At 58.1% G+C, this 57,671-nt stretch carries 50 protein-coding genes and 2 pseudogenes (2 of these 52 only partly in view); 29 read left to right on the forward strand and 23 right to left on the reverse strand.

Annotated features, from left to right (window positions below):
• From ACRDT3_RS05110 to ACRDT3_RS05140, 7 genes are all read left to right on the forward strand, one after another.
• A protein-coding gene (locus ACRDT3_RS05110) for an aromatic ring-hydroxylating oxygenase subunit alpha (protein ID WP_431491949.1) crosses the window boundary here: on the forward strand, positions 1-786 show its 3' portion. 354 nt of this gene lie to the left of the window's left edge; only the last 786 of its 1,140 coding nucleotides appear in the window; its start codon lies off the left edge, out of view; the stop codon is at positions 784-786.
• A gap of 27 nt (positions 787-813) precedes the next feature.
• Positions 814-1,032 carry a ferredoxin gene (locus ACRDT3_RS05115; protein WP_431491950.1) on the forward strand — a complete coding sequence of 73 codons (219 nt, stop codon included), beginning with the start codon at positions 814-816 and terminating at the stop codon, positions 1,030-1,032.
• Positions 1,029-2,237 (forward strand): NAD(P)/FAD-dependent oxidoreductase, encoded by a 1,209-nt coding sequence (locus ACRDT3_RS05120; RefSeq protein WP_431491951.1) that lies wholly within the window; start codon positions 1,029-1,031, stop codon positions 2,235-2,237. Before ACRDT3_RS05115 ends, ACRDT3_RS05120 begins: the two co-directional genes overlap by 4 nt.
• Before the next feature lie 17 nt (positions 2,238-2,254).
• Positions 2,255-3,778: an APC family permease gene (locus ACRDT3_RS05125; protein ID WP_431491952.1), complete on the forward strand. Its 1,524-nt coding sequence runs from the start codon at positions 2,255-2,257 to the stop codon at positions 3,776-3,778.
• Positions 3,771-4,535 (forward strand): SDR family NAD(P)-dependent oxidoreductase, encoded by a 765-nt coding sequence (locus ACRDT3_RS05130; protein WP_431491953.1) that lies wholly within the window; start codon positions 3,771-3,773, stop codon positions 4,533-4,535. Before ACRDT3_RS05125 ends, ACRDT3_RS05130 begins: the two co-directional genes overlap by 8 nt.
• Before the next feature lie 24 nt (positions 4,536-4,559).
• Complete coding sequence (locus ACRDT3_RS05135; RefSeq protein ID WP_431491954.1) at positions 4,560-5,594, forward strand: NAD(P)-dependent alcohol dehydrogenase; 1,035 nt, start codon at positions 4,560-4,562, stop codon at positions 5,592-5,594.
• A gap of 93 nt (positions 5,595-5,687) precedes the next feature.
• Positions 5,688-6,008, forward strand: a complete 321-nt coding sequence (locus tag ACRDT3_RS05140; RefSeq protein ID WP_431491955.1) for a putative quinol monooxygenase — start codon at positions 5,688-5,690, stop codon at positions 6,006-6,008.
• 91 nt (positions 6,009-6,099) lie between these two features.
• Here the strand turns inward: ACRDT3_RS05140 and ACRDT3_RS05145 are convergent, their stop codons facing one another.
• Positions 6,100-6,603: an Lrp/AsnC family transcriptional regulator gene (locus tag ACRDT3_RS05145; protein WP_431491956.1), complete on the reverse strand. Its 504-nt coding sequence runs from the start codon at positions 6,601-6,603 to the stop codon at positions 6,100-6,102.
• A gap of 275 nt (positions 6,604-6,878) precedes the next feature.
• Here ACRDT3_RS05145 and ACRDT3_RS05150 point away from each other — a divergent pair, with 275 nt between their 5' ends.
• From ACRDT3_RS05150 to ACRDT3_RS05160, 3 genes are all read left to right on the forward strand, one after another.
• On the forward strand, positions 6,879-8,315 hold the full coding sequence (locus ACRDT3_RS05150; RefSeq protein ID WP_431491957.1) for an IS1380 family transposase: 1,437 nt from the start codon (positions 6,879-6,881) through the stop codon (positions 8,313-8,315).
• Positions 8,316-9,000: 685 nt separating this feature from the next.
• Complete coding sequence (locus ACRDT3_RS05155) at positions 9,001-10,017, forward strand: pseudouridine synthase (RefSeq protein WP_431491958.1); 1,017 nt, start codon at positions 9,001-9,003, stop codon at positions 10,015-10,017.
• A 48-nt stretch (positions 10,018-10,065) separates the two neighbouring features.
• Positions 10,066-10,989 carry a hypothetical protein gene (locus ACRDT3_RS05160; protein WP_431491959.1) on the forward strand — a complete coding sequence of 308 codons (924 nt, stop codon included), beginning with the start codon at positions 10,066-10,068 and terminating at the stop codon, positions 10,987-10,989.
• A gap of 25 nt (positions 10,990-11,014) precedes the next feature.
• Here ACRDT3_RS05160 and ACRDT3_RS05165 read toward each other — a convergent pair whose 3' ends face one another.
• On the reverse strand, positions 11,015-11,791 hold the full coding sequence (locus ACRDT3_RS05165) for a 3-hydroxyacyl-CoA dehydrogenase (protein ID WP_431491960.1): 777 nt from the start codon (positions 11,789-11,791) through the stop codon (positions 11,015-11,017).
• A gap of 138 nt (positions 11,792-11,929) precedes the next feature.
• On the reverse strand, positions 11,930-13,378 hold the full coding sequence (locus ACRDT3_RS05170; protein WP_431491961.1) for an MDR family MFS transporter: 1,449 nt from the start codon (positions 13,376-13,378) through the stop codon (positions 11,930-11,932).
• Positions 13,379-13,587: 209 nt separating this feature from the next.
• Between ACRDT3_RS05170 and ACRDT3_RS05175 the strand changes: the two genes are divergently transcribed.
• Positions 13,588-14,127: an NUDIX hydrolase family protein gene (locus tag ACRDT3_RS05175; RefSeq protein ID WP_105658590.1), complete on the forward strand. Its 540-nt coding sequence runs from the start codon at positions 13,588-13,590 to the stop codon at positions 14,125-14,127.
• A gap of 2 nt (positions 14,128-14,129) precedes the next feature.
• Here ACRDT3_RS05175 and ACRDT3_RS05180 read toward each other — a convergent pair whose 3' ends face one another.
• The gene (locus ACRDT3_RS05180) at positions 14,130-15,221 is read right to left on the reverse strand and encodes an FUSC family protein (RefSeq protein ID WP_431491962.1); all 1,092 of its coding nucleotides are present in this window, start codon (positions 15,219-15,221) and stop codon (positions 14,130-14,132) included.
• A 133-nt stretch (positions 15,222-15,354) separates the two neighbouring features.
• Between ACRDT3_RS05180 and tgt the strand changes: the two genes are divergently transcribed.
• Positions 15,355-16,653, forward strand: coding sequence for a tRNA guanosine(34) transglycosylase Tgt (gene tgt, locus ACRDT3_RS05185; protein ID WP_431491963.1), 1,299 nt, complete (start codon positions 15,355-15,357; stop codon positions 16,651-16,653).
• Positions 16,654-16,731: 78 nt separating this feature from the next.
• On the opposite strand, the gene ACRDT3_RS05190 is transcribed toward tgt, so the two are convergent.
• From ACRDT3_RS05190 to ACRDT3_RS05205, 4 genes are all read right to left on the reverse strand, one after another.
• Positions 16,732-17,187 (reverse strand): GNAT family N-acetyltransferase, encoded by a 456-nt coding sequence (locus tag ACRDT3_RS05190; RefSeq protein WP_431491964.1) that lies wholly within the window; start codon positions 17,185-17,187, stop codon positions 16,732-16,734.
• Between the two features lie 117 nt (positions 17,188-17,304).
• A complete protein-coding gene (locus tag ACRDT3_RS05195) occupies positions 17,305-18,801 on the reverse strand; it encodes a hypothetical protein (protein ID WP_431491965.1) in 1,497 nt (498 codons plus the stop codon).
• The gene (locus ACRDT3_RS05200) at positions 18,791-19,441 is read right to left on the reverse strand and encodes an ABC transporter ATP-binding protein (RefSeq protein WP_431491966.1); all 651 of its coding nucleotides are present in this window, start codon (positions 19,439-19,441) and stop codon (positions 18,791-18,793) included. The genes ACRDT3_RS05195 and ACRDT3_RS05200 overlap by 11 nt, the downstream gene beginning before the upstream one ends.
• Before the next feature lie 111 nt (positions 19,442-19,552).
• Entirely contained in the window at positions 19,553-20,263 is a 711-nt protein-coding gene (locus ACRDT3_RS05205; RefSeq protein WP_431491967.1) for a queuosine precursor transporter, read from the reverse strand.
• A 356-nt stretch (positions 20,264-20,619) separates the two neighbouring features.
• On the opposite strand from ACRDT3_RS05205, the gene ACRDT3_RS05210 reads away from it, so the two are divergent.
• The 5 genes from ACRDT3_RS05210 to ACRDT3_RS05230 all read left to right on the forward strand — a co-directional run bounded on the left by ACRDT3_RS05210 (position 20,620) and on the right by ACRDT3_RS05230 (position 27,409).
• Positions 20,620-21,327: a TetR/AcrR family transcriptional regulator gene (locus ACRDT3_RS05210; protein WP_431491968.1), complete on the forward strand. Its 708-nt coding sequence runs from the start codon at positions 20,620-20,622 to the stop codon at positions 21,325-21,327.
• A gap of 124 nt (positions 21,328-21,451) precedes the next feature.
• A complete protein-coding gene (locus tag ACRDT3_RS05215) occupies positions 21,452-22,066 on the forward strand; it encodes a hypothetical protein (RefSeq protein ID WP_431491969.1) in 615 nt (204 codons plus the stop codon).
• Positions 22,067-22,102: 36 nt separating this feature from the next.
• On the forward strand, positions 22,103-22,924 hold the full coding sequence (locus ACRDT3_RS05220) for a hydroxymethylpyrimidine/phosphomethylpyrimidine kinase (protein ID WP_431491970.1): 822 nt from the start codon (positions 22,103-22,105) through the stop codon (positions 22,922-22,924).
• A gap of 361 nt (positions 22,925-23,285) precedes the next feature.
• On the forward strand, positions 23,286-23,774 hold the full coding sequence (locus tag ACRDT3_RS05225) for an FBP domain-containing protein (protein WP_431491971.1): 489 nt from the start codon (positions 23,286-23,288) through the stop codon (positions 23,772-23,774).
• A 353-nt stretch (positions 23,775-24,127) separates the two neighbouring features.
• Positions 24,128-27,409, forward strand: a complete 3,282-nt coding sequence (locus ACRDT3_RS05230) for a S8 family serine peptidase (RefSeq protein ID WP_431491972.1) — start codon at positions 24,128-24,130, stop codon at positions 27,407-27,409.
• A 90-nt stretch (positions 27,410-27,499) separates the two neighbouring features.
• Here the strand turns inward: ACRDT3_RS05230 and ACRDT3_RS05235 are convergent, their stop codons facing one another.
• From ACRDT3_RS05235 to ACRDT3_RS05280, 10 genes and pseudogenes are all read right to left on the reverse strand, one after another.
• A complete protein-coding gene (locus ACRDT3_RS05235; RefSeq protein ID WP_431491973.1) occupies positions 27,500-28,540 on the reverse strand; it encodes a glycoside hydrolase family 3 N-terminal domain-containing protein in 1,041 nt (346 codons plus the stop codon).
• A 294-nt stretch (positions 28,541-28,834) separates the two neighbouring features.
• On the reverse strand, positions 28,835-29,857 hold the full coding sequence (locus ACRDT3_RS05240; protein WP_431491974.1) for a DUF4113 domain-containing protein: 1,023 nt from the start codon (positions 29,855-29,857) through the stop codon (positions 28,835-28,837).
• A gap of 490 nt (positions 29,858-30,347) precedes the next feature.
• Positions 30,348-30,614: pseudogene (locus ACRDT3_RS05245) on the reverse strand (IS21 family transposase); the annotation flags it as partial.
• Positions 30,615-31,147: 533 nt separating this feature from the next.
• A complete protein-coding gene (locus ACRDT3_RS05250) occupies positions 31,148-31,411 on the reverse strand; it encodes a hypothetical protein (protein ID WP_431491975.1) in 264 nt (87 codons plus the stop codon).
• Between the two features lie 266 nt (positions 31,412-31,677).
• Positions 31,678-32,544, reverse strand: a complete 867-nt coding sequence (locus ACRDT3_RS05255) for a hypothetical protein (protein WP_431491976.1) — start codon at positions 32,542-32,544, stop codon at positions 31,678-31,680.
• A 714-nt stretch (positions 32,545-33,258) separates the two neighbouring features.
• A complete protein-coding gene (locus ACRDT3_RS05260) occupies positions 33,259-34,155 on the reverse strand; it encodes a hypothetical protein (RefSeq protein ID WP_431491977.1) in 897 nt (298 codons plus the stop codon).
• 1,082 nt (positions 34,156-35,237) lie between these two features.
• On the reverse strand, positions 35,238-35,606 hold the full coding sequence (locus tag ACRDT3_RS05265; RefSeq protein WP_431491978.1) for a helix-turn-helix domain-containing protein: 369 nt from the start codon (positions 35,604-35,606) through the stop codon (positions 35,238-35,240).
• Positions 35,596-36,714 (reverse strand): tyrosine-type recombinase/integrase, encoded by a 1,119-nt coding sequence (locus tag ACRDT3_RS05270; protein ID WP_431491979.1) that lies wholly within the window; start codon positions 36,712-36,714, stop codon positions 35,596-35,598. Before ACRDT3_RS05270 ends, ACRDT3_RS05265 begins: the two co-directional genes overlap by 11 nt.
• Positions 36,715-36,871: 157 nt before the next feature.
• Positions 36,872-37,171, reverse strand: a pseudogene (locus tag ACRDT3_RS05275) (hypothetical protein); the annotation flags it as partial.
• A gap of 284 nt (positions 37,172-37,455) precedes the next feature.
• Positions 37,456-38,343, reverse strand: coding sequence for a LysR family transcriptional regulator (locus ACRDT3_RS05280; protein WP_431491980.1), 888 nt, complete (start codon positions 38,341-38,343; stop codon positions 37,456-37,458).
• A 101-nt stretch (positions 38,344-38,444) separates the two neighbouring features.
• Here ACRDT3_RS05280 and ACRDT3_RS05285 point away from each other — a divergent pair, with 101 nt between their 5' ends.
• The 6 genes from ACRDT3_RS05285 (at position 38,445) to ACRDT3_RS05310 (ending at position 44,842) form a co-directional block, all read left to right on the forward strand.
• Complete coding sequence (locus ACRDT3_RS05285) at positions 38,445-39,878, forward strand: sulfatase-like hydrolase/transferase (protein WP_431491981.1); 1,434 nt, start codon at positions 38,445-38,447, stop codon at positions 39,876-39,878.
• A gap of 46 nt (positions 39,879-39,924) precedes the next feature.
• On the forward strand, positions 39,925-41,259 hold the full coding sequence (locus ACRDT3_RS05290; protein ID WP_431491982.1) for an MFS transporter: 1,335 nt from the start codon (positions 39,925-39,927) through the stop codon (positions 41,257-41,259).
• Between the two features lie 146 nt (positions 41,260-41,405).
• Positions 41,406-42,221 carry a formylglycine-generating enzyme family protein gene (locus ACRDT3_RS05295; RefSeq protein ID WP_431491983.1) on the forward strand — a complete coding sequence of 272 codons (816 nt, stop codon included), beginning with the start codon at positions 41,406-41,408 and terminating at the stop codon, positions 42,219-42,221.
• 48 nt (positions 42,222-42,269) lie between these two features.
• On the forward strand, positions 42,270-42,743 hold the full coding sequence (locus ACRDT3_RS05300) for an MBL fold metallo-hydrolase (protein ID WP_431491984.1): 474 nt from the start codon (positions 42,270-42,272) through the stop codon (positions 42,741-42,743).
• A gap of 37 nt (positions 42,744-42,780) precedes the next feature.
• A complete protein-coding gene (locus ACRDT3_RS05305) occupies positions 42,781-43,380 on the forward strand; it encodes an MBL fold metallo-hydrolase (RefSeq protein WP_431491985.1) in 600 nt (199 codons plus the stop codon).
• A 64-nt stretch (positions 43,381-43,444) separates the two neighbouring features.
• Complete coding sequence (locus ACRDT3_RS05310) at positions 43,445-44,842, forward strand: FAD-binding oxidoreductase (RefSeq protein WP_431492015.1); 1,398 nt, start codon at positions 43,445-43,447, stop codon at positions 44,840-44,842.
• Positions 44,843-45,149: 307 nt separating this feature from the next.
• Here the strand turns inward: ACRDT3_RS05310 and ACRDT3_RS05315 are convergent, their stop codons facing one another.
• Both ACRDT3_RS05315 and ACRDT3_RS05320 read right to left on the reverse strand, forming a co-directional pair.
• The gene (locus tag ACRDT3_RS05315; protein WP_431491986.1) at positions 45,150-45,566 is read right to left on the reverse strand and encodes a LexA family protein; all 417 of its coding nucleotides are present in this window, start codon (positions 45,564-45,566) and stop codon (positions 45,150-45,152) included.
• Positions 45,567-45,837: 271 nt separating this feature from the next.
• A complete protein-coding gene (locus ACRDT3_RS05320) occupies positions 45,838-47,043 on the reverse strand; it encodes an MFS transporter (protein ID WP_431491987.1) in 1,206 nt (401 codons plus the stop codon).
• 115 nt (positions 47,044-47,158) lie between these two features.
• Between ACRDT3_RS05320 and ACRDT3_RS05325 the strand changes: the two genes are divergently transcribed.
• Entirely contained in the window at positions 47,159-48,013 is an 855-nt protein-coding gene (locus ACRDT3_RS05325; protein ID WP_431491988.1) for an NAD-dependent epimerase/dehydratase family protein, read from the forward strand.
• 236 nt (positions 48,014-48,249) lie between these two features.
• On the opposite strand, the gene ACRDT3_RS05330 is transcribed toward ACRDT3_RS05325, so the two are convergent.
• A complete protein-coding gene (locus tag ACRDT3_RS05330) occupies positions 48,250-49,527 on the reverse strand; it encodes an NAD(P)/FAD-dependent oxidoreductase (RefSeq protein ID WP_431491989.1) in 1,278 nt (425 codons plus the stop codon).
• A gap of 323 nt (positions 49,528-49,850) precedes the next feature.
• Between ACRDT3_RS05330 and ACRDT3_RS05335 the strand changes: the two genes are divergently transcribed.
• Positions 49,851-51,056 carry a hypothetical protein gene (locus ACRDT3_RS05335; RefSeq protein WP_431491990.1) on the forward strand — a complete coding sequence of 402 codons (1,206 nt, stop codon included), beginning with the start codon at positions 49,851-49,853 and terminating at the stop codon, positions 51,054-51,056.
• 69 nt (positions 51,057-51,125) lie between these two features.
• On the opposite strand, the gene ACRDT3_RS05340 is transcribed toward ACRDT3_RS05335, so the two are convergent.
• Together ACRDT3_RS05340 and ACRDT3_RS05345 are read right to left on the reverse strand one after the other, a co-directional pair.
• A complete protein-coding gene (locus ACRDT3_RS05340; protein WP_431491991.1) occupies positions 51,126-51,746 on the reverse strand; it encodes a malonic semialdehyde reductase in 621 nt (206 codons plus the stop codon).
• Between the two features lie 350 nt (positions 51,747-52,096).
• Positions 52,097-53,281, reverse strand: a complete 1,185-nt coding sequence (locus ACRDT3_RS05345) for a sensor histidine kinase (protein ID WP_431491992.1) — start codon at positions 53,279-53,281, stop codon at positions 52,097-52,099.
• 313 nt (positions 53,282-53,594) lie between these two features.
• On the opposite strand from ACRDT3_RS05345, the gene ACRDT3_RS05350 reads away from it, so the two are divergent.
• From ACRDT3_RS05350 to ACRDT3_RS05365, 4 genes are all read left to right on the forward strand, one after another.
• Positions 53,595-54,269, forward strand: coding sequence for a response regulator (locus tag ACRDT3_RS05350; RefSeq protein WP_431491993.1), 675 nt, complete (start codon positions 53,595-53,597; stop codon positions 54,267-54,269).
• Between the two features lie 130 nt (positions 54,270-54,399).
• Positions 54,400-56,958: an ATP-dependent Clp protease ATP-binding subunit gene (locus ACRDT3_RS05355; protein ID WP_431491994.1), complete on the forward strand. Its 2,559-nt coding sequence runs from the start codon at positions 54,400-54,402 to the stop codon at positions 56,956-56,958.
• Positions 56,959-57,108: 150 nt separating this feature from the next.
• The gene (locus ACRDT3_RS05360; RefSeq protein WP_431491995.1) at positions 57,109-57,465 is read left to right on the forward strand and encodes a VOC family protein; all 357 of its coding nucleotides are present in this window, start codon (positions 57,109-57,111) and stop codon (positions 57,463-57,465) included.
• 4 nt (positions 57,466-57,469) lie between these two features.
• Positions 57,470-57,671, forward strand: partial view of a hypothetical protein gene (locus ACRDT3_RS05365; RefSeq protein ID WP_431491996.1) — the start only. It continues 386 nt past the right edge of the window; 202 of the gene's 588 nt are visible here — the first part of the coding sequence; the start codon lies at positions 57,470-57,472; its stop codon lies off the right edge, out of view.

Below are 57,671 nucleotides of genomic sequence, written 5' to 3' on the forward strand. Positions count from 1 at the left end.
CCTATCTTGCAGTGCCCATACCATGGCTGGACCTATGGGCTGGATGGACAGCTGAAGAACGCGCCTCGTCAGGAACGGGAGCCGAACTTCGATTGCTCGAAGATCTCTCTGGCTCCAGTCTCAGTGGAGCGTTGGGACCAGTGGGTCTTTGTAAACCCTGACCCAAATGCCGAGTCCCTGGAATCCGTGACCGCGGAGATTCGCCATTTGACAGACGGGGTCAACGAAGAGCTACGCCAGTATGAGTTTCAGACTCGTTTCGAATACGACATGGACTGCAACTGGAAAATCTGGGCAGAAAACGCCGTTGAGTGCTACCACTGCCCGACACTGCACAAGTCCAGCTTCGGCAAAACCTACGAAACAAGCCCAGATGACTACGACGTGGCTTCGGGAGAAAATACCATCTGGCACAACGGACCGCTGAAATGGCTCCCCGCTGACGCAGATCCCAAGGGACTAAAGGGATTCCGCTTTGCCTTCACTTATCCTTCCTCGTTCTTTGCACTTGATGACTTTGTGGGATTCATCGGCACCGTGCAGCCGATTGATGAAACGCATTGCTATGCATTCGTAGACATGTATGCCAAGCCGGGGACTGATCCAGAAATCGTCGAAGCCTGGCTGGAGATGTGGGACCAGACTCTGATCGAAGACAAGCAAGCAACGGACATCCAACAGGTTGGTTACTCATCGGGCCGTATTGAAGTTGGTCGTCTAATGCTGGACAGCGAGGGACCGCTGCAGGCATTCATGAAAGCCACTTTGAAGCGACTTGTCGACTAACGATCCCTCGCTCCGAAAGTAGGCACCATGAACTCAAGTAGCAACACAGTTGTCATCGCTGATCTCAGCCGATGCCAGGGGTATGCGAACTGCGTAATTACCGACTCAAGTAGGTTCGATCTTGGCGATGACGGAAAAGTATCGATCCTGCAACAGGGAGTTGCAGCGGAGGAGCTTCCACTGGCAGAGGAAGCGGTCAAGTCTTGTCCTGCATTGGCATTGCGACTAGAAAGTGAACCGACATGAAAAGAATCGTAGTAGTAGGAGCATCGTTGGCCGGTTTCAAAACCGTAGACGCACTCCGATCCAACGGTTTTGCAGGGCCGATCACGTTGATCGGCGCTGAAGATCTTCTCCCCTATGACCGGCCTCCTCTGTCCAAAGACTTTCTGCTGGCGGATATCGTGCCGGATATCGATTTCGCATCCTCGTCCTGGTACCGAGAAAACAACGTTGAACTGTTGCTCGGAACAGCCGCCAGCGGCCTCGACACCAACAGAAAGGAAGTCACTGTCGGTGCAGAGCGGATTCCCTATGACGAGCTGGTCATCGCCACCGGCGCTAGGCCGCGCAACCCCTTCGGGGAATTGCCCAAGAATGTCTTTACCTTGCGCACGATGGATGATGCGCTGGAAATGCGCTTGGCCCTGCGTAGCAGCAAGTCCACTGTCATCATCGGCGGCGGATTCATAGGGATGGAGGTCGCATCCGCCGCCCTAGACCTCGGTCACGAAGTTACCGTCATCGAGGTCGCGGAGGTTCCCTTGTCCAGGAACCTTGGCCCAGAGACCGCCATCAGGATCGGGGACCACATCCGTGAAAAGGGGGTGAAACTAGCTTGTGGGCGCAGCGTCTCGCAGTTCCACGGAGACGAGGTATTAACTGGGGTTACATTGGACGACGGAACACACATCGACTGCGAGGTGGCAATCATCGGCATCGGTGCCATTCCAAATACGGAGTGGCTAGCCAGCAGCGAATTGGTGGCCAGCCCTGCCGGAATTCACTGCGATGACAGCGGAAAAGCAGCTCCGGGAATTTGGGCGGTAGGAGATGTCTCCGCTTGGGCAGACACTGATGGAGTACCCCGCCGTCACGAACACTGGACCAATGCGACTCTCCAAACGCAGGTGGTTGCTTCAAGCATTGTCCATGGATCTGCTCAGCCTATCGAAGCGATCAGCTACGTCTGGTCCGATCAGTTCGGCCGCAGGATAAGCATCCTAGGAACTACCCATGAAGCTGACGAAGTTCGCATCTTGAATACTGTCGGGGCTGACTTTGCTTCCCTTTACGCTCAAAACGGGAAAATCGTGGGTGCTTGCGTAGTCAACCAGCCCAGACTTTACATCCAGGCCCGGCGATGGGTTTCCGAAGGAAAACCTGTCGCGGAAATTGCTGAGTGGAACGAGGCAGTGGGGCTCACAGATGATTCAGCCGTGAGGATCTAAAAAGGGGAGGAACCCTGATGAACTCGACTAATGCTAGTACAACGGCGCAAGACCCTGCCGGCCAATTAGAACAGATGCCAGCCGAAGTGTATATGAAGAGAACGCTGACGTGGCGGGACGGGTTTGTGTTTGCTCTGAACATGCCGATCGGCCTCTTCCTGACTCTGGGCTACACAGTGGGAGCCATCGGCGGATGGACTGCAATCTGCATTTGGGTTGTTGCCTGCTTCTTCGGTTTTCTACAGAACAACTTGTTTGCTGAAATGGCGGCAATGATGCCGAACCGTTCTGGTGGAATTTCTGTATACGCCTATGAGGGATGGAAACGATATTTTGCGCCCCTAGGCGCAGTCGCAGCTTTCGGATACTGGATGGGCTGGTCGTTGTCGCTCTCTGTGGAAGGAGTCGTTCTTGGTACGCTCATCGAACAGGCTTTCTTCCCGGAGAACAACGTGCTTATCAGCCTGCCGATCGGCCACGATCTGGGGCTACCTTATCTGATTGCGATCGGCGCGATCGTGGCCGCATGGGCTTTGAACTACTTCGGGATCAAACTGGCCGCAAGTATCTCCAAGATCACCGGTGTACTGCTCATCATCGGATTGCTCGTCCTGGTACTAGGCCCGCTGATATCGCCCCACGCAGATTTCGATATCACCCGGCTGAGCTTCGAAGGCGACAGTTCACCATTGAACTGGCAGATCATCGTCGTGTGGTTCTACATCACCGCATGGACAACCTACGGAACAGAAGTTTGCGCCAGCTTTACGGCCGAATACCGGAACCCGACGAAGGACGCAGCCAAAGCCCTGAGAGTCTCCGCGTTGTTCATTCTGGGACTTTATTTCGTTGTTCCATATATGGTTGTAGGTTCCCTCGGCGAGGAAACCGTGCGAGCCAATCCCGTCAACTACATCGGGCTAGCGTTCGACGAAATCCTCGGATCCTGGGCATGGCTGGGACAGATCCCCATAATGGCTGCATTTGTAATCGCGATGATGACCGCAACCGCAGATGGAGGCCGGTCCCTGTATGGAATCTCCCGATCGGGTGGAACCATCAAGCAGCTCGGAACTCTGAACCGGTATGGGGTCCCAGGTCGGGCATTGACCACGGACATGATCATCAACATCGCGGTGCTAATCCTGCTGGGCGAACCGATTGCAATCCTGTTGGCAAGCAACCTGGGATATCTGTCAGCGGTGACGCTGGCTGTGGGTGCCTTCGTGCTGCTTCGAAAAGATGAACCACACACGATCAGGCCTCTCAAGTTGCAATCGTATTGGATTGCCATCGCCTGCGTTCTTTTCTGCATCAACTCATTCGCCATAGTCATCGGGGTACTTAATCCGGGACTTACCGGCTATGGCGGATTGTTCGAAACCATCGTCGGAATCGGCATTTTGATGCTCGCCGCCGTGTTCTGGTTCTACCGGCAAAAGTTCCAGGACAAAACAAAAATCGAATGGCGCGTAAAAGCACCATCCACACATTCCGAAATCACAGCCGATGAAGGAACCTCAAAGGAGAGAAATGACTAATCAGGACAAAGTAGCAGTAGTTACCGGTGCAAGTCAGGGGATCGGGCGCGGAATTGCACTGCGATTGGCCGACGACGGATACAAAATCGCTATCCTTGATCGCCAGGCCAGCGACGAAACCGTGAAAATGATCCAGGACAAGGGCAACAAGGCTTGGCAAGGCCAAGTGGATATCTCAGATCCTGATAGCGTGGCCGAAGTCTTTGGCCGGATGAAGGATGAATTCGGACCAGCCTATGCATTGGTCAATGCCGCAGGAATCTTCGCCGATGAGCCGTTTCTAGAGACCACAGCTGAAACTTGGGACAAGGTCATGGCTGTCAATGCCCGCGGTCCGTTTCTTGCCGCACAACAGGCTGCGATGCAAATGAAGGATAACGGTGCAGGACGCATCATCAACATCCTGTCGAACGCTTCCTTCCAGGGCTTCGCCTATGAAAGTGCCTACTGTGCGTCAAAAGGTGCGGCACTACTCCTGACCCGGGTACTGGCCATTGAGCTTGCCCAGTACGGAATCACAGTTAATGGCGTTGGTCCGGGAACAGTCAATACCGCGATGGGAGGCAATTATTTGGAACGCGGTCCCATCGCCGGACATGAATTGTCGCGCACCCCACTCGGGCGCTTTGGAGAACCGGAGGACATCGCTGAGGCCGTAGCATTCTTTACCACAAGCGCGAGCTGGGTGACAGGTCAAGCCCTGTATGTAGACGGCGGGTTCACCGCGACGGGTCTTCCGGTCCTCGAAGGCATGTAAAGAAAAGTTCGGAGAAAAATAGTTATGAAAGCCGTACAGGTCCATTCCTACGACCAAATGCCGAAGCTCACGGAAATATCTGCCCCGCAAATCACCAGCCCGATGGACGTAATCGTCAAGGTGATGGGAGCCGGCGTATGCCGTACCGATCTGCACATTATCGAGGGCCAGTGGGAACAGAAAAGTGCTGTGACCCTTCCCTACACGATTGGACATGAAAACGCCGGGGAAATCGTTGAAATCGGAGAAGGTGTTAGCAACGTTGCGATAGGCGACCGGGTAATCCTGCATCCGCTGGCCACTTGTGGCCTCTGCCCTGCATGCCGTTCAGGTGATGATGTGCACTGCGCTAAATCGTATTTTCCTGGAGTCGACAGCGACGGAGGAATGGCGGAACTGCTCAAAACGTCCGCGCGCAGCGTGGTTAAACTCGATCCTGAGCTCCATCCAGCGGACGTCGCTGCATTGGCTGACGCAGGGTTGACCGCCTACCATGCCGTGCGCAAAGCCACTGCTCTGCTCCGTCCGGGTCATCGTGTTGTTGTAATCGGCGCCGGCGGTCTTGGCCACATCGGAATCCAGGCGCTGAAAGCAATGTCCGCGTCAACGATCATCGTTGTTGACCGATCTTCTACTTCACTGGGGCTGGCCAAGGAACTCGGGGCAGATCATGCGGTGCTCGCCGATGGCAACGAAATGGCCACAGTACACAACCTAACTGACGGGCAAGGCGCAGAAGTCATACTGGACTTCGTCGGTGAAGGGGGTGCTGTCGAAACCGGGCTCGGAATGCTCAAACGGGCGGGAAGCTATTTCGTTATTGGTTATGGCGGAGAGCTGCGCGTGCCAACCATCGATATTATTAGCTCTGAAATTAATTTTGTCGGTAATTTGGTAGGAACCTACAACGATCTAGTCGAATTGATGGCATTGGCCGCCGCGGGTAAGGTCAAGCTCCACACGGTCAAGTATTCGTTCTCCGATTTCGACCGTGCTCTGGATGATCTGAATAACGGCCGGGTCCGAGGACGAGCCGTTCTGGTTCCCGACGAAAACTGAGCAGGAACTTCCCCTGCTGACAGATCTCTTCCGTCACCTGCAAGGACGAACATTTCGGCACGGTGACACAAGTGCTACACCCGAAAGGATTCAATGTACTTCATTGTCGTCAAATTCCAAGTCAAACCCGAATTTTCGGAAGAATTCTTACAAAAGATCGAAAACTATACCAATTCCACCAAGGACGAGGAAGGTAATCTCTGGTTCGAGTGGTCACGCAACGTGGATGATACGAACCAGTACATACTCGTTGAAGCATTCCGTGATGACGAAGCTGCGAAGACTCACGTCAACGCGTCGCATTTCACTCAAGGCCTAGAGATTATGCGGCCCATGCTGGAGAACACACCGCGGATAGTGTCCAGGAAGGTTGAAGGAGATTCCTGGGATGAAATGCAAGAACTGAAAATCTGATTCACCAGCGAGAAGGGTCTTGGGAAGCCTCGGCGGCATCCCAAGACTCTTCATTTGCATCCGGGGCAAAACAAGCTGTCGTCGACCAGAATCAGTCGCGAACATCAACTGATTGCCTACCTGAAATGGGGTATTCGTAAGCCACCTTGTGAATCTTAAGCTCCATAAAAGTCTCATAACTTGTAATCTCATCGAGCGAGCCGATTTTATCTTGGAGAAACTCAGACAGATGGTCATTGTCGCGACAAACAAATTGCAGATAAATGTCGGCATTGCCGATGCAAGTCGAAACGTACGTCGTCTCTTCCCACGAAGCGAGAACATCTAAGATTCTTGCTTGACTCCCCGGTTTTACTTTGAGCAGCAGAAAAGCCATGATGCGATACCCAAGTTGAAATGGGTCAGCGATCGCGATGATTGTCAACACGCCAGATTCTTGGAGCTTGTTGACGCGGAATCTTATTGTTCCTTCTGAAACATCCAGCTCACGTGCGATCTGTCGATAGGACTGCCTGCCGTCTTCCTGAAGTTTCGTGAGTATTTTTCGGTCAGTCTCATCCAAGGAGTTGGAATCCGTCTCGTTGATCTTAATCATGTCGTGGTGATCCAATCTTCTAAAGAACAGTTGCCTATTTTTAGCCTATCTTGCAGACGGTTCGTGGCATGAAGTTCTACATAGTTGATGTCTATTGCGATAAGTGGGGCACCACCGGCTGACCAAATGGAAGCGCTCAGACTTCATCGGTGACTAGCGCAGTGGTTTCATGGCAGGTACGTCATTAACAGTCATTAAAACGAAAAAGCGATCCGGACTTGGGATAATAGGAGTGTCTAGCTTCTATTCCACCGAAATCAAGGATCACCTTTTCAGTGAACCATTCTACCCACGTTTTCCCTGCCCTCCCGACCCAACTCACCGGTCAAGCCTTGGTCTCCCATGCTGGGTTGTCGGTGCTGACAAGCTTCCTGAACGCCTTGGACTTCCGCCAACTCTGCGAAGACCGGCTCAGCCAATTCGTGCCAGCCACCGCGACGCACCGGCCAGGAAAGATCCTTGGTGCGCTGGCCCTGTCCCTTGCTGCTGGCGGCGAGCAAGCCGCAGACATCGACCAGCTGCGCGTCGCACCAGATCTCTTCGGACGCGTAGCGTCCGATGCGACGGTCAGCAGGTTCATGGGACGCATCAAGGACCAGCCAGAAGCCTTCTCCTACGGGTTCGCCACCATGACCCGCAGCCTGCGCTCCAAAATCTGGGCTGCGGCCGGGCCACGGAACCCAGCCCGGCTGGCCACGCCCACCAACCCGCTGATCATCGACCTTGATGCCTCCCTGGTTCATGTCCACTCAGACAAGGAATCCAGCGCAGGAACCTACAAAGGCGGGTACGGATTCTCACCCATGATCGCCATGGCCGATTACGGCAAAGCCAACGGCACCGGCGAAGTCCTCGCCGTGCACCTGCGCCCGGGAAACCGGGGCGCGAATTCCGCGAAATCCCATATCGAAGTGCTCAACCAGGCGTTGGCCCAACTGCCTGACGATTTCTATGACCAACACGGAAACCTGCAAGGAGAGAAGATTCTGGTCCGCACCGATAGCGCCGGTTCATGCCGCGGGTTCTTGCACCACCTGCAGTCATTGGGGATCCAGTTCTCCACCTCCTATTCGCTGCCGGTGCTCAAGGAGCGGTTCATTCGGTGGTTCGATGAGAAGAAATACTGGGAACCAGCCCTGGATGCTGACGGGGATCAGCGTGATGATGCATGGGTGATCGACGCGAGCAAGGTGATGGAGCTGAAGGACTACCCTTCGGGAACCCGAATTTATTTGCGGGCTGAGCCGTTGCACCCCGGAGCGAAAGCGACCTTATTCGATACCGACGGGAACAGGGTGACTGCGTTCTTGACCAATAGTCCGCGGTTCAACGTGGCGTTCCTCGATGCCCGGCACCGGGCACGAGGCCGGTGCGAAAACCGGATCAAAACCCTGAAGAGCACGGGGCTGGGCAAACTGCCGTACTGGTCTTTCGCCTCGAACCAGGCGTGGGCTGACTTGGCAATGCTCGCAGTGAATCTGGTGTCGTGGCTGCAACTGGCCGTGCTGCCCGGTGGGCATGAAGCTGGGTACTGGGATCTGAAAAGGTGGAGGTACCGGCTGTTTTCGATAGCCGGGAAGATTGTCTCTGGTGGCCGGCAGCGCATGTTGCTGATTCCTGAAAAAGCACCCGAAGTGAAGTTGTTATGCCAACTAAATGAGCGCATCGGCTCGTTATTTCAGCGGTGGCGGCACGGTGAGCTGGCCGCCTGAACTGGTGGGTGTCCTGTTGGTTCTTTGGTTTCGAAAGGTCTTTTCAGCCCGGGTCGGTGGAGCCTGGCATTGCGCGTCGGTGGTTCAGGCGCTCTGTGACGTGGGCAGAAGCGGAGACGGCCGCCGGGAATCCTTTGGGAATGGATTTGGGTGGCGTCGGAGCCCTGATGAAAAATCTGGGTTAACCGGTGCTCCTGTTCAAAGTACCTCACCGTGAATTCGCGTTGCTTTAGGAATACGGCGCGCTACTACGACTCGCGCATGTTACGCTCTTCGGTCTCGACCAAGAACGCGCTGTGCAAGATACCCTTCGTGATCGCTTCGACCGACGAACCAGGGTTCAGCCGGGCTCGCAAGTCCGATTGGTTGTGATGCTTGCAGAAAATAATTGACATGCAATCATTCTGGCCGAATGATCGGTTGGTAATTGGTCACCTCCGTTCTTTGGAGTCGAAAATCGTGCTTTTCTTTGAGTCCAGGTCAAGCCGATTTTTTGGCATCAGTGATCCGGTAGTGTCAAGCATGCTCGAAATCATCAAACGGCATTATCAGCCCTTGCGCATCCGATGTTGGTGGTCGTGTGTTCTCCGATGAAGCAGATAGCTTAGAAAAACACGCAATTACTAGTTATGAATATCGTCCGTGAATCCACGCAGGCAAAGATGAAAGAATGGGAGCCATGGCCATGGCATCTCCGCTCCCCGTCCGCAACGGCGTCAACGCCACCCGTCTGCACCTGCCGCGCACCGGGCCATGGGACACGGTGGCCCAGTATCTGCTCGAACGGTTCGGGCATGTGGACCCCGAGGGCATCCTGCGCCGCTTCGATGACGGCGAGATCGTGGGAATCGGCGGGGTGAAGCTGGACCGGCAGACGCCCATGGGCGAGCACGAGTTCATCTGGTACTACCGCTCGCTGCCGGTGGAGACCCCGATCCCCTTCGAAGCCAAGATCCTCCACCAGGACGAGCACCTGCTGGTGGTGGACAAGCCGCACTTCCTCCCCACCACACCCGGTGGACGCTTCATCCAGGAATCCGCCCTGGTGCGGCTGCGCAACCAAACCGGCATCGACGATCTGGTGCCGATGCACCGGCTGGACCGGGCCACCGCCGGGGTGATCCTCTTCGCCGTAAACCCGGAAACCCGCGGCGCCTACCAGATGCTCTTCGAGCGCCGCGAGATCGCCAAGCGCTACAAGGCGGTCGTCGCCCTGCAGCCCGGCGAAGGCTTGGAAACCGGACGGGTGCTGCAGCCCAACGGCGAGCATTCGCAGGCCAAGACGGAGTCGGAACTGCGCGACCTGCTCCAACGCATGCCGTTGGTCTTCGAAAACCGGATGTCCAAGGTCAAGGGCCAGCTGCGTTCAATTGTGGAAGAAGGCGAGCCGAACGCCCTGACCTTGATCAAGCTCGAGGCAACCGGGACGAGCACCGGTTTCCATTCCGGGACGGAGGTTGCCTTGATGGATCTGGAGCCGCATTCGGGCAAGACCCATCAGCTGCGGGTCCACTTGGCATCCTTGGGCCTGGGCATCATCAATGATGCGTTCTACCCACGGCTCTGGGATCTGGCTCCGGATGACTACCGGCGCCCGCTGCAGTTGCTGGCGCACACCATTTCCTTCACCGATCCATTGACCGGTGCCGAGCGCAGCTTCAGCTCTGGACAACGCTTACTGGAAGCCCCGTCATCCCGATAACTCCTTCTCATGCGGGACGAATTGCCCTAGTCTGGTGCCTATGATCCCGTGACCGATAAGGATGAAGGCAAGATGGCCGAGCACCAGTCGACCCCGCAACTTGACTCCCTCGTGGCCTCGGCCCGATCCGCCATGGCAGCGGCAGGCGAACAGAGCACATTCGAGTTGCCGTATGCGGCGCCGGATCATCGCCCCAACCCTGCGGTGGAACCTTTCGACAAGGTACGCGGATACCTGCTGGGGGCATCGGGCTTGCTGCTGCTGCTCACCACGTTGGCGTCGTCTTCCGGCTTGCATGGACGTGCCCAAGCGAGCCTGCTGGATACCAGCCTGGTGCATTCGGTGCTCTGGCCAGCCATAGCCATCGCACTGATCCTCGGCGCCGCGTTCTCGCTGCGCCGAGACCAGCTTTCGGCGCGACGCCAGCGAATCATTTCCATTTATGCGATCCCGGCAACGGCGCTGATGGCCTGCGCCATTACCCTGGCTTCCGGGTTCTTGGCCATCAGCGCGACCATCCTGGCGACCATCGCTTCGTTGCTATCCCTGTATGGCGTGCTCCAGCTGAACAGGAATACTGCGCGAACCCGCTTGGAGCGCTGGGCAACGGATGCCCCGATAAGCTTCTTGGCCGGTTCCAGCCTGGTCTATACCCTGCAGCTCTGGTTTGCTGCCGCCGGGTGGAATGACGGTGGGCATGGAATCCATGCTGCCCTGGTTACCGCCGGAGTCGCCGTGCTCGCCGCCGCTGTCGCCCATTCGGAGCGCGGCCGCCACGCCTTTGCCAGCGGGTTCGGAATCTGCATGATCGCCGCTGCCATCCAGGGCTGGCTCAACGGGTCCGCACCGCTGTGGGTCTGCGCGATCTGGATCTTCATGGCCTTGCTGGTCTTCCTGATGGCCGAGAACCGCCGGTTCCAGATCAGCCACGCCGAGCACCGTGCGCAGCGCGGCAAGCCCATAGAGTTCTAGGCCCTGCCGCGCCCGCCACGGGTGCTTAGCGCGGCGCCATGCGGATGGCGCCATCAAGGCGAATGGTTTCGCCGTTGAGCATCGGGTTGGCCACGATGTGCTCCACCAATGCCGCGTATTCTTCCGGACGTCCCAGCCGCGAAGGATGCGGCACCTGGGCGCCGAGCGAGTCCTGGGCAGCCTGCGGCAGGCCTGCCATCATCGGCGTGTGGAAAATGCCTGGGGCGATGGTCATGACGCGGATCTGGTGGCTCGCCAGCTCGCGGGCCAGCGGAAGGGTCATGGCCGCTACAGCTCCCTTGGAGGCCGCGTAGGCGGGCTGCCCGATCTGGCCGTCAAAGGCGGCAACCGACGCGGTGTTGATGATGACGCCGCGTTCGGTAGTCCCCTGCTCATCGCTCACCGCTTCGCTATGCGCCATGGCTTCTGCGGCCAGGCGGATCACGTTGAAGGTGCCGTTGACATTGATGTCCAGCACCTTGGCGAAGCGTTCCAGCGGCAGCACTCCGTCACGGCCCAGCACCTTGCCCGGTGTTGCGACACCGGCGCAATTGACCAGCACCCGCAGGGTGCCAAGTTCCTTGGCCCGTTCGATGGCGGTGGCCACCTGCTGCGCGTCAGTGACATCGCCTGGCACGAAGCGGACATTCGCGCCGATCTCAGCCGCGATTTCATCGCCGTCTTCACGCGGCAGGTCGAGTACCACCACGTGCCTGGCGCCGGTGGCCAGCTTCTGCGCCGTGGCGCGTCCCAATCCCGATAGGCCTCCGGTGACCAGAGCGACTGAATCCTGCAACTGCATGTTTACCCCTTCGTAGACAGTGGTCTTGTGATCTACATTACTGGCCAGTTGCGTGGAGGCGAAGAATCTTGCCCGCGGGTATGAAAAAACCGCTGGATCCCGCGATGGGATCCAGCGGCTCTTGCACGCTCCGGCAGCTTAGTGGCTCGGAACCGTCGCGGGCTCGGCTTCAGCTTCAACCGATTTCTTCTTGCCGCCGAGCAGGAAGCCGATGACAACGATGCCGATGCTGCATCCGGCACCGATCAGGAAGCCTGGCTGGAAGCCTTCAACCGAAGCGGTCAGCGGATCGCTGCCGGCCGCGATCTTCGCGGCGGTGGATGAGGCTACAACACCAACCAGCAGGGCGGTGCCCATGGCGCCAGCCAACTGCTGCAAGGTGGACAGCAGGGCCGAACCATGCGAGTGCAGGCTGTGCGGCAGCGGATTCAGCGCAGTGGTGAAGGCCGGGGTGAAGATGAAGGCCAGGCCCAGGCTCATCACCAGGTGCATGACGACCAGCAGCCAGATCGGGGTGTCCGCGTCAAGGATCATTGCGTAGCCCAGCAGGGAAACCAGTAGCACCAGGGCGCCGGGAACGATCAGCGGACGGGCACCGACCTTGTCATAGAGCTTTCCAACCAACGGCGCCAGGACACCCATCAGCAGGCCGCCCGGGAGCATGATCAAACCGGTGGTCAGGGTTTCAATGCCCAGCACGTTGGTGAAGAACATCGGCAGCAGGATAATCACGCCGAACAGCGAGATCATCGAGAACATCATCAGCACCAGCGAAAGGGTGAAATCCTTGTAGTTCAGCGGACGCAGATCCAGCAGCGCCTTGTCTTCCTTCTGCAGGTTCAGCTGCAGGAAGACGAACGCGAGCAGGCACAGAACCGCGCCGACAAGGATGCCCAGGTTCAGCGGGGTGACGCCAACCGACAGGCCGCTGAGGCCGTAGACCAGTCCGCCGAAACCTGGGATCGCCAGAATCAATGAAGGAATGGACAGCGGCGTCGAGGCGCCGTCGACGTCCCTGGACAGTCGAGGGGTACCGATCAGCAGAGCTGCTACCGCGACCGGGATGATCACGATGAACATGAATCGCCACGACAGGTACTGCAGGATCAGGCCGGAGAGCGTCGGGCCGATGGCCGGAGCTACGGAGATCACGATGGATACGTTGCCCATCAGCACGCCGCGGCGTTCAGCAGGCACCAGGTGCAAGATGGTGGTCATCAGCAGCGGCATCATGATGGCGGTGCCGCTGGCCTGGATTACGCGGGCCACCAGCAAGACGCTCAGGCCCGGTGCGAGGGCAGCGAGCAGAGTGCCGAGGGTGAATAGGCCCATGGCCAGGACGAATACATTGCGTATACTCATCCGCTGAAGCAAGAAGCCGGTCATCGGAATGACCACGGCCATGGTCAGCATGAAGATGGTTGACAGCCACTGAATTGCGTCAGCGGTGACGTTGAATTCATCCATCAGAACAGGCAAGGCCACGTTCATGATGGTTTCGTTCAAGATGACCACGAAGCTGGAAACAATCAGCACCGCGATCGTGGTGAAGTTCTGTTTGCTCAGTCGTTCTGGAGCGTTCGTCACGGCAGGGATCTGCTTCCACGAGGATTCGGAAAAAGGAAATGCCATCTGGGGCCTGCGGCTGCTCGCCGGGCAAGAAGTTCAAATAGCTCTATCGATTTTATCGCTTGGGAATGCGGCGCACTAGGGGTGCAGGAAACCTTCATAGGTGAGTTCGGCAACACAGATCCAGCTTCACGGATTGTCGGGGGTTTGTGTACGAAGATAGAACCATGAACGTGCGCACTCCTGACCCATACCCTGGATGGCTCTCTGAAGAAGACCTCTACGAGGCGCGGCAACGCCTGCCGATGCTCTACGTCGAGGCCATTCCAGTGCGCTTGGACCCGCTTGGCTACGTCAACGAGGTGGGCCTGCTGCTCACTGGCGATGACGACGGCCGCATGCTGCGCACCTTCGTTTCGGGGCGCGTGATGTACCGCGAGACCATTCGCGCCGCCTTGATCCGCCACATCGAAAAGGACCTGGGCACCATGGTGCTCCCGCAGCTTCCGGCATCGCCGGTGCCCTTCACCGTTGCAGAATACTTCCCGGCGCCGAGCGAGACCGGCCTGACCGATGATCGTCAGCACGCCGTTTCCATGTGCTACATCGTGCCGGTACGCGGCGAGACCAGCCCTCGCTCCGACGCGTTGGAGCTGACCTGGCTTTCGCCCAGCGAAGCACTCAGCTCGGATATCCAGGGCGAGTTTGCCGGCGGTCGCGAAAACATTCTCCGTCAGGCATTAGCCCATGTCGGAGTGAATATCTAGCCCTACTGCCCGCTCTTTGGAATGATTCCCTGCTTGCGCTTGATAATCGATCCAACCCAGCTTCCCAAGAGCACTCCGAGCATGCCGACGGTGCAGCCGATCAAGGTCTCGACCACGCGGTCGTACATCACCGAGCCACTCAGGCCGGTCACCAGCGAGACGCCCACGAGCGCCATCGGGGTAATGAAGACCTGCGCCAAGAAGTAGTTGCGCATGACCAGGAGCTCGGCCATGAACTGGCACAAGGCAATGAAGGCGAGCAGGATCCACACCTGCGGGTTCAGGAAGATCAGGATCGCCATCAGAATCATGCCTGCCAGGGTTCCGAGCATACGGTGCACGCCGCGCCGGATGCGCAAGGTCGTGGTATGCCCCACCAGGGGAACCACCGCGGCCACCATCGCCCAGTAGTTGTGCCCGGCTTCCAGGCTGCTGCCCACGGTATTGGCCAAGGCGCCGGCCACGCCGGCAGTCAGGATGTAGAACAGCCCTTCCCACCAGATGGCCTTGCGGACGTTATCGGACAGCGGAGGCAGCGGGGTGCGCTTCCACAAGCTGGTCCACTGCCCGAGCGCGCCGGCCGCACCGATGGCTACCGACAGCAAGATCGTCAGGGCCGCCACGAGCAGGGCTTCGCCGATTGGTGCCGGGACAGGGATCGAAGCGATTGCCGCAAAGGCGAAGATGTGGAATAGCGAGCCGCCAGGCCGCAGCCTCATGAAACCCACCAGCACCGAGCAGGCGCCTGCAACGAGCGTCGTCGCGCCAATGACTTGCCACTGCTTGATTCCAGGATCCGAATGGTCGATCCACCAGTGCGAAGCGGCCAGAGCCAGAGCGATCACCGCGAAGAACAAGGCACCGGAACGGACCTGCATCCGCAAGCGGTTCCAGTAGCCGTCCACACGCCCGTACACGCCGGTAAAGGCGCCGAAAACCGCAAAGACCACGAGGTCCAGCCGGTCAATCGCGAAGAGAGTGATCAGAGGCGCAAAAACACCAATGCCGGTGCGCAGGCCGATCCAATGGTCCTTGCGGGCAGGCCCCAGCGTAATGAGCGCCTTGGCGGATTCCTTCAGATTCTCCAGACCCACGTTTTCCTTCCGTCGCGTTGGACACAACACGTACGCTCCATTATTCGTGCTTTGCCTTGTGAAGCGGTAGGTTTTGGCGCACATTGCCCCTGTCGTTTTCCTCACCGCGCGGTTAATACGGCACACTTGGTACGTGCCCGAAAAGAACTTTGACCCCAGTGCCCCGCATGCCCGCCAGGAAGAATTCGGCTTTGAAGTCGGAACCCGGCTGACCGCTCCGGATGGTTCCCCGATGCTGGGACGTACCGGCGTTATCCGCACCCCGCACGGCGAAATCAAGACGCCCGCGTTCATTGCGGTAGGCACCAAAGCTACCGTCAAGGCGGTCACCCCGGTGCAGGTCGAGGAGCTTGGCGCGCAGGCAGTGCTGTCCAACGCCTACCACCTGTATCTGCAGCCTGGCGCGGATATCCTCGATGAAGCCGGCGGACTTGGCAAGTTCATGGGCTGGCAGGGCCCGACCTTCACCGACTCCGGCGGATTCCAAGTCATGAGCTTGGGTTCAGGTTTCAAGAAGGTCATCGACATGAAGTCCGTAGACCAGTCTGGTCCGGATGATGCCGTGGCCCCAGGCAAGGAGCGCCTGGCCAACGTGGATGAGGACGGCGTCTGGTTCAAGTCCCATCTCGACGGCAACAAGCACCGCTTCTCCCCTGAGATCTCCATGGGCGTGCAGCACCAGATCGGCGCGGACATCATGTTCGCCTTCGACGAGCTGACTACCTTGCAGAATTCGCGAGGCTACCAGGTCGAGTCGCTGGAGCGCACCCGGCGCTGGGCCGAGCGCTGCATTGCCGAGCACTTCGCATTGACCGATTCCCGCGAAGGCAAGGAATACCAGGCACTGTTCGGCGTCATCCAGGGCGCCCAGTACGAAGACCTCCGCCGCAAGGCCTGCCAGGACCTGGGTGCCATGGCTTTCGATGGCTTCGGCATCGGTGGCGCCCTGGAAAAGGAAAATCTGGGAACCATCGTCGGCTGGTGCGCCGAAGAGCTTCCAGAAAACAAGCCACGCCACTTGCTGGGCATTTCCGAGCCGGATGACGTCTTCACCGCGATTGAGAATGGAGCCGATACCTTCGACTGCGTCTCGCCCACTCGCGTCGCGCGCAACTCGGCGTTCTACACCCCATGGGGCCGCTTCAATCTTTCCGGCGCACGCTACAAGCGCGATTTCACTCCACTGGTGGAAGGCTGCGAGTGCTATGCCTGCAAGAACTTCACCCGTGCGTACATCCACCACCTGTACAAGGCCAAGGAACTGCTCAGCCACACCTTGATTTCCATCCACAATGAGCAGTTCACTGTTTCGCTGGTTGAATCCGCGCGCCAGGCGATCGAAGACGGAACCTTCTTCGAGCTCAAGGACAAGGTGCTCTCCAGCTACTACGCTGGCAAGCCGGATCCGCAGGGCCAGCTGGTCGCCCCGTAGGCAAGAGCCGCAAAGCAATCAAGGCATCGATTCTCCACGCACTGGGCAGTGCATGGAGAATCGATGCCTTGGACTTTTCTAGGCCGAAGTTCTCTGCCCTGCGCGGGTCATCGGCAAATGCATGATCCCGTCATCGTCATAGTCTTCTCCGGAGCGGAGGAAACCGAACTTTCCGTACCAGCCCTCCAGCTGGGTCTGGGCGCTGAGCTGGATCTTAGCCTCCGGAGCGCAAAGCGCCACGGCACGCTGCATGAGCTCCCCTGCAAGGCCCCGGCCACGGGCTTCCGCAGCCGTGGCAACCCGTCCAATGCGCGGAGTGCCGCTTGCGATTTCCATGATTCGAACCGTGCACAGCACTTTTCCGCCCTCGGCGGCCACCAGATGCACAGTGTCGGCATCCAGATCGCGGCCATCGATGTCCGGGTAGCATGATCGCTGCTCGACGATGAATACCTCGGCACGCAATTTCAGTATTGAGTAGAGCAATTCTGCGGAAAGCCCATCGGGCTTGTGGATGGAAATCAAATCGTTCATATCACAAGACTACCTACGCCACCGCGCCAAGCTTCCTGCCGAAAACTTGCAGCAGGGCATTTCCGCCAAAGAGCATTGCCGCGATCCACAGCAACGGGGGAATTGGAGTACCGGGGCTTAGCACCAGGCAGAAAATTGGCGAGAACGTGGCAGCAACCCGAATGAAAGTGGCTGTTTCCAGGAAAAGATACGTGGCCATGGCCGAATCGCTGGTTGCTCCCCCGAGTAATGCATCCCAGTCACGTTCTTCCCTGCTGGCGTGGGCACTGCTTGCCGCAGCACACCCCAACGCGGCGACCAGGCCCGCGGCCATCCATAGCCAAAGGCGATCCAGCTGGATATCATGCCGAGCATTCCCAGCCCGCCGGTCAAGAGCAGCAGGGTGATGGCTGAAAAGAGCATCGCATACAGCGTTGCCGCCCGCACCAGGCGCGCTTCCGAAATCCCTAGAAGCTGGGTTAGCTGCTGTTCGGAGACGAGCGGAGCAATGGTCGTGGAAATGCTCAAGGTAAGAACCACGCATAGAGCCAGATAAAAGGCCGCCGCGCTCAGCGGGTTGGCAATTCGCTGAACCGTGGCGGCCAGCGCGAAAACCAGGAGCAGGAACCAGGCCACCGAATGCCAACGGCCTCCTCGCAGCAAGCGGAGGCAGAGAATACGCCACGCCACCGGCAACTTGGCGGTGAGCTTGCTGCCGCGGGCGCGCCTGCGGCTAATAGCGGACTGTGCCGGAGCGGCGATGCCTCGCGAATCGCCCTGCATCAAAGTCCCCATGGCGAATTGCTGGTGCTCTCCGGCAGAACGCAGTGCTTGGCCCGGGATCTGGCCAAAATGACGATACGCACAATAGGTACTCGCGCCGCTAAATGCCAGGACAACGAAAAAGGCGAGCGTCCAGGCAGCCGGATTCAAGGTGGCCGCAGCCAAAGCGCCAACCAGGCTTTGGGACCAAGGAATCCGGAACATCAAGAGCATCCACAACATGGCCAGGGCGATGAGCAGTCCGAGGCCCATCCAGTCGCAGATCCGTCGCGCAGCTATTTGCTGGTTCATCCCCTGGATAGCAGTGGCTGCGTTGGCAAGCCCGACGCCGGCCACCGCGAAGCAAGCGAGCCCAAGGACCGCAACGGGCAACGGGAGCGATCCGGCCAGCCCCAGCATCACGATCAGCCAAAGCGCACCTGCAAAGCTGCTTGTGAAAAGCCCGGTGAGTACCGCATTGCGCCAAGACGGCTGGCGGATAGCCCGGAGCGCGACCGGCAGCGGCAGCCACCAGTCGGCCTTGGCCGCGCTGAGCCCGCAAGGCCCCAGGTAAAGCATGAGCCGGAGGGTTGCCAAGCCTGCCAATGCCAATAGCACGAAGGACAGGTCCTGCATGCGCCAGACGGCGCTGGGCAGCTCCTGGTGGGCTACGCCCTCGCCCAAGAGCACAAACAGCATGCCAAAGAGTGCGCTGAAGAGGTAGGCCAACGCCACCAGCGCGGCCAGCACCCAGACATAGGCATCGGAAAAGCTGTCGAATTTCTCGGAGAAGTTTCGGCGCTTCTTGGCTCGGTTGACCAGTTCTCGCGGATTGAAATCAACGGCGTGGCTTGCAACCCTGCTAGCGCTCAAGCCACTGCGCCCCTACCTGCGGATCAAGCAGTTCACCCTCGTCTTCATCCAGAAGCAGCACCTGGTCCATGCAGCTTCGCAGCATGAACGGATCATGGGTCACCGCTAGCAAGGTTGTTCCCCCGCTGCGTACCCCGGCGAGCCGCTGGTACAGCTTCTGCCTGATGCGCAGGTCCAGGCGTTGTTCCGGTTCGTCAAGAATCAGCAATTCTGCCGGCCGGATCAAGGCCGCGGCCAGCAGCAGCTTACGGCGCTGGCCGGAAGATAGCTCCCCGGGCAGGTGATCGGCAGCAGCAGTGATTTCGAAGAAGTCGAGTTCCGTCTGGACTGCCTGGACCCAATCATCCAGTCCGTGTCCACGGGCGACCATTTCCAGATGCTCGCGCACAGTGAGCTCTTCGAAGAACGCGCCGTCGGTGACCTGCACGGCGACGGTACGGCGAAAATGCTCCGAGCTTTCATTCACGGGAAGGCTTTGGAACTCGACGGTGCCTTCAACCGGAATGAGATGTCCCAGGATCGTGCGAATCAGTGTTGATTTTCCGCTGCCATTGGCACCGATAATTCCTAAGCCAGTACCTGCAGCCAGTTGCAGGTTGATCGGCCCGCAGATCACGCGACGGGGATAGCCGATGGTCAAGTCACGTACTGCTAGCTGGACTCTAGGGCTTTGACCTGTCTGCATATCATCGACTCTAGTGTCTGGATACAGCTGTGGGCATCGCCCTCACGGATGATGCCCACAGGATGACTAGCTTGCGACGGTCGCTTGGCTGTAGCCGGGTTCGCGCTTTTTGAACCATTTGATGACCATCGAGGTCACCGGAACAAACAGGATCTCCACGGCGGTCTTGTAGACGAAGCCCACCACCACGTAGTTGATGAATGTCGGTGCATCGGCGATGCCGATAACTGGCGCTGCAATGGCACAGAAGATCAGGGTATCCAGGAATTCTCCAACACCGCTGGAGCCGATCAATCGGAGAATCAGCCCACGTTCGCCGGTGCGTTCCTTGAGCTTGACCAGCACCCATGAGTTGGCGAACTGCCCCACCAGGAAGCCGCAGGCGGAGGCGACGACGATCTGCCAGATCGGGCCAAGGGTGCGTTCTAGCGCTTCTTGCCCGTCGTAGAAGTCAGCTGACGGCAACTGGATCATGACCCAGAAGCAGAACACCGCGAAGAACGCCAAGGCGAAAGTCACCAGGATCGAACGGCGAGCTGCCTTCAATCCGTAAACTTCCGAAATGACGTCGCCCAGAATGTAGGCCAGCGGGAAGAGGAAGAAACCGCCATCAGTGATGAGCGGACCGAAGCTGACACCTTTAGAGGCGCCAATATTCGAAAGAATCACGACCGCACCCATCAAGGTGAGCACCGTGGAGAAGTAGGGAGAACCTGAAGAAGCGAAAACCGCGTTCTTGGTTCGAATCAAATTGTTGCCGGCGGTGGAATCGCCCATGAAATTGTCCTTGTCAAAGTGGTTCGCCAGAACATCGCTAAAGGGGCACGACCCGGCCCATGAATCAAAAGGGTGAGGGTTCCGTGCCTACGCGCTGTCCCGCTGTATTAGCACTTACGCAACAAGTATCCCATGCGTAGCTACAGCCACGTTCTCACCTGTTGAAAGCCAACCATGTTTCAGAAACCAAAGATTTCCTAAATTCATATCTCACTTGCATGTCTTCGGACTATAAATTCGAGGAAACAAATAGTGCAGTGACCGTCCTCCCGTACATCAGCATGAAATTTTTTCTTTTTTGAACGCGTTCAAATAATTGGTAGAATCAGAGCCATCCACTTCCACCCAAAGGCTCCATGACAACGCAACCTCGCACCGAAAAAGGCCAGCAGACCCAAGCCAAGCTCTTGGCGACTGCTTTGGAGTGCTTTGCCAAGGATGGATATAAAGCCTCGAGCATGCGCGCCATTGCTTCGAACGCAGGGGTCTCCCTGTCGCATGCGTACTACTACTTCAAGTCCAAAGAGGAGATCGTTGCCCAGCTCCTGCTGAACCTGCGCCGGGAGCAATTTGATCTATGCTCGGGAATGCTCACTGAGGGAAACACCCTCGAAGCCAACATTCGCGCAGTACTCGACACGGGCGTCGAAGCGTTGGCCCCGTATCACGATTTCGGGCCTGCGTTCCTGCGTTTGATGCTCGCGCGCGATATGCGCAACGACGAGATTTCCAGCATTGAATTGGAGATATGGGAGAAGGTCGTTTCCGGATCCCGCCCGTTGCCCCCATTGGGCATACGACGCGATCTGCCGAAGTTCTTGCTGCTGGTTTCCCGCCAGATCTTCTCGGCGTGGGCCTTCGACCAGTCGCCGCAGCAGCGCCGTTCCAGACTTCTGATGAAAAATATGGCACCGGTTGCCGCCAAGTTTGCGGTGCTCTGCCGCTTGCCTGTGGTGCGCTCGCTCTTTGAAGATGTGCTGGCACTGATGGATCCAGGGCCAGCAGAGATTGCTGAAGTGGCCGTGGCCAATCCTGCACCGCTGAGAAGGCCGAAAGCCTCCTGAAAAGCTGCGTATCGCGCGAGCCGGCCAACACCCTGACACAGAGTTCCGTATCACCGTGCCTTAAGGCGTAAAGTCAAACATGCCGATAGGTGATCCCTAGCGAACCAAAGGAGAACGCAGCACTATGAGCGCAATGGCACGAGCACTGCCAAGCTGGACCCACGACTACGCCACGCTGCGTGATCGCATTGCTTCCTTCCCAAGCCAGCATGAGATTCGTTCGGTAAATCAAGACGGCGAAGACGTGGAAATCCTCCGCTACTGGCCTGATGCCTCTTGGACCGCGCCCAAGGACGCGCAGCGTTTGATCCTCTTGGGCACTCCCAACGACAGCACCGCTGCAGAACTAACCACGTCGGGTTGGAGGCCAAGCACGACCATGCATCTGCTGGCCGGCAAGCCCGATGATGTCGAGCAGGTAGTCAAGCTCGCCGACACTTCCGGGCTTTTCGAAGCTCCAATGGATAACTATGACGTCGTTGAGGTGACCGACTTCGACCGTCCGGTAGCCCGAGGACGCATGCGCTACGGCGAAAACTACGGCCTGCTTACCGACCCGGACCTTTTCTCCCCTGCCGATCCCGATACGGCCCGCCGCGCGGTACTAGCTAACTTTGCAGGTGCCGCTTTCGGCCACGGGCTGCCCTGGCTGCTGCTGGTGGCCACCGCAGAGCATGCCCAGCAGCTTCCCGAAGGTTGGTCCAAAGCGACCACGCTCAGCTTCTGGCAGCACGGCTAATCCCATTCCCTACCCGCACTACCCGCAATTGAGACTATGACTAATACAAACACTGCCGCTCCAGCCATGACCCTGACCATCGCTGGTTCCGAAGCCACTGGCGGCGCAGGCGCCCAGGCCGATTTGAAGACTTTCCAGGAACTGGGAACCTACGGCATCGTGGCCTTGACCTGCATCGTCTCCTTCGATCCCAAGGATTCCTGGAACCACCGCTTCGTTCCTGTTGACCAGCAGGTAATTGCGGATCAGCTCGAAGCCATCCAGACCTGCTACGAAGAGAAGCTCCGCACGGTCAAGCTGGGCATGATGGGCTCGCCAGCAACGATCAACACCGTTGCCACCGCACTGAAGTCCCAGCAATGGGACAACGTACTGCTCGATCCGGTGCTGATCTGCAAGGGCCAGGAACCAGGCCACGCGCTGGACACCGACGAAGCCCTCAAGGCTGCCCTGTTGCCGTTGGCTACGTTCGTCACCCCGAACCACTTCGAAGCGGAACAGCTCTCGGGAATCAAGATCACCACCGAAGATGATCTGATCGAAGCCGCCAAGAAGATCCATGAGGTCTCCGGTGCAGCGGTCTTGGCCAAGGGCGGAGTCCGCATCGCTGGCGAAGACGCAGTGGACGTTTTCTACGATGGCACCACCCTCGAGGTCTTGCGTGAGAAGAAGATCGGCGAAGTCGCGGTCTCCGGCGCAGGTTGCTCGCTGGCTGCAGCCGTAACCGCAGAGCTGGCCAAGGGGTCTACCCCGCTGGAAGCTGCCCGCACAGCCAAGGCGTTTGTCACCGAAGGCATCCGCAACCGCGTTTCTGGCAACACCCCGTTTGACGCGCTCTGGCAGGGCGGCCGCCGCTAGGCCCTAGCTGCTTGACAGTTTGCTGGCCATCACCGTTCTCGGCGGTGGCCAGCAAACTGCTTTAACCGTGATCCCAGTCATTGGCCTAAGCCAACTGCACTTGTTATGGTTAATTTGGAAGTGCTCAGAATCAATGCGTGGAGAACCACAGGAAGGGGCGGTCGGCTATGCAAGCCACTTTGACGCTCTGCCCGTTCGTCTGCGTATCGAACGGGGTTGGCCACACATTTTCCGCTTAAGGCCTCTGCCTTAGGCAATGTTTCAGTGCCCCCAATTTTCGATCCCTTGCAGACCTCAACACCTTGACGATTAGTGATTCCGCGCGCCCATAAAGCGCGTGCGGACTATTTGAGGATTTCCCATGCAGCCATTGACCGAAAAAACCATCCGCTCTTCCTTCATCAACGCCAGCCGCCAAGAAGCGAAGAAATTGACCCTGCCCGAAAACTTCGACTCCCTCGATTGGGATTCGCTGGAGTACCTGGGGTGGCGCGACCCGAAAATGATGCAGCGCGGCTACCTGCTCCACACCGATGAAGCGGGGCGGACCCGTGGCATCCTCTTGCGCCCCACCGACGGTGGCCGCAAGCCGACTAACGCCACGATGTGCGAGATGTGCCGCGACGTGAACATCCCCTGCGCGGTAGGCATGTGGACGACCAAACGCGCAGGCCAGGCCGGACGTGACGGCAACACCCTGGGGACATTGATCTGCCTGAACTTCGAGTGCTCCCGCAATGTGCGGATTCCGCCTCCGAAGAATCCGATTTACCCGGGCCCAATGGTTGTCGTTGCCCAGCGCATCCAACTGCTCGACGAACGCGTGCACAGCTTCCTGAACCGCCTCTAGGCAACCGGAACCTTTAGGCCGATTCCGGCGTCGCCCGCCCAGCAAGTAGTGAACTGATGAGTAACAAAGCGTCCAAATTTTCTCAAAAATCGACGTGCCCATCAGGCCTTGCTGGGCGGGTTTGTCGCAGTGGTTCGCGGATTTTATTGTGAAATTCCCAAGCCAGCACAATATCCAGTCAAAGGTTACTATTCAATAACCCCTTGATATATGAGCCACGTCACCTAAGATTCCAGCTATGGGTATACGCACTAGCGGACGTTTACCCCGGACGATCATCAAGGCTCGCACCGCTTTAATGTCGCCCGCCCATGACGGGAGCAGCACCGCTATCCAGCCCAGCTAGGAGAATCATGGTCACTCGCCGCACGCAGAGAGTGCCGCGCCTGATTTTGGGATCGGCCACTGCACTTGCATTGGCTGTTACCTTGTCAGGACCGGCAAGCGCAGCAGGAATCCCCCAACCAGGCGACGGCGAAAACGCCGCGTCCCTGCCAATCACCAATTCATCAGCGCTTTCCAACCTGAAAGTCTCCGGGCCTCTTGCCAAATCAACTGGCGAGGTGTCCGTTTTCGTTCAGTTCCAAGGCGATGGCGCCTTCGAGACGGTGAAGAAGTCCGGCAAGAAGAAGGACACTGCCAAGGTCAAGAAGATCGGCAAGGAGGTCAAGGCCAAGGGCAAGCAGCTGGCAGCCGAGGCTAACTCGAAGGTCATCTACACCACGCACAACGCACTGCAGGGTGTCGCGCTGACCGGTGATGCCGCTGATCTGCGCAAGCTTGCCCAGCGTAGCGACATTGCCAAGATCAGCTCCATCGTTCCCAAGAAGCCTTCCAACCGCAGCTCGGTAGTTGACACCGGCGCCCTGGAATCATGGAAGTCCCTGGACAAGACCGGTGACGGCGTCAAGGTGGCTGTACTGGATACCGGCGTGGATTACACGCACGCCAGCTTCGGCGGACCAGGCACCTTGGAAGGCTACAAGGAAGCACAGGCATCCGAAGAGCTGCCAGGTGCAGATTCCGGCCTGATCGACACCAGCAAGTTCATCGGCGGCTGGGACCTGGTTGGCGACGACTACAACGCTGACTCCGATGATCCCACCTACCAGCCAATCCCGCATCCGGACCCTAACCCGCTTGACTGCCAGGCCGCCGGACACGGCTCCCACGTTGCCGGCACCACCGCAGGTTACGGCGTCAACGCCGATGGCTCGACCTTCACCGGGGACTATTCCTCGCTGGACGCCGACGCACTGGCGCAGATGAAGGTCGGCCCGGGCTCGGCCCCAGACGCGCAGCTCATCGGCATCCGCGTCTTCGGCTGCGGCGGCTCCTCCTCCGTGGTTGGCCAAGCACTGGACTACGTACTTGATCCGAACGGTGACGGCGACTTCTCGGACCGGGCCGACGTGGTCAACATGTCCCTCGGTTCGGATCACTCCCCTGCCAATGACCCCGAAAATGACATTGTCGATGCCCTGAGCGCAGCCGGCATCCTCTCGGTTGTCGCTTCCGGCAATGCCGGCGATGTCACCGACGTAGGCGGTTCGCCGGGCAACTCCCGATCCTCGCTGACCGTAGCCAACTCCGTTGGCTCGCACGTCACCTTGGACAAGATCCAGGTTGATGCCCCAGAAGATGTTGCCGGCTCGGCCTCGGGCCAGTACTCGGCAAACTTCAACTACACCAACGCTGATCCGGCCGCCTTGTCCGGAGAAGCGGTGATGGCTCCGGCCGACAACGCATTCGGTTGCGACGCATTTGAAGAAGGTTCGCTGGAAGGCAAGTGGGTTTGGCTGCAGTGGAGCGAAAACGGCGAGTTCCCTTGCGGTTCCGGCGTACGCTTCAACAACGCTGAAGCCGCCGGTGCCACCGGTGTCCTCTTGGATGCAGAAAGCAACCTGTTCGATGCAGGTATCGCCGGCAACGCGACCATCCCGGGTGCGCAGTTCACCTTGGACGAGTCGAACAAGCTGCGCCCAGCAGCTGAAGCTGGCACGCTGAAGGTTACCCTGTCCTCCGAATTCGTTGGCGGTTCCTCCAGCGAGTCCGGTGTTGCAGACACGCTGAATTCCTCCTCCTCGCGTGGCGTCCACGGTTCCAACGGCGTGGTCAAGCCGGATGTGGCTGCCCCAGGCACCCAGATCGGCTCGGTTGGCGTCGGTACCGGTACCGGTACTGCCGTGATGACCGGCACCTCGATGGCAACCCCACTGGTTGCCGGTATCGCCGCGCTGGTTCTGGAAGACAGCGACTACACCCCGTACGAAGCCAAGAGCGTCATCATGAACACCGCGGCAACCGACATCAAGGACGCCAATGGCGAAGCCTACGGTCCGAACCGCGTTGGTTCCGGTCGCGTCATGGCTGACGCAGCGCTCCAGAGCCCTGCCTTCGCTTACGATTCCGAAGCAGCGGATCTGACCAGCATGGTCTTCGGCGTTATCGAACTGGATGGCAAGAAGCCGTTCAGCGCGCAGCGTGAAATCACCATCGAGAACACCAGCGGCAAGGCGCAGAGCTACGACGCCAGCTACGTGGCCGCTACCGAGATCCCAGGCGCAACCTTCACCTTGGATCGCAGCAGCGTCACCGTGCCAGCTGGCGGCAGCGCCAAGCTGAACGTCACCCTGAGCGTTGACCCGCAGCAGTGGGCCAAGACCATCGATCCAACCATGGCTACCAGCCAGTCCGGTCTGGCTCGTGCCTGGGTTGCCGATGCAAGCGGCCGCGTAGAGCTGACTGCCAGCGACGCTCCTACCCTGCGCATTCCAGTCCAGGCAGCACCAAAGCTGGCCGCTGACATGGAAGGCAAGCTCAAGAAGCTGAAGAAGGGCTCGGATACCACCAGCCTGAGCCTGAAGGGCAAGGACATCACCGCTGGCGAGGGCGCTACTTCGGTAACCTCCCTGCTCGGTGCTTTCGAGCTGGGCGCCTCGAGTGAACGCGGCGACGATTCACTGGACAGCATCCCGGCTGCCCGTTCCATGGACCTGCAGCACGTTGGCGCATCGAGCACCGCTGCCCGCACCGGCATGGCTGACGGACTGCTGAATATCGGCATCTCCACCTGGGAAAACTGGGCCCACTTGGCTGGCGGCACCGAGCTGGATGTCGAAATCGATACCAATGGCGACGGCGAAGCTGACTTCGTTACCTTCAATGCCGCATTCGATGAAGTCGACCTGGACCTGGCAGCGACCTTCAACGTCGCCACCGGCGAACAAGTTGATCTGCAGCCGGTGAACGGCATGCTCGGCGATGTCGATACCAACACCTTCGACACCAATGCAGCGGTCTTCCCGATCTCCCTGTCAGCCCTCAGGCTCGATGAGGATTCGGCAGAGATCTCCTACCGTGTTCTGGGTTACTCCTGGTACAACACCGATGAGAACGGCTCGATGATCCCGGTTGACCAGACCGACTGGATCGATTTCAACGTGGCAGCGCCACAGGTTGATTTCGGCGCAGAAGGCACCCTGTTCACCGATCTGTCCGGCACCCAGATCCCGGTGACTGTCGCTGACAGCACCAAGGCATCGAAGGCACTGTTGCTGCATCTGCATAACGGCAACGATGACCGCGCACAGGTTCTGGAAGTAACTGACGGAAAGAAGAAGGGCAAGAAGTAGGCCTTCCACCTCCCAAGAGCAGGCCCGGGGCACTTCCTAGCGAGTACGGAAGAGCCCCGGGCCTATCACCTTTTAAATCTGCAGTGCAGCCTATTGCATGCTGAGCTTCTCTTCGAGAATCAATACCGCAGCTTCTCTTACCCGGGCCGCGAATTTCCCATCGGCCTTGGCTTCGGCCGCCAGGGCCTTCGCCATGGTGATGGCCGGAGCCGATTTTACGCATAGCGGAACAGTTCCGCCGGCGGCAACAAACTTCACTGCGCGCTCGCCCACCGGCACATAACCCACCTGCTTGGCTTCACAGAGATCATCGGAAATCACGATTCCCCCGTACCCCATCTGCTCACGCAGCAATCCGGTGATGATCTTCGAAGAGAACGGTGCATCGTTCTTCTCATCGAGTCGGGTGTAGCGGGCGTTAGAGACCATGACCCAGGATTTGTCCTGCTCGATAGCCTGCTCGAATGGCTGCAGATCGCTGGAGTCCGCACCGATCTTCGTATCGGTCACCCCGGTACTGGTATCGGTGTTCTCAGCTACCCGGCCCAATCCGGGGAAGTGCTTGACCACCGGTTGCACGCCTTCAGAGCGCAGCGCTTCGTTCACCGTTGAAATGGCTTTGGAAACCCCCGAGGCGTCATGCGCATATTCGCGGCCAAAATAGCCGATGGGTGCGTTGCCGGTGCCGATACTGGCAGGAACAACGTCTGCCACCGGAGCCAGGTTCACGTTGATACCTGCTTCAGCCAGTTCCTTCCCGACGGCGCTCACTTCACGTTTCAGCTTCGATGCGGGCCACTGTCCCTGCGTCAACGCAATAGGCAATTCGGCAAAACCAGCGCCCTGAAGCACCCGGACAAAGCCCCCTTCCTGATCGGTGGCCACCCAGACCGGCAACTGCCCGGGAATGTTGGATGCCAGGCTCTGGGTAATTTGCTGGACCTGGGTTGCAGTCTGCTTCACCGGCAGTTTCGAACGGCCACGCAGGAAGACATTGGAAATTCCCTGCTTCTTCATCGCAGAAATTTCCGCAGCAGTTGCTCCTGTAGCCGGGACACCGGCCATCACGAGGCTCGCGGCCTGTTCGCTGGCGTTCAGCTCGTCTGCCAGCGCTTCTGCTTTCTGGCGCAACGAGGGTTCCTGGCTGCGACTCGGCGTTGAGCCCGTTTCAGCGCCAGAGTTGCGGGACGGGCCAGGAGTTGCCGGCTGCGCGGAAGTCCTCGTACTGCTCGGGCTGCTTGAACTGCCCCCGGACGTGCTCGAAACTGGTGCCCCGGCATTCGGCGCACTGCAGCTAGCGAGTATCACCGTCATCAGGATTCCGACTGACAAGAGCTGCTTGGCACGGGTATTCATGAGATCATCCTCCCACCGAAAACTGCGAAGTTGCCGAAGAGCCGACAGCTTCTCACCCCCTGGAAGACCCTAGGCATGCACCACCAGGAGTTCATCCCAGTCGGTGGTGTAGCGCTGCGAAATATGTTCGCGTTTCATCGACCACTCAGGGATTTTGGCCATCCCGGCATGCCCCAGGCCAATGGATTTGGCGCCGAATCGAAGGGAAATATCTTGGACTACCGAGGAGACGTTTTCTTGTTCCTCGGCAGCCGGATCGACGCTCTGGCCAAAGAGATCCAGCTGTTGCTCACCCGGAGAATCGCTGAGCCCGGAGAGGATCACTCCCCCTCGAACATAGTCCATACCCGGTTGCATCAGATCGCGCATCGCGGCAATTGCCAGCTTGCTGAGCACGATGGGATCTCTCGTCGGACGCGGCAGCCGCACCTGGGCACTTGGGAATGATGCCTCTCCCCGGGCGAAGCGGCTGGTGCCCGCGGTGACGGTGAGCAGCGAAGCGTAACGGCCTTCGCGCGCCAGGCGGCCGGCAGCCTTTTGCGCATAGATGGACATGACTTCTTCCATCGCTTCATAGGTGCGCACCGGCGTGGAGAAGGAACGGGTGAACATGACTTGCCCGCGGTCCGCGCGTTCCTCCACCGGGCCGATGCAACGTTGCCCGTTGAGTTCGAAGACCGTGCGTTGCAAGACGACAGAAAACTTCTTGCGGATCGCCAATGGGTCAGCTGCTTGCAGGTCCGCGATGGATTCAATGCCCATTGCTGCAAGCTTGGCACCAGTTTTGCGGCCCACGCCCCAGACATCGGTCACTGGAACACGGTTCAGGATACTGCCCAAGACCTCGGGATCCATGAGCTGCTGCACGCAGACTCCGCCTAGTCCCGGATTGTGCTTGGCAATATGGTTGGACAGCTTCGCCAAGGTCTTGGTGGATGAGACTCCCACGCACACTGGCACGCCAATAGTCTTGTCAATGGCGGCACGGATCTGGGCCGCGGTGCCGCGCACCTGCTCCAAGTTGCCTTCCAGCCCGACGAAAGACTCATCGATGGAATACACCTCGTGCCAGGTCCCGAACCGTCCGAGCAATTCTACTGGTAGCGTTTCCGGTTCGATAGTGCACTATTCGTCATCTTTCTCAGCCTCGATCCTGTGAAACTGAGGTTATCGTATATCTGTTTCTGTCGAACAGTCAGCTGCGCGTTGAGATCGAATGAATATTTGACTCTTTGAGAGCCATCTAAATTTTGACTCAGAGCCACCCGTTATTGCCGTTCAGCGCCACCAAATATTCTCGTTCAGAGCCACCAGCACCACGCGGTCCATCCAGTGGCTTCGAACAAAGAATTCCATCAAGAAGATAGCGGTTCCTAGCCTCCCACATTCGAGTACGCCTCACGCATGTTGAACCCACCGGCCTCAACCCAGATCGTGTTGTGCATGATGCGATCCATGATCGCCTGTTTCGTGCCACCGTTTAGTGACCCTTAACTAAGGTCTGACTGACGGCTCAAGATCTACTGGAACATGAGCATCAAAAGTCATTTCTTCTCCGTTGATCAACACAAGGGAAACCCGCAATGCTTCCAAACCCCTTATGCACCGTGGACCAGTCCAGTTGGATGAAGACGCTCTCGTGCTCGCTACGGCCAGGGAATAGCAGTTCGTAGACTAGAGCCTCAGTGAGGTCCTTGAGTTCGACCCAGCAGCGTGAGGTTACGTCAGCGGCGTTGAGGACTTCGGCGACGCTAGTGTAGGAGATGCCTTGGGCGGACGCGATGACGCGTCCTGAGAAACCTTCGACGCGAAGCTGCAATATTCGCTTCGCTTTGATCTTTCGTGCCATTGAAAATGGCTCCGTCCACCACACAGTCGGCTCCGTGGGGGAAGGAGCTTATACAGGGTGGCTCTAAAGAGAATATTCAGTGGCTCTGATCGAGAATAACGGTGTTTTCATCTGGTGGCGCTGAATGGTAATTTTGGTGGATCTCATGGAGTCAAATATTCAATCGAAAGAATGAAACCTTGATCGCGGAATACGCAACTAGGCAGAGCGCGTAGAAAAGACGAATCTGTCTGTGACATTTCCAGAGGGCTGAGCGCGCCAGTCGGTACAGTCCACAGCGTTCTGACAGAAGGATCGCACTGGCAAATTATCTGCTTAAGTAAAGATCGAAATTTCTGAGACTGCACTATGCGGCGTGATCTTCATCGAAAAACTACAAATTAAGCCTCGCGCTATTCAAGTGATGTCCGCCAGACGCAGAAAGACCTCGTGATCCTAACGATCACGAGGTCTTTGGCGAATAGCCCGTTCACCGTCTGCAGAGAGGCGCTATCCGTGTCATTCAACAGCACGGGCCGCATCGGTCATTGACGTTAGGGGTGCTCCTTCCGATATTTACGAATTCGATCAACATCTTCTTCCGCGCGTTTCTTGGTGCTCAGCACACCGCAGGAGGGATAGGTTGCTTCGGTGGCAGTGGGCGCAACAAGTACTTGTCGCCCGGTAGCTTCGTTGGCGGCAGCGATGACGCTGTAGTCGGTGAGGTTGAGAAGAATTGATGCAGCATTGAATGGCCTGGTATCCTCAAACACGGCACGTAGTTCTTTGCAGATGAATTTATTTTCGTCGACATCCATCTTCGCAGAGGTACTGTAAGCCTCACTTATTTTGAGTCACCACGCTAGATATTGAAGAGCCACTTATTGGCGTGATCTCGCATCGATGTCTCGGATCAATTTTCTTTGCCCGAGTACCGCGCTTACGGATAGACCAATAGCGCAGATCAACACGATAATGCTCGTAAGTAGATTTTCGCTATTGAAATACATCAGTGCGAGAACGAGTATCGCTGGAACCAGATAATAGAGCGGTCCATAGTTATCTTTCATCACTCAACCTCATTTCACGAGAAGCAAGCACTTTGAAGTGCGGTTATTCCAAGAATGTCAGCAAATACATTTCCGTATGTTTTCTTGATGTAGGCGGTGTACTTACCCCAGTCATGGTACGTATTCCAAGCGCGCACCATGACTTCGAACCCTTTCTTTACGCTTCCGAATTTGGCGGCGAGCTTGACTCCAGCTGCGGCGAACTTACCTCCAGGGACAAACAGCGGAAGGACTTCTACGCCGATTGTCCCGATGCACTTTGCCCACCCCCAAACTGTGTTTGGATCAGCCGTAACAGGGAATGCCGTATCTTTGCTGAACGCCACGTTCTGAATGAGCTTTCCATCTTCAAGGGTGAAGCTGGTTGGCACTTTCTTGCCGTTGGCGTCGTAAGCCCACGGGGTTTTTATTCCACCAACATACTCTCCACGAGAGTCAGTAAAACTAACCGAGCCGTCTTTCTCAAGGGATGCGGTAGTCGCGGAGGGAGCTTTCAGCGGGAAAGCGTACTTGTGCGAGGCTTCTGCTGACTCGATAGATATAAGAGTCTGAGAACCTGTCGACGTCGCAAAACTTGAGATCTCCGCACCCTTTGTTTCAGTGGTGACAAGAGGGGTGCTCAAGTCTTTGACTAAGGATTGAGGAACGCCCGAAAGTGAGGGCGTCTTGAGATCTGTTAGTTGCCCAGGCAGGGTGAGCTCAAGTTCAGAACTGGCTTGCTTTACTTCAATGGTTTTCTGATCAACAGTTACTTGCTGTGAGATTGATCTTTCTGGTTCGCTTTCAATACCAGTATCAGCGAGCGCACCTGTTGGCATGGCAATAAGTAATGCGCCCGTGACTGCGGCTCCGCATAACATGGCGGTGTATTTCTTGAGCATCTTTGCTCTCCCTATCTGTATTCCGAGTGCTGGATGACCTGCGCCATCACGGGTCAGTCACGACGGTTCCTAGCATGACGTTTTAGCCAGTCAAGGACATAACGAGTGCTGTCTTGCCTGCGTTGTCTCTCCTTTGAGCTTTATTCGTTTATGAGGACAAACTTAGGCTCTCATTAATGAGACGCGGGCTGCAATCATACTTTCGTAGGAGGGTGCTGATGAACTGACCAGAAAAGCTAACAACGATTGACCATTAGTTGGGAGCTGTGAAATAAGTGCACTGGGAACGGTGAAGTTCGAGGGATCAACATGACGAAGTCCCTGTGATGATGATCATAGGGGCTTCATAATCTCAAAAAGTTTTGCTCGTGAAGAGCGTGCCAATACGTTCAATGTCAAGCGTTTTTCAGTTCTGGGATGTCGTAGAGTGCCCGTGTTGCGGATCATCGCAAACTACACGGCCGGCCGCCGGTGAGCCAATATTCAGGAGGCTGCTTATTACTTTAAAGCTGGCATACGCAGTCAGTACGATTGCTAGGCATCCAACTTTTCCATGCTTTTGATTTCTCACCGGAGTGCACTGTTCTTCATTCCCGGTCGTTGGTTATATTCACGATGAAGCGTTAATGCTCGTTCATATCCCTTCGTCGCGTAAAGATTGCTGAGTTCAGTTTTTCGCGGAGTTCTATAATGGCTGATCCCTAACAGAGCTTCTCAGTGCGGTGATTCCTCTGATGACGCTCGTAATGCGGGGTACGTACCCCAACCATTACCGGAAAGTTTCCACCACGCTACCGCGGATTCAATACTGATACCGATCATTTCAGACAGCACTTGTGGTGGTAGCTGGGCGGATAGGTCCATCACTGCAGTGGTCCTAACGCTCAGGGATTTAAAACCGATCCTGAGTAACCGACGCCCCAACGCTCCGCTACTGATGTGATGCCCTGGATTCCGGCCAGGAAACACCCACCCCGTTGGAGACCTGTCGTTCAATGTGTCCAAATGCTCTATCAGAATATCCGGTAGTGGATCAGGCAAAATGATCGGCTGAGCCGACAAATATAACTTCGTGCATTGTTCCTCGACCATGAAATGCTGGCGTTGAAGCAACGAAACCTTACGAAGACTGCACCCGTAAAAAGCAACCAGCAAACCCGCGAGCCGATCTGCAGTGCTGATCGTGAGATTGGTGAGGAGCTGACGAGTAATCGAGAGCCGATGTTCATCGTCGTAGTGTTCAGCGCTGAGAACATGTCGCCGTACTGATGCTTGCAGCGTGGTGAGCTTTTGCGTGCGGGCCCACGACAGTAAAGCAACGAGCGCATCATGCTCACTCACCGTGCAGCTGCTGAGGAACGCGTCAATATTCCGTTGCGGATACGTGGACAGGTTATGGTTCTGTTCTCGAATTCGGGCGAGGAACTGGTGAGCGAAATGAAGATACCTGCGCACACGATGATACGCCCCCGAGGTAGCTTGCGACGCATGGGCAGAGCGTAGCGGGGCGATATTCCATCGGCAATATCGTTTCAGCAACAGCTGATCCTCGACAGGCTTCACTGTCGTAATCCATCGGTTCCACCAGTACTCGAAGGTTTCTTCATCCACATTGACGTTGTCTAGGATTCCAGCACCGTTCAGCAAGTGGAGGATGAATACGCCTTCCTGAGAGGAGTGGGCTCGCGCGAGAATACTTTGAGAGTCTAAAGGGATTTCGTTGCAGATTAGTTGCTTCAGAAGCGTTGCCCCGTGGGACTTTCGCGTCCATGATTCGAAGGAGTTCGCTCCTGAATAATGTTTTAGTAAGTATCGATATAGTGGCAGCCATTGTTCAGGGATGTTCGTGTGGCCTGGTTCTGTGAACATGTCTTGGATGACCGGTGCGATACGGCATCGATCGCACAAATGTCTTTCGCGAGAATACTGGTCTGACCCACAGCCGGGGCAAGCGTACCGGGCTGCTTTCCCAGCGCAGGCAGCACAGACCAGTTGAGTGTCTTGTTTGTAGTTCAGCAGTCGACGTTGCTGACACTGCGGACAAGTGCTGGGACGTCGCATGCCCAAATAGCACCGAGTGCACACCGGTTGCTCTTCGATGCGCAGCGAGATCCTCCCCATTTGAGCGCACAAAGAACAAACTTGTTGTGGTGATCGGTAACATCTGGTGCAGATCGGTTCGGGGTTTCGGGCTACCAAAGGTCCAAGCTGCTCGCAGTAGGAACATTGCTCGAAAGATCGAGGATCTTTGCGCCAGCAAGGACGGCAGAACGATTTCCCATCCACTGAATGATAGATCGCTCGGTCCTGTTGGCAGCTCGCGCAGGGTTTCTGCCGATATTTCTTCAGGCAGCTCGCGCAGTATCTTCCGCCATCAGGTGCTTTATTCACCATGATCAGTTCACGTTGGCAACCGGCACAGGCTGGGAGGACAACCCATTGAATCCCGGATTTTTTCAGTGCGTGGCACAGCTTCTGCAGCGGCACTGTCATATTTGGTTCTTGACCTGTGAGTAGTCCTGGATGTTTGCTTAGCGCCAGTTCAATATTGCGCAGTACCGGGGCACGGTCAGAGACCGACAGTAGTAGCGTTTCGCATTGGTTCTTGTTCAGTTCAGGAACGATATCGCACAGTTGCCTCGCCGTCGCAGTAAGCTGCTGCCCCAAAGGATGAGTTCTCCCTGCTTGACTCATCAATTTGGCCTTTGCTGGGTTTGTGACCCATTGGAGGATCCTGGTCTGCGGATCACTGCTCTTAACGGTCGCAAATCGCCGATCGGTGCTTTTGTCGGCTCAGAAGCATTGACGGTTTTTCGTGCAGTCGCTTCTTTCTCGTTAATGACGATCAGATCGTTCAGATCGCAATTCAGCCCGTGGCAGAGCGCTGCTAAAACATCCAGACGCACACGCTGCGGTTCACCGGTGACGAGACGATAAATTTGTTCACGGGATAATTCAATGTCATGTTCAGCCAGCAAGGGGATGAGTTTCGTCGTCTGATAGATTCCCCGAGAAGCCATCACCGCGCGCAAATTCCACGTCGTCTCTAGTTTAATGCTCATGTTTTGATACTTCTCCTAACAATTTCTGCACTGCAGTATTCAAGATGCGGTTCTTATAATCAGAACTCACGGAAGTGTAGATTGCGGTAGACGACGCATGAAGATGCCCGGCTTGTTCCTGAACAAATCGTTCCGCGTAGCCGAACTCAATCAGATGTGTGACATAAGAATGCCTTAAGCTATGCAACGTCAGAGCTTGCGGCAGTCCTGCTTCGGCACGGATTTCCGCGAATCTGCGATCGAGGTATCCTGCCGAAAGGCGTGTCTGGCGTTCAGTAACCCACACTGCGTCCAAGTCATGGGTTCCGAAGCGGGGCCGGCCTTGTTCCACCCATTGCTTCATTCCCTCGATCCACCATCGAAATTCCGGTATCAGCAAGACCGTGCGACGCCGCGGTGCACTTCCTGCAGCACTCTTCGCGAACCTGATATGCACCGCCCCGTAATTACCGAATTGAGGTACGGCTGGATTGTGATGCATATCAGTCAGATCGAGCATTACCGCTTCGGTGCGGCGTAGTCCGAACGCATAGATCGTTTTCACTAATTGCGCATCGCGTAAAGCTCCCAACGCACCCTTCTTACCGGCCTTGACTAATGCTTCGACTTTCGCATCAGCAGTATCGAAGAAGGTTTGCAACTCATCATAGGAGAAGGGCCGGCGAGCTGGATCCGCTTCGTAGTCTAGCCGGTGCACGATCGTGTTCCACGGTAAGCAAATTTGCGAAGGAACCTGTCCAAAGAGCTCCTGACAGGTTTCGGCCCAGTCGTAATGAGCGTTGGTGATGTAATCGCAGAAAACCCGCAACGTGCCATGCTGATTTCTCAACGTCGCCAAAGTGAGCTTATGTGAACTAGCATCATTGCTGAATTGCTCAACATCTCCAACTCGCCACTGCCATGGATAAGCCTGCGTAAAGTCACGGAACCGGCGAATGATGGCCAATCGCGCCATCACAGTTGAATCTTTCAGTCCACGGCTGCGCTGCTGATCAGCCCATCCAGAAAGCATCGCTGTAAACACTGTTTCTTCAGGATGCAGCGCCGTTACTTGATCCGAGGAACGTAGGACTCTTAACGCTGCGATCCGGTCACCATTTTGATGCATACTATGCAACATTAGTATGTTTTTTGACTGATTTGAAGAGCGGATTATTTCTTGGGCGGCTGACTTGGCATGAAACCAGCAAGCTAAACTCGAATCAGGGCCAATAGTGCACCTTATTTAGCATCGCGAGATGCATTCAACGCAACTCACGATCGTTCATGACCCGGGCAGAAATGTCGCCGTACAGTTCATAGTTGCTCGACCGCACCGCGAGGTTGTGGGAGTCCATATAGCGCTGGACCTTGAAGAATGGTTCACCGGTGGGAATGCCCAGATCCTTGGCTTCCTGGGAACGAGCCACCACGCAGCCGTCATTGTTCGACAGCACCACAACGGGGCGATTGCGCAGCGAGTAGTCGAAGGCTCGCTCGCAGGAGACATAGAAATTGTTGACGTCCACCAGGGATACGTGATCAGCGTGTTGGTAAACGTGGTTATCACATCCGTTGAAGTTCATCCGATCAATCTCAGCGTGGATCATTCGACAGTACACTTACTATCCGAACAAAATTTTTAATTAACGATCCAATGGATTCTAATTATAGAACTTTTATTCGATTCCTGTTCAGGCACCCTCGAACGAGTGATTATGACAGGTTTGGATGGCTCAGGTTCAGGCGGGGCCAGAAAAACTTGGCATTGCCAATTCCGACCGGCCTCTCGGATGCACTCCCGATGAATATCGCCAAGACGCTACCTTCTATCAAAATTGCATAAAAAGCGGCGCACATGTCTTCGAACCTAAGGTGCCCGGGGTGTGTGTCGGATTCCTGTTGCGATTTGCAGGAATGCTTCCGCTGCCGGGGAGAGCACTCCCTCGCGGTGAGAAAGGATTATCGGGCGTCGCAGTTCCGGTCGCAGGGGCCTGAGTATGCAGTCACCGATTCGCGCACTCATGGGAGTCCACCAGAGCGCGAAGCCGGCACCCGCTTCGACAAGCGGAAGGATTCCGTCGGGACTTCCGAGTTCGATCCGCACCTTCGGCGCCAAGTTTCGTTGGGATAACTCTTGTTCAAACCAGCGTCGGGAGATGGAACGGTCCCGGTGCATGCAGACCAAGTCGAGGGCGGCCAGTTCCGTGACGTCGATGGGCTCGCCGCTGTTCGCGGAGCCGGGTGGCATGAGGGCCTGCAGTCTTTGGTGTCCTACGGTCCGGGTTTCCAGGCCCAACACCGCAGGCGGGGCAACCGTTAGCCCGAGGTTGAACCGGCCGCTGCGCACTTGCGCGGCGATGGCCTCATCGTCGATCTCAGCGTGCACCCGTACCCCGACATCCGGATGAGCTTTGCGGAAGGCGACGATGAATTCCATGAGCCAGCCGGAGGCCAGGGCTGGCACCGCTCCGATGTCTAGATGCCCCCCGGCCAGGCCGAGGACGTCTCTGACCCGTTCCTGGGCCATGCTGAAGTCGCGCAGCACCTGGCGGGCCGGTTCCACGAGAGCTTGTCCGGTCGCGGTCAAGATGAGTCCGGCGGGTGAGCGGCTGAAGAGCTGCCCGCCAACTTCCTTCTCCAGCGTTCGCAGTGCGACCGAGATTGTCGGCTGGGTAACGTGCAACTCCAACGCAGCGGCGGAGGCATTTCCCGTATCGACCACGGCGAGGAAATATTCGAGTTGCCTGCGTTCCATCACCCTCCATAAAAATTCACTATCGAGTCCATGAAAACAAATCATTAGATACTATAGCCCATCCTATGTAGCGTGGATCACAAGCACAATCACGGAGAGTCATGTCGCCAAACCTTTTGATCCTTATGTCGGACCAGCATGTCCCGTACGCCTGTGGGGCCTACGGCAGCGATATTGCGCGAACGCCTAATCTGGACGCCTTGGCGACGCGGGGCACCGTTTTTGACGGTGCCTACTGTAATTCGCCAATCTGTGTACCTTCCCGCGCATCGATGGCGACCGGCAGGTTCGTCCACCGCACAGGGAACGCGGACAACGCCTCACCGTACCTCGGATCTGAAGCACCGAGCTGGGGACACCGGGCGGCCTCCGCGGGCATCCCGACCACGACAATCGGCAAACTGCATTACCGGTCAGCCCAGGATGATACCGGTTTTCCGGATCAGCGCCGGCCGTTGCATGTGCGGGATGGCAAGGGAGATCTGTTCCATGCTCTGCGTGAGGCGCAGCCGCCGGCCGTCCAGTTGCGCGGAGCCCTGGTCGATACCGTCGTCGGCGATTCCGATTACATCAGGTTTGACCGGGCGGTCGCCGCCGAGGCCGTTGAGTGGCTGGAGGAAAAGGCGTCCGGGGAGGGGCCGTGGCTGGGCAAGGTCTCTTTCGTCACGCCGCATTACCCGTTCACTGTTCCCCAGGAGTTCCTCGACCTGTATCCGCTCGAGTTGCTGCCAATGCCTAGGCGGAACGATCCGCTGGAGTGGGATAACCACCCGGCGGTGGAGATCTACCGGCGCGGCTGCGGCCTGAACGAACCGCTATCACGGAAGGAGACGCTGCGCGCGGTGCAGTCCTACTACGGCCTGGTCAGCTTCATGGACGCCCAGGTCGGCCTTGTCTTAGATGCCCTTGAAGCGACAGGGCAGGCGGAGAACACCATCGTCCTATATGTTTCCGACCACGGTGAGCTGTTGGGCACCAACGGCCTATGGTTCAAGGGCACAATGGGTGAAGGTTCCGTCCGGATCCCTGCCATGCTCGCCGGCCCCGGTGTCCCGGCCGGCCAGCGGTGCGCCACGAACGTGTCTCTGGTGGATGTGTTCCCCACCGTGATCGATGCCCTCAACCTGGACCCAAGGCCGGAGGATGAAGACCTGCCGGGGCGTTCGCTGCTGACCATCGCGAATGAGCCGTCCGACAGCGAGCGGACGGTGTTCAGCGAATACCACTCTGCGAACTCGCACACCGGGTCTTTCATGATCCGCCGCGGCCCCTGGAAGTACGTCCGCTACACAGGGTTCGAAGAACGGCTCTACAACCTGGAAACCGACCCTTGGGAGGACAATGACCTGGCGGAGGACCCGGCGTATGCGTCAAAGCTTGAGGAATGCCGGAACGCGATGCTGGAAATCTGCGACCCGGATCTGGTCGATGAACGGATCCGCGCTGAACAGCGTCGGCGGGTCGAAGCATACGGAGGCGTCGACGCCGTCCTGAAACGGCCGCTTATGGCCTACTCCCCGGCCAACTCCTCCTGATGCAGCCGGAAAACACCCCCTTCCCGTCACTCACAAAGGCGTGCACATGTCTCAGATAACCCCTACCCCACCCGCTCAGCTGCGCATGGTCCGTAAAGCGGCCGTCGGCTCCGCAGTTGGCACTACCATCGAGGCCTACGACTTCCAGATCTACGGCGTGGCCTCCGCCCTGGTATTCAGCACCGTGTTCTTCTCCGACATCCCGCCTTCCCTCGGTGTGGTGTTCTCCTTCGCTACCCTTAGCGTCGGCTTCCTTGCCCGGCCCGTCGGTGCCATGATTTTTGGTCACTTCGGCGACAAGGTCGGCCGTAAGCAGCTGCTCATTATCGCGCTGATGGGCGCCGGGGGGTGCACGACCCTGATGGGCCTGCTGCCCACCCACGCCCAGGTCGGGATATGGGCCCCGGTGCTGCTCGTGGCCCTCAGACTGCTGCAGGGTATCTTCCACGGCGGCGAGCAGGGCGGTGCGGTTCTCATGGCCGTCGAACACGCCCCCGCGCACCGCCGCGGCTGGTACGGCAGCTGGGCCTTCCTCGGCAGCCCCGGCGGAACGCTGCTCGCCGCCGGCGTGATGGGTATTACCATCACCGCCACGGGAGAGAACTTCCTCACCTGGGGCTGGCGCATCCCGTTCGTGATCAGCTTCATCCTGCTCGGCGTCGGCATGATCATCCGCTCCACTGTGACCGAAAGTCCCGAGTTCGCGAAACTGAAGAAATCCGACGGCCACGCCAAAGCCCCGATGATCGAAGTCATCAAGAAGTCCTGGCGTCTGGTCCTGGTCTCCATCGGTGTGAACCTCGGCTTCAACGGCTTCGTCTGGGTCCTGATCAGCTATTCCCTGGCCTACGGCACCCAGTATTTGGGGTACGAACGCGAATTCATGCTGCAGGGCACCCAGATCGGCTCGGTCGCCATGATCGTCGCGATCCTCTTCTTCGCCCGACTCTCCGACAAAATCGGCCGGATGAAGGTCATGTTGGGCGGGGCCCTGTTCATCCTGCTTTACCCGTTCCCGATGTTCGCCCTCCTCGACTCCGCCCGGCCCTCGCTGGCTATCGCCGCGCTCGTCATCGGGTTCGTCGGTGCCTCCGCCGTTTTCGGCCCGTTGGCAGCGTTCCTGGTCGAGCTCTTCCCCACCAAGGTCGCCTACAGCGGCGTCTCGGTCGGTTACTCCCTCGGTGCCGTCCTCGGCGGCGGCCTGGCCCCCTTCATCGCCAGCCTGCTCATGGAAGTCTCCGGCGGACAGTCCTGGACCGTCGCGCTCTATCTGGCCCTCGGCGGTGCCATCAGCCTCATTTCCCTGCTCTTCCTGCGCTCTTTCCGTTCCACCTCTGGGGAGGCCCGAAACCCTCAGGTCGCGGAGACACGGGCATCATGAACACCCGACGTTCCTGCTGTACCCCCGCCCGCCCCATGGCTGGGACGGGGGGGCCGTCCGCCTCCGGTCCACCAGCCCCGGCAGAAGCCGGCCGCCCCGACGGTCACAGGATCGAGGAGGCTCTTATTCCCGCCGGGACCTTCGAGATGGGCGATGCCTTCGGAGACGGGTACCCCGCCGACGGCGAGACCCCAGTGCATCCTGTTCGGATCTCCGCCTTCGCCCTAGACACCACGGCAGTCACCAACCGGCAGTTCGCAGCGTTCTGCGCATCCACCGGGTATCGCACCGAATCCGAACGACACGGAGCCTCCCCAGTCTTCCACCTGCTCGCTAAAGCCGAACGGAAAGACATTCTCGGCACGTCTGCAGAGGCCCAATGGTGGCTCAACGTCCGCGGCGCAGACTGGGCCCACCCGCACGGGCTCGGCTCGCACTGGTCCGATCTTCCGGACCATCCCGTCGTCCACGTTTCATGGAATGACGCCCAGGCCTACTGCGTCTGGGCCGGACGACGGCTGCCCACCGAAGCCGAATGGGAATACGCTGCCCGTGGCGGGATGACCGGGCAGCGCTACGCCTGGGGCAACGACCTCACCCCAGACGGGGAACACCGCTGCAACATCTGGCAGGGTCGCTTTCCCGACCGGAACACCGGCGACGACGGACACATCGGTACCGCCCCTGTCGCTTCGTTCGTAGCCAACGGCTACGGCCTGTTCGATATGGCCGGAAATGTTTGGGAATGGTGCCAGGACTGGTTCCATCCCAAGTATTACAAGCTTTCTCCTGACACGGACCCGCAGGGCCCACCGTTCGGTCTTGGCCACTGCCTGCGAGGCGGTTCCTACCTGTGTCATGAATCCTACTGCAACCGTTACCGGGTCGCGGCCCGCAGCTCCGCCCCGGATGACACCGCGAGCGGAAACTGCGGCTTCCGTACTGCCCGCACCCTGACCTAGTAAAGGATCAACATATTTTCCCAGCAACATACTCCAACACGTAGGGTCATGCTCGGCGGACTCGCTGCCGTCGGGGTTCTTCCCCTGCTCGGCGCCTGCGCGAAGCCGGCCGCTTCGGCATCTTTGCGTTCCACTGCCCACACGAAGGTCGTCCTTTTAGGCACAACCGGCGGCCCAGCCTGGAGCACGGGTCCTGCTGCCCGCCAGTGCATCGCATCCGCACTGGTGGTGGGAGACCGTTACTACCTGATCGATGCCGGCGAAGGGGTCGGCACCAGCCTCATGGCCGCCAAGCTCGGGAACTGGCAGAATCGGCAGCCCCTCAGCGCCCTGCACGGCATCTTCGTGACCCACCTGCATTCTGACCACATAGCGGATCTGTCCAACATCCTGAGCCTCGGAATCTACAACGGCCTGGCCCGGAAGAAGCAGCCCATACCCATCTGGGGACCAGGAAACCGGGGTGTTCTGCCATCGAAGACCGGATCCCAGGTAGCACCCCCCCGTTGTTGCACCGGATAATCCGACCCCAGGCACCGAGGAGACCGTCGATCTGATCGTGCGCGCGTTCGCGACCGACTACAATGACCGCGCCATTGACAGCGGAAAACCGGTGCCTCAAGAACTGTTCCATGCCCGGGACATTCCACTGTCTGAACAGGCCCTGCTCGATCCCAACGAAAGTCCACACCCCAGGATGAAGCCGTTCGTCTTTTATGAAGACGACCGGGTCAAAGTCTCCGCCACGCTGGTCGCCCATGCACCTGTGTTCCCCGCATTGGCCTTCAGGTTCGACACTGATGACGGGAGCGTCGTTTTCTCCGGCGACACTGGTCCGAGCGAAAACCTCATCCGGATGGCACGGGGAGCGGACATCCTGGTCCACGAAGTGATCGCCCCGGAAGGAGCGGCACAACGATACCCCGAGCCGCGCAGCCCCGAAGACGAGGCCGCATACCAACACCTCCTTACATCGCATACATCCGTAGACGTAGTAGGGTCCATCGCCCAGCGGGCAGGTGTGCCAACCCTGGTTCTGACGCACTTTGTCCCGGCCGGCTGGCCGCTCGAACGCTGGCGCGACGCGCAGAAAGGCTACGACGGCCGCGTGATTGTAGGCGCCGACCTAGACGAGATTGGACTCGACGCAAACCGCTAGACCTTACCCGAAGGCCGTGCCCCTTCCCCGCCCTATCGCCGAATCTGCCAAACCGAACCCGAGGATCCCTATACCCATCGCCCAACTCACCCATGTCGTTGAAGCCCTCCAGTCCGCATTGCCCGGACGGGTCAATACCGACCCGGCAGAACTAGCCTCCTACACAATCGACCGGTCAGGGCACCGTTCCGCCGGTGTCCCTCTGGCAGCGGTCAGTCCACAAACCATCGAGGACGTGCAGACCGTGTGCCGGATTGCCTCCGCGGCTCGAGTTCCCCTGGTTAGCCGCGGTGCCGGCACCGGGTTGGCCGGCGGCGCAGTTGCAGGAGCCGGCGAGATTGTCCTGTCTCTGACGGATATGGACCGGATTCTGGAAATTTCGCCGGAGAACCGACTCGCAGTTGTTCAGCCCGGTATTCTCAATTGCCAGCTCAACAGCGTTCTCGCAGATTACCGCCTGTGGTGGGCCCCCGACCCGGCCAGCAAGGACATCTCCACCGTCGGCGGCAACATCGCCATGAACGCAGGCGGACTGCTTTGCGCCAAATACGGAGTCACACGCGAAGCCGTCCTCGCCCTTAAGGTTGTCCTCGCCGACGGTACCCTACTTTCGGTCGGGCACCGCACGGTCAAAGGCGTCACCGGCTACGACCTGAGTGCCTTGATGATCGGATCCGAGGGGACGCTGGGCATCATCGTTGAGGCCACCCTCAAACTCCAGCCCGTCCCGGAAGGCGACACGGTCACCATCGGGGCGTTTTTCGACTCGGTCGAGGAAGCAGCCGCAGCCGCTGGAACCGTCACCACCAGTGGACTCGTCCCGTCCATCATGGAACTGATGGACGGACGCACTCTCGAATGCGTCGCAAAGTACACCGGCCAGGACCTGCTCAGCAGCGGCGGCGCGTACCTGCTGATCCAATCCGACGGACCGGCCGCCGCAGACACCGCCGGACGCATCGCCGAGCTCGCTCTCAACGCGGGTGGGAGGGTCGAGACGACCACCGATCCGGCAGAATCCCAGCGCCTGCTCGACCTGCGCCGCAGCGCATTCCCAGCCCTGGAAGCGATGGGCACCATGCTGGTCGAGGATATCGCCGTCCCCAGGAGCAAAATGACCGAGGCGTTCGCAGCGATCCGTCGGCTCGAAGACAAATATGGCCTCGTTATCGCGACCACCTGCCACGCCGGAGACGGAAACCTGCATCCCACCTTCGTCTTCGACGGCACCGATGTGCCGCCGAAGGTCTGGTCCGCTGCTGGGGAACTGTTTGCCACCGCGCTTGAACTCGGCGGCACGCTCACCGGTGAGCACGGCGTTGGGCTGCTCAAACGCAAATGGCTGCAGGACGAACTCGGCCAGGCCCAATACGCGATCCAACGCCGAATTAAAGAAGTCTTCGATCCGCACAATCTTCTCAACCCTGGCAAGGTATTCCTCGACGGGACTCTAACCGTCTAAACGCAGCCGTGACCGGCGAAACGGCAATTCAGCCATGCTCGGGAATTGACGATGACCAGTCCCACACAGTTTGTGCTGCCGTTTGCATTCGTTGCCACGGTATTTCCGCGCCCTACTATTCCGACGCCGTCGTGCAGGCTCCCTTAACGCGACCCTCCCGCAGTACTGGACCGCCGGGATCGACATTAAACGGGAGATTGTCAATGTATATTCTCGTCATCTGCGTCGATTCAGGCACTACTTTGAAATCTCCGAGGATTATTAGTCCTTGTGAGGGGCTGTTTCTCCCGTTTAGCGGGATTATCAGTCAATTGACATGATGCAGGCACCTGGTAATCACGCCGAAGGCGTTGACTTCGTCGCCTTCGGTCAGCACCACAGGCAGCGGCGATTCATCGCTGAGCAGCCCGACTTCTTGGCCATCGATCTGCCAGCGGCGCACCAGCATCTGCCCGTTGAGGTTCACGACTACCACAGAGCCATGGCGCACGGAGAGCGAACGGTCCACGATTACTTCATCGCCGTCATGGATTCCTGCTGATTGCATGGCGTTGCCGGAGACGCGCATGATGAAGGTGGAAACCCGGTCACGCACCAGCAAACGGTTCAGATCCAGGCCGCCGTCGAAATAATCGCGGGCTGGCGAGGGGAATCCCATTGCAGAGATCGCTTGGACCGGTCCATGGCTGGCACCCGGAGGCATCATTTCTTGTTCGTCAGCCACACCCACCACTCCCTGCTGAAAGCTAGTACAAATATTCGAATACTTGATTGTATCGTGTTGCGGCGCAGCACTTCACCTCCAGCGGACTCCCCGTTTGCGTTCAGCAAGACAGTACTTCAACACCACGGGTCAGAGGTGGCAGAAATTATTGGAACCGTTGGAGGAAGGATCTCCTTTACCTGATGCCTGGCTCGCGCGCTGAGCCATGATTTCAGTGATCTGAGCTCGGTTCAGGCAACAGCCCCGGAGCGAAATGCTGCGTAGCGGCGACTCATCGATTCGAGATAGGACTTTGTCCGTTCCTGCGCTTGAGCAATACAAGGCTCAAGGCGATAGCCAGTAGCGTCCCGACACCGGAAAAGACGATAATCAGCTGGGCAGGCTCAACAAACAACCCCGGGGTCCCGACAAGATATCCCAGCGCAACCATGATGTTGATCATCATCCGAAGCTGGGCCCACGCCGCACCATGCCGGGATTCTGGCACGTAGTCGTAGATCGCCGTTCGCACCCCAGTATTATGCAGCCCGTTGCCCACTCCGCCCAGTAAGAAGACCACAGCCAGACCCGCAGGATTAGCCCAAAGCCCCTCAACCAGAATTGCGGCTCCGACTCCAGCACCACCGAGCAGGATCGGCAGCGCGCTGCGCGCGCCAAACCGCTGGTTGCCGCCAACCAGCGAACCGGCCACAGCTCCCAGCGACCAAGCCCCCAGCAGTACCGCGTACCCGGTGTCCGTGGCGGTCACTTCACGCAGATAGAACACCCCGGCCACCCCCTCGGCAGCCGTGAACAACACAATGGCCGCCATTGGAAGCAACAGCACACGCAGACGCCAGTCGTGCAGCAAGACCGCGGTGCTTCGTGCAGCAGCGGCCGCATGCGGCGCGGTAGGCGCGGCGGAAGCAGCAGTTTCATCCGGATTCGAGCGCTGCGAAGAAAAGAGCAGCACCGCCGCCACGGCGAGGATCACGAAACCTAACGCCGCGCACCACAGCACAACACCCAGGCCACGTGCTGCAAAAACGAAGGAAGCAACGGCAGGGGCAATGATGCCGGCCAGCGAGGTCGCCACCACAAGAAAGCTGCTGGTCCGGGCGACGCTGAATCCCCCGCGGATTCGTGGGATGAGTTTGAAGATCACTGCACCGTTGACGACTGCGCAAACGCTGGCCACGGACATCAGAGCCAAGCTGGCAATGATGCTTCCGGCCAGCGCCATGGCTGCAAATACCAGCACGTGCAGACCTAGATTGATGATCCATACGCGCCAAAGCGCAGAACCGTCCACCCAGCGCCCCACCCAAGGAGCAAAGACCACCGGAGGCACCAGCCCTGCCAAGAATAATGCGGTGACGCCCCATGACCCCAGTTCGTCTGCCGTTGCAAGGGTCAAAGCGAAAACGGCCATGCCCTCGCCGAGCATGGAGAAGAAGACCACGGCAGCAAAGATCACGCAACGCGCTGACGCACCCATGCTCCTCCTGCTTTTGACCACTTGACGGTTGGCCAACTCGATCGACTCCCGCCAAAGCCCTAGTCTAGAGGCAGAAGAATTCACGCCACCTACTGCAACGCACCCAAGGAGTCTCGTGAAGGTATTACTGGTCAGCTGCGGAGATGTCGCCACCGAAGCCGGACTGCGTTTCCACGCCCATGGCCATGAGGTCACTGCCTGGCGCCGCCAGGCAGACAAGTTCCCTGGCCAATTCACAGGCCACAGCGCGGACTTGCTCGTGCCTGCTAAGTGGCCGGCCATCGACCCGGAAACCGACATCGTGGTACTGACCCCCGTTCCCGTCACGCGCGACGCCGAAGGCTACCAACGCAGCTACTTGAACGTGGCCAAGGAGCTGGCTACCCGCGTCGCGGCGGACTGCCCGAAGCTGCGACGTTTCATCTACGTCTCCTCCAGCGCCGTCATGGGCGGTGAAGCAGGTCAATGGGTCGACGAATCAGCGCCGTTGGCTCCAACCCGCGAGACTTCGAAGGTCTTGGCGCAGACCGAAATCGCGCTCGCCGGCAGCGGATTGCCAGTGACCATTTTGCGAGCCTCTGGAATTTACGGACCGGGACGCACCCGCCTGATCGACATGGTTCGCTCAGGCACTGCGCAGCTGCCAATACAGTCGCACTGGACCAATCGCATCCACCGCGATGATCTGGCCCAAGCCATAGTCCATGTCGCCGCTCTTGGCGAGCAGGCAGCGGAACTGTATCTGGCCAGCGACAGCGCCCCGGCTCAGCTCGGCGAGGTCTACGAGTTCCTTGCCAAGCAACTCGACCTACCCGTACCGCCAAGTGCCTCCGAAGCGCCGACACGTAGGGCTGCGGACCGGCGGCTGGATAATGCTCGACTGTTAGCTAGCGGATTACAGCTCGAATATCCCAGCTATGCCCAGGGATATCGCCACATCCTCGAAGGAACTTCCACTCGCCACCAGTAAATTGGCTGGTTGCCGATGAACTGAAATTCGGATCCGCACCGAGTATCTTAAGGGCACCCCAGCCATCAAGCCGGGATACCCCGTGGCACTGCCCTTCGTTCACGACAAGGAGAGGCGCGAAAGCGCTTGTGCGAATTGTGGTCCTGAATCCCCAAAAGACAAACCGGCTTGCGGTGCATCGAAATGATGCACCGCAAGCCGGTTCTCTTTTTCGTTCCGGGTGTGGACCGAAACGCCTAGAAACCCTTACGCAGCGGGTTGAAGTGCCGAGCAATGGAAGGGGCCTGCTGGCCGGTGATCTGGGCAGCGAGGATCTTGCCGGTCAGTGGACCGAGCGCAACGCCCCACATGCCATGGCCGCCACCGACTGAGACGCGCGCAGAGCCAGTCTGGCCGACCAGTGGCATGCCATCGGCGGTGCATGGCCGTCCGCCAACCCACTCTTCCTTGCGGTTTTCCCAGTTGATGCCCTTGTAGACCGGGGTCGCAGCGGCGACGATGGCCTCAATACGCTTGGGCTCCAGCTTGTGGTTGACGTCGCGGAACTCCATGGTGCCAGCGATGCGGAAGCGATCGCCCAGCGGGGTGCAGGCTACACGCTGGGTTGGGAAGTAGATCGGGTGCGTTGGCATGTCTTCTGGCTCAACGGTGAACGAGTAGCCACGGCCTGCCTGGACCACAACGTTCACACCGAACTTGCTGGCCATGTCGGTCATCCAAGCACCGGTAGCCAGCACCACGTGATCGGCGGTGATTGAACGGCCTTCGGAACCGATGACGGTGACCGAGCTGCCATTGTCGCGCACATCGGTGACGTTGAAGGCGCCGATAATGTCGCCGCCGCGGGCGATGACGGATTCAGCCAGCGATTCCATGAACTTCGGCGGGTTGATGTAGCGCTGGTTCTTGATGGCTACGCCGGCAGCGACCTTATTGGACAGGGTTGGCTCGATGCCACGCAGTTCGTCACCGCTGAGCAATTCGAATTCAACTTCGCCGCCGGTCTTCTCGATCATCTCGAATTCATGCAGCAGGGCATCGCGGTCGCTGAGCGAGGTGAAGCCCGTCAGGAATGGATCTGCTGGCTTGGTCAGCTCCTGCACGCCTGGCCCTGCCGAAGTCGCCTGTGCGATTTCGTCGAAGGCATCCAAACCGGTTGCGCCGATTTCCGAGTAGACCCGCATGGCTTCTTCCCACTTCTTCGGGGTCGAATGCCAGGCAAAACCGATCAGGAAGCGGAGCAACTTGGCATCGGCTTTCAGCGGAATGTAGAGCGGGGATGCCGGGTCGAGCATCATCTTCAGGCCGTTCTTGAAGATTGCAGGCTCCGCGATGGGCAGGGTCAGGGCTGGGGTCAGCCAGCCGGCGTTACCCCAGGAGGAACCGGACGCGACGCCGCCACGGTCCACGACGGTGACTTTAATGCCCGCTTCCTGCAGGTACCAAGCGGTCGACAGGCCAACAAAGCCAGCGCCCACAACAACGACATGATCTGGCACGTTTACTCCAGCCATGATCCACTCTCCTAGCATTTCGACGGCCTCTCCACACGAGCCCGCATGTGTTCACTGTCGCGCGATCCTCGGGGAAAATCAACGCGCTCTGACGATTCGACGGTGAGCGCCACCACACCTGCATGAGGTTCGTGTTTTTTGCGGAAAATGATTGGCTATTCCGAACTTTCAACAAGGACTTGCTCGCACGCGGGAACTTTCCCCATTGCCTGCATCACTATTGCCCATCAGGAACTTCTCCCCCAGCGCGTCCTGCGTAGACTGGAGGGAAGCGAATTACCAATCCCGCCGATCAGCCATTTCTAAGGAACTGCACCACACTCATGGCCTCACGTAAAACAGCCAAGAAGAAGCCTGCCCAGGGTCACCCAGCCCGCCGTTCCGGCGCCAGCAGCGTGCCTTTTGAATCTGAAGTGCGCCAAGCTCTTCAGCCGTTCAAGTCCTCGCTCTTCCGCCACTTCCACGAAGAAGGCCAGGCAGCCAGCGAGACCCGCGCAGCGCTCGAAGGCCTAACCACCCTGCTGACCGTGCATGCCCAGCTACGCAAGAGTGTTGACGTCAAAACCCTGGATCCAACGATTTTGGGTGAACAGCTGGGCCACCTGACGTCGCTGGGCAAGGAAGTTTCGGAAGCCAGTGCTGCGATCCTCAAGCATTACCTGACTTTCCTAGGCACGACCGCTAATTTCGGCGGAAGCGTGGATGACTTCAAGCAGACTTTCGAGTTCCTCTCCCGCATGGCTGGCGATTCGCCTATCGTGGCACCCTACCTCGAAGATGATGAGGCCAATGGCAGCCTCGAAGCAATGCCTTTCGTTTTCGCGGCTCGCGAGTTGATCAGCTGGGTTGGCGAAGGCAAGCCAACCACCCCAGCTGGCGTTCTCACCGGAGATACGCTGCAGGATGCAGCCAGCGCGCTGGGCCTGTTCGTCAAGGTAGATGAATCCGCTGGCGTTCCAGAGGATGCCCAGTGGGAGCCGGAAGACGGCACTGCCGTTTCTTCGCTGGCCGATATTCCACGCCTGTCGGCATACTGGGACGCCCTGATCGGCACGGCCATGCTGCGTTACCAGGAACCGAATGCAACCCCAACCGAGTCGCTCAGCGATGCTCTGCTGGCTTCCAGCGGACAAGGCGCCCGCTTGGTCAAGGAGCTGATTGCAGAGGTTCTCTACTCGCATATCCTGATCAACACCCTGGAGAAGCCGGGCAGGGCGCAGATCGCCGAGATGGTAGCCGGCGTGTTGAGCAATGCCGCATCATCGACTCCGCCGCGTGCCGAGTTTGCGTTGCAAGTTCCGACCGAAGATGACCTTCCCGCCGAGCAGCATCACCTGATTGCCAGTCTTGAAGAGGTTGTCCCCCAGGTCGAGTCCCTGCTGCGCGTCTTTGAACGCGAAGGCCTTGTCGAGATTAGTGACGAGATCACGATTCCTGTGGTCTTGCGCTCTTCGCTGGAACGAGCGCTGGCCAAGGTTTCGGATCATGTTTTGAAAGGCACCCAAGAAGCGGAGACTTCCGAGGTTTAATTCACCAGCAACGCCAAAGGGTGCGAGAACTAATTCAAGTTCTCGCACCCTTTATCGTTGAGTCGCCGGCTAGACGCTGCGCGTAGCCAGCTCGGCGTCGTGCCGCGGCAGGCGATCGAACCATGGGTTCTCGCCTGGCTTGCCGACATTTACGACCAGGAAAGATCTGTGGTTGTTATCTGCGTTGATCGCAGCATCTACCGCCTTGCTATCAAAGCCGCCCATAGGGCCCGCGGCGAGGCCAGCTGCGCGGACCGCCATAATGAAGTAGCCGGCCTGCAGCCACGCGTTATTGTTGCCAACGGTGGTGCGGACTTCAACGTCTTGGAACATGTCCTTGCGTTCCGGTGCGTGGGGGAAGAAATTCTCGAATTCTTCATGCCAGTCGGTATCGAAAGATAGTACAGCGAGGGCAGGAGCAGAAAGGGCCTTCGAGGCGTTGCTTCCAGGCATGGTGCCCGCTATAGCCTGACGCGCTTCAGGGCTCTTAATCCAGGTAATGCGCAGCGGCTGATTGTTCATCATCGTTGGCCCCATTTTCATGGCACCGTAGATTGCATCCAGGACATCGTCAGCGACCGGTTCATCACTGAATGAGTTGGCGCTACGAGCGTCGAAGAACTGCTGATCTGCGGCAGCCTGGCCAATGGCCAACGAATCGTAAATGGCTGTTTCTGACTGGATGCTCATGCGCACTCGCTTTCAAGACGGGAATTTCTCTCCTTAGGCACAACGCCCCGCCGCTCAAGCCCATTCCGAGCTAATACATGAGGCAGCGCACAGAAGCGTGGGCTGGAGTTAAGTTATAAAAGGTACGTTGCATTACTGACAGACAACGGCGTGCGATGGGGGCACAGCGCCGATGAAAGATCAGTCCGTTTACGCAATGCAACGTACCTTTTAATCACCCTTGGATCCTTAGTGATGCCACTCGCAAAACACCACCAAGTACCTTCCCGGTGATCGGTCTTCACCGATACATGTCTAACTTATCTTGTCCTGCGAAAATCCGAAATCATACTTTAGTAGGAGGGCAGGGGTCAGAACGGGATACTTGCCCGCAGGGTCCAAACACCGTCTTCGGAACTAGTTGCAAACTTTCCACCAAACGCGCGCATCCTGTCGCCCATGCCAATCAGGCCCGTTCCACCTTCCGGCAACCCGCTCATCTTCTTGTCAAAATTCCCTATCTGATTAGTAATTTCCAAGATTGCTTCAGGTCCACTGGCGACGAGTTCGAAGGTGCATTCGCCACCCAACGCTCCATGCTTTATCACATTTGTTGTACCTTCTTGCATGACCCGATAAATCGCAGTCTGCGCAGAACGAGGCAATTCGGAAATTTTTTCGTCAGTGGTGGAGGTCACCTCGAAATTTGCCTCTTTTAGCCTCTGAACGAAAAGTTCTGCGCCCTGAAGCGCATAAACAGTAGTAGCGGCTGGCTTATCAACACCCTGGGACAAGGGGTCTGCCATGGTCCCGTCGGCCCTCAGGACATTGAGCATCAAGCGCAGGTCATGCAAGGTCTCCGTACTCAGCTTGGCGATGATATCCAGGGCATCCAGGGCTTTCTGTCCATCGTTTGCGAACTTCGCAGCCTTCGACTGCATGGCCACAACGGTGATGTCATGTGCGACGATATCGTGCAGATCCCTAGCAATGTTCTTTCGCTCGCGATCGACAGCAAGGCGTGTCTGCTCTTTGACTGTTTGCATTTGCTGAAGCGCAATGTCGTTCTTCTCGCGCAGCAAGTAGATATTCCTCATCAGGAAGAATGCCATCGCAGTCAATGGAGCGAGGCCAACAAGCAGAACAGCGTCTGGCCCGGATTGGATGCCAAATTGCACCATCCACGCTGCGGACAGAGTAAGAAATAGGGCTCTAACGCTCATGGCCCTGGCCGTCGCTGCCAGCGCCGAAAAAATCATGAATGAAACGAAGGTCCAGAAGAACATGGCGCTGTCCGTGAGGAAGAAGTAGGCAACTGCCACAAACAATCCGACAGATACGGCAACCCATCGAAGGCCAAGCGCAAGAATCACGCAAAGCCCAACGCCGAGCAAGGCACCTCGAACCGAAATATCCGACGAACCACTGAATCCGTCTTCCAGCAGAGTCACGAACTCGCTACTGGAAACCGCGACCAGAACGGCAATACCAGTCCAAACAATGACACCCTGACCAGCGAAGAGCTTGGTCAGGGTGCCTTTAAGTCGTCCATTCATATGCCGAATAATTCCCGGCTCAGATGATCAAGTCAAATAAACTGCGTTATGGGCAACCGACGCCATAGCGGTTGCAGAACCACTCCGAGAAGGCGGACCCGAAGCCAGCAGGAGTAGCAACATTGCCACTGCTAGGAGCCGGGGAGCCCGCGGCAGATGCAGGAGCTGCCACGGCGGTCAATGGTGCCAGTACTAATGCTGCTACGGCCAGCATTTTCAAACCCTTCATAACAAACTCCACATCAGGTCAACTTATATACTTTCAGGTGAACAGGCCAACTTGAGGCCAACAGCATCGAATCAAAGGAATCAGATGGAACAAATAAAGGTCCTTATCGTCGATGATGAACCTCTAATTCGGCATGCGTTGGGCACAATCCTAGCAACAGACCCCGGAATTGTAACGGTTAATTCTGTTGAAAATGGGCAGGCCGCCGTCGAGTATTGCAGCGGCAATCAGGTAGACGTTGTGCTCATGGATTTGCAGATGCCAATTATGGACGGGGTTAGTGCTACTAAATCAATCAAATCTGTCGAAGACAGCCCATCAGTGCTTGCAATTACCGCCTTTTCTTCCGACGAATATTTGGTTCCGGTACTGACCGCTGGAGCCAGTGGATACCTGGTAAAAGATTCTGAACCAGATGAAATTATTCATGCGATCCATGCCGTTCACCAGGGAACTGCAGCCATTTCTCCGTCGGTTTCTTCTGATCTAGTTTCTGCGGTTCGCGAAGCTTACCGGGATAATTCTCAAGACGTTCAGGAACTGGCATATGATCTGGGAATCACCAATCGGGAATTCGAGATTTTAAAGCTGCTCGCCCGGGGCCTGAACAACACGGAGATTTCAAGAACTCTGACTATTTCCGAAACCACGGTTAAAACCCATATGGCCAAGATTTTCGTTAAGCTGGATGTTCGCGACCGAGTCCAGGCTCTGGTTGCAGCTGCGCGCATGGGTCTTATCGAAATCCCAAAGGACTAGCACTAAGTTTCCCGCTATTGGTGTGAAGTCAACCTCTTTGACACCTTGCCTAGCCCGGTTCGGGAATATCTGCGCGCCATATACGTTGAACATGAGCATAGACCGCTCAAGTTTCTATTAGGAGGCTCACTTGCCAGCATTTTTCGGCGCACCGTCAGATGGCTCGTTTGAGGAATTCCTCTCTCGGTTCCTGTCTTCACGTGCTCAGGCAGCACGTCCCATCGACCTCACGCGCCTGCTTTCCGCCCGCACTCACGAAGCGGTAGCCACCGCGGCAGCGATTTCCCAGGAGCATGGCCACGACGAGATTGATTCCCTGCACCTTCTGATGGCTCTGCTGCGCACCGAACCAGTTGGCGAGCACCTGACCGCCATGGGTATCGACATCGATGCTTTGAGCGCAGACGCCATCGCGCGTATGCCCAAGACCCAGGAGAAGGGCGAGAAGCCATCCCGTCTCTCGTCAGCAGCTCAGCGCAGCCTCTTTGACGCCTATCAAGTTGCCCGTAATTACGGTTCGACCTACATCGACCCTGATCATCTTTTCCTGGCCTTCGTTTTCAACCCGGAATCGCCGGTCAGCCAACTTCTGGCCCAACACGGCATCACCGGCCAGTCCTTGCAGCAGGCTGCCATGGAGCAGGCTCAGCGTGGCCAAAACGATGCTCAGAACCAGAGCGATGCCGAGTCCGACGTTTCCATGCTGGAACGCTACGGAACCGATCTAACCCTGCTGGCCGCCGACGGCCAGATTGATCCGGTGATCGGACGCAAGGAGGAACTGGACCAGGTTATTGAAATCCTGGCCCGCCGCACCAAGAACAACCCTGTGCTGATTGGCGAGGCTGGGGTGGGCAAGACTGCCATTGCCGAAGGCTTGGCCCGCGCCATCATCGATGACGAGGTTCCAGCCCAGCTGCGCAATGCCTGCCTGATCTCCGTTGATCTTCCTGGCATGCTTGCCGGCACCCGCTACCGCGGTGATTTCGAACAGCGCCTAACCGGTCTGCTCGATGAGGTGGCCGCCGCCGAAGGCCAGGTGCTGATATTCATCGATGAGCTGCACCTGCTGGTCGGGGCCGGCTCTGGCGAGTCCGGGAATATGGACGCCGCGAATATCCTCAAGCCGCGCTTGGCCCGCGGTGAGTTGCACATGATTGGCGCCACCACGCTGGATGAGTTCCGCAAGGTGGAGAAGGACAGTGCGCTGGCACGGCGCTTCGGCAAGGTCACCGTCGCCGAGCCCTCTGAGGAAACCGCGCTGGCCATCCTGGAAGGGCTGCGCGAATCCTACGAGGAACACCACCAGGTGCAGTACACCCCCGAAGCGCTCAAGGCCGCGGTTGCGCTCTCGGCCCGCTACCTGAGCGACCGCCAGCTTCCGGACAAGGCTATCGACTTGATCGATGTTGCTGGCGCCCGCCGATCCATCGCTGCCGGCGACACCGAGGACGTGCAGTCATTGCGCGCCGAATTGGTAGATGCCGAGCGGGAGAAGTCTCGCGCCATCGGCGAGGAGCGTTTCGAAGAGGCTGGCGCATGGCGTGACCACATCGTGGAACTGACCGCACGTATCAAGGCCGCCGAGGAATCGGGCGATGCTGAAGTCACCCGCGTAGTGGACGAGAAGCAGATTTCGCAAGTGATCTCCCGGTCCACCGGCATCCCCACCTCGCGCATCTCGGGAGACGACAAGGCACGTCTGGCTTCGCTCGAAGAGTCGTTGCACGCTTCGGTCATCGGCCAGCATGATGCAGTTGCCGCTGTGGCTCGCGCCGTTCGTCGCAACCGTACCGGCATGTCGCCAGCAGGTCGCCCCATTGGCTCGTTCCTGTTCCTGGGTCCAACCGGCGTTGGAAAGACCGAACTGGCCAAGGCCCTGGCCTCCAACCTGTTTGGCTCGGCCGATTCACTGGTTCGCGTCGATATGAGCGAATACGGTGAGAAGCACACCGTGGCGCGCCTGATCGGCGCACCTCCGGGGTACATCGGCCATGACGAGCCCGGCCAGCTGACCGAGAAGATCCGCCGCAACCCGTACTCCGTCGTGCTGCTCGATGAGATCGAGAAGGCCCACCCGGATGTGTTCAACGTGCTGTTGCAGGTACTCGATGACGGCCGGTTGACCGACTCCGCCGGCCGCACCGTCGATTTCTCCAACACGCTGATTCTGATGACCAGTAACCTCGGCGGCGAGTACCTGGCCAACAAGGCAGGAAACTTCGGTTTCACCTCCGCCAACGCCACCAGCGAAGCCGGAGAAATCCGTGCCAAGGTAATGGGCAAGGTACGCGAGTTCATGCGCCCAGAGTTCCTGAACCGCTTGGACGAGGTACTGCTGTTCTCCAAGCTCTCGCAGTCCGAGATTGGCCAGATCGTCAAGCTGGTCATCGCTGAGACCGAAGCTCGCTTGGTGGACCAGGAGCTGAAGTTGGAGGTGAGCGACGCTGCCGTGCAGTGGCTGGCTAGCGAAGGCTACGACCCCGAGTTCGGCGCCCGCCCGCTGCGCCGGCTGGTACAGCGCAAGGTGCAGGATGCCATTGCCGACCTGCTGATCAGTGACTCACTTGCCGCTGGTGACACCGTGTCGGTGGATTACGTCGAGGACGAGCTGAAGGTGCAGATGAAGGTTGATATGCCGACGCCACCTGCTCAAAGCGAGCATGTGCCAAGCTACTTCGATAGCTAAATCGGCTTCGCCCATCGAGGGGCTTGTTTGGCTGGGACTTCGGTCCCAGCCAAACAAGCCCCTTTTTTGACCCCTGCAGATGTGCCGGTCCGTCCATGAATTGCAGGTGACCTCTAGCTAAGCAAAGAGACTCCCGGTACCTTTGTTTGCATGGCGAACATTGGAATGATCACCCTCGATGCCCTTGACGAGCGGTCGGCCTCGGCCTGGTGGAGGGCTGTCTTGGGCGGGAAATACCTGGGCCAGTACCCGGGGTTCACGATGATCAGCGTCCCTGGCTTCAGCGCGCGATTGGGGTTCCAGAAAGTCGATGAGATCACTGCGGGCAAGAACCGCGTCCATCTCGATTTGGAAGCAAGCACCAGCCGAGAGCAGGAAGTCGCCCGTTGCATTGCCGCCGGTGCAACACACGTTGAGGACCACACCGAAGACCCTTCCTTTGGCTGGACCATATTGCGCGATCCTTACGGAATCGTCTTTTGCATTTCCGACCCACACGAGGATTGAGGACATGTCGCTGTTCGCCAGGAAATCACCGGAGGCCTCGACTCACCGGGTGCAAATCCATTTTGCCCAGCCGATGACCGAACGCCTGCGCAAAGATCATGAGGCGGGCCTGCTCGATACATTGTTGCCCAAATACAAGTCTTCGGGGTCCATCACCAGCGCCGAGACCACATTGGACACTGCTGAGGAGCCGGTCTCCAGCGACA

The sequence above is a fragment of the Glutamicibacter sp. genome, assembly GCF_050701915.1.
Lineage (GTDB): Bacteria > Actinomycetota > Actinomycetes > Actinomycetales > Micrococcaceae > Glutamicibacter.

What these genes read in the sequence shown, in the direction of transcription:
- ACRDT3_RS05115 (WP_431491950.1), top strand. Translation starts at nt 814, where the DNA reads ATGAACTCAAGTAGCAACACAGTTGTCATCGCTGATCTCAGCCGATGC.
- ACRDT3_RS05120 (WP_431491951.1), top strand. Translation starts at nt 1,029, where the DNA reads ATGAAAAGAATCGTAGTAGTAGGAGCATCGTTGGCCGGTTTCAAAACC.
- ACRDT3_RS05125 (WP_431491952.1), top strand. Translation starts at nt 2,255, where the DNA reads ATGAACTCGACTAATGCTAGTACAACGGCGCAAGACCCTGCCGGCCAA.
- ACRDT3_RS05130 (WP_431491953.1), top strand. Translation starts at nt 3,771, where the DNA reads ATGACTAATCAGGACAAAGTAGCAGTAGTTACCGGTGCAAGTCAGGGG.
- ACRDT3_RS05135 (WP_431491954.1), top strand. Translation starts at nt 4,560, where the DNA reads ATGAAAGCCGTACAGGTCCATTCCTACGACCAAATGCCGAAGCTCACG.
- ACRDT3_RS05140 (WP_431491955.1), top strand. Translation starts at nt 5,688, where the DNA reads ATGTACTTCATTGTCGTCAAATTCCAAGTCAAACCCGAATTTTCGGAA.
- ACRDT3_RS05145 (WP_431491956.1), bottom strand. Translation starts at nt 6,603, where the DNA reads ATGATTAAGATCAACGAGACGGATTCCAACTCCTTGGATGAGACTGAC.
- ACRDT3_RS05155 (WP_431491958.1), top strand. Translation starts at nt 9,001, where the DNA reads ATGGCATCTCCGCTCCCCGTCCGCAACGGCGTCAACGCCACCCGTCTG.
- ACRDT3_RS05165 (WP_431491960.1), bottom strand. Translation starts at nt 11,791, where the DNA reads ATGCAGTTGCAGGATTCAGTCGCTCTGGTCACCGGAGGCCTATCGGGA.
- ACRDT3_RS05175 (WP_105658590.1), top strand. Translation starts at nt 13,588, where the DNA reads ATGAACGTGCGCACTCCTGACCCATACCCTGGATGGCTCTCTGAAGAA.
- ACRDT3_RS05190 (WP_431491964.1), bottom strand. Translation starts at nt 17,187, where the DNA reads ATGAACGATTTGATTTCCATCCACAAGCCCGATGGGCTTTCCGCAGAA.
- ACRDT3_RS05205 (WP_431491967.1), bottom strand. Translation starts at nt 20,263, where the DNA reads ATGGGCGATTCCACCGCCGGCAACAATTTGATTCGAACCAAGAACGCG.
- ACRDT3_RS05210 (WP_431491968.1), top strand. Translation starts at nt 20,620, where the DNA reads ATGACAACGCAACCTCGCACCGAAAAAGGCCAGCAGACCCAAGCCAAG.
- ACRDT3_RS05215 (WP_431491969.1), top strand. Translation starts at nt 21,452, where the DNA reads ATGAGCGCAATGGCACGAGCACTGCCAAGCTGGACCCACGACTACGCC.
- ACRDT3_RS05220 (WP_431491970.1), top strand. Translation starts at nt 22,103, where the DNA reads ATGACTAATACAAACACTGCCGCTCCAGCCATGACCCTGACCATCGCT.
- ACRDT3_RS05225 (WP_431491971.1), top strand. Translation starts at nt 23,286, where the DNA reads ATGCAGCCATTGACCGAAAAAACCATCCGCTCTTCCTTCATCAACGCC.
- ACRDT3_RS05230 (WP_431491972.1), top strand. Translation starts at nt 24,128, where the DNA reads ATGGTCACTCGCCGCACGCAGAGAGTGCCGCGCCTGATTTTGGGATCG.
- ACRDT3_RS05250 (WP_431491975.1), bottom strand. Translation starts at nt 31,411, where the DNA reads ATGGATGTCGACGAAAATAAATTCATCTGCAAAGAACTACGTGCCGTG.
- ACRDT3_RS05255 (WP_431491976.1), bottom strand. Translation starts at nt 32,544, where the DNA reads ATGCTCAAGAAATACACCGCCATGTTATGCGGAGCCGCAGTCACGGGC.
- ACRDT3_RS05265 (WP_431491978.1), bottom strand. Translation starts at nt 35,606, where the DNA reads ATGAGCATTAAACTAGAGACGACGTGGAATTTGCGCGCGGTGATGGCT.
- ACRDT3_RS05270 (WP_431491979.1), bottom strand. Translation starts at nt 36,714, where the DNA reads ATGCATCAAAATGGTGACCGGATCGCAGCGTTAAGAGTCCTACGTTCC.
- ACRDT3_RS05280 (WP_431491980.1), bottom strand. Translation starts at nt 38,343, where the DNA reads ATGGAACGCAGGCAACTCGAATATTTCCTCGCCGTGGTCGATACGGGA.
- ACRDT3_RS05285 (WP_431491981.1), top strand. Translation starts at nt 38,445, where the DNA reads ATGTCGCCAAACCTTTTGATCCTTATGTCGGACCAGCATGTCCCGTAC.
- ACRDT3_RS05290 (WP_431491982.1), top strand. Translation starts at nt 39,925, where the DNA reads ATGTCTCAGATAACCCCTACCCCACCCGCTCAGCTGCGCATGGTCCGT.
- ACRDT3_RS05295 (WP_431491983.1), top strand. Translation starts at nt 41,406, where the DNA reads ATGGGCGATGCCTTCGGAGACGGGTACCCCGCCGACGGCGAGACCCCA.
- ACRDT3_RS05300 (WP_431491984.1), top strand. Translation starts at nt 42,270, where the DNA reads ATGCTCGGCGGACTCGCTGCCGTCGGGGTTCTTCCCCTGCTCGGCGCC.
- ACRDT3_RS05320 (WP_431491987.1), bottom strand. Translation starts at nt 47,043, where the DNA reads ATGGGTGCGTCAGCGCGTTGCGTGATCTTTGCTGCCGTGGTCTTCTTC.
- ACRDT3_RS05330 (WP_431491989.1), bottom strand. Translation starts at nt 49,527, where the DNA reads ATGGCTGGAGTAAACGTGCCAGATCATGTCGTTGTTGTGGGCGCTGGC.
- ACRDT3_RS05335 (WP_431491990.1), top strand. Translation starts at nt 49,851, where the DNA reads ATGGCCTCACGTAAAACAGCCAAGAAGAAGCCTGCCCAGGGTCACCCA.
- ACRDT3_RS05340 (WP_431491991.1), bottom strand. Translation starts at nt 51,746, where the DNA reads ATGAGCATCCAGTCAGAAACAGCCATTTACGATTCGTTGGCCATTGGC.
- ACRDT3_RS05345 (WP_431491992.1), bottom strand. Translation starts at nt 53,281, where the DNA reads ATGAATGGACGACTTAAAGGCACCCTGACCAAGCTCTTCGCTGGTCAG.
- ACRDT3_RS05350 (WP_431491993.1), top strand. Translation starts at nt 53,595, where the DNA reads ATGGAACAAATAAAGGTCCTTATCGTCGATGATGAACCTCTAATTCGG.
- ACRDT3_RS05360 (WP_431491995.1), top strand. Translation starts at nt 57,109, where the DNA reads ATGGCGAACATTGGAATGATCACCCTCGATGCCCTTGACGAGCGGTCG.